Raw genomic sequence first — 55,862 nt, 5'->3', positions numbered from 1 at the left:
GTATGGCAGCTTCCATGCGCTGGACGACATCACGCTCGATGTCGCGAAGAAGGAACGCATCGTCATCTGCGGGCCCTCGGGCTCCGGAAAATCGACGCTGATCCGCTGCATCAACCGGCTCGAAGCCCATGAAGAGGGCCGCATCGTCGTTGGCGGCGTCGAGCTGGACGGCAACGAGAAGAACATCGACGAGGTCCGGCGGGACGTCGGCATGGTGTTTCAGCACTTCAATCTCTTTCCGCACCTGACGATCCTTGAAAACTGTACCCTTGCCCCGATCTGGGTGCGCAGGACGGCCAAGCCCGAGGCCATTGCGGCGGCCATGCATTATCTCGAACGCGTCCGGATTGCCGATCAGGCGCACAAATATCCCGGCCAGCTTTCCGGCGGCCAGCAGCAGCGCGTCGCCATCGCCCGGGCGCTCTGCATGAACCCGAACGTCATGCTGTTCGACGAACCGACCTCGGCGCTCGATCCGGAAATGGTCAAGGAGGTGCTGGACGCCATGGTGTCGCTGGCCGAGGACGGCATGACGATGATCTGCGTCACGCACGAGATGGGCTTTGCCCGCCAGGTCGCCGACCGGGTGATCTTCATGGACCGCGGCCGGGTGATCGAAGAAGCGGCCCCGGCCGCCTTCTTCGACAATCCACAAAGCGAGCGCAGCCGGGCCTTTCTCAGCCAGATCCTGCACTGACGCCCGCTGAGCGCCGGAAACGAGACGCCTTCGTCTCACCCAGGTGTATCAGGGCCGGAGCTGTTGCCCCGGCACCCGGCCACGGGTGCAATGCGCCTTACGGGTGGGGGGGACGATCTCATGCATGTCGCCGACACGTGTGCAGCGGTTTCGGGAAACGACATACATCAAGACAAGGACTCAAAGCGTGATGCGTGGATCCTTTTTCACGCAACGCACTTCAGAGGGGCTGGATGTCCTGCGGGAAGCCGCCGACATGCGTGCAGGTCACTGCGGCGCGGCTGCGGCCGGCGACGAGGCAGTCCTGGAGATCGCGGCCGTCCATCATGGCGTGCAGGAATCCCGCGATGAAACTGTCGCCCGCGCCTGTCGTATCGACCACGTCAACCGGCGCGATGCCGGTTTCGACCCGGGTGGCGCCATCCGTGGCGCAGGAGCCCCGCGCACCGCGGGTCACGACCGCAAGCCGCGCCCCATCGGCCAGGAACTGCGCCATCATCGCGTCGGCAGCGTCTCCGTCCTCGCCCGCCGAGCCGAAGGCAACACTGAGGCCGGCAACGCCGAGATGCACGGGATCATTGTTGACGGAGACATCCTGCGAGAGGCTGCAGCCGCCGGCCGCCAGACGGCGCCGTACCAGGCCGTCGTCGGCGATCCAGCCGAGATGCACGTGATCCATCGCGAGAAGCGCCTGAAGATCCTCCGCGTCGGGGATGTAGTCCTTGCAGACGCCGAAATCTTCATGGGCAAAGATACGCTCGCCCGTCTCCGTGATGTCGATGTTCGTGAAGGCCGTGTTGCCTGCGACCTCGCGGAGATGATCGGTGCGCACGCCGTTGGCGCGCAACAGATCGCGCGTTCGCGCACCATCCTTGTCGATGCCGACCGCCCCGAAATAGGAAACGTCATGGCCGAGCAAGGCCAGCTGCACGGCAACATTGATCGCGTTGCCGCCGATCAGCGACTGGGCGACGGGCGGCTGGAAACGATCGACGCAATTGTCGCCGACAATGCCAAAACGGGCGGGAAACATCAGGCACCTTGCTCCAGTCTTGTAGAGTGCGCCGGGGCGATTGCCTCGGCACCGGGACATTGCAGACAAAACGGGTCAGCGCGTTCCGATCACCCTGCCCTCTCGAAACGGCATGGCAAGGGAAACCTTGCCATGCAACAGGCAACGCGATGCGCTGCCTCGGGTTCGCCGACGAGATCAGTACGCCACTTTTTTGTAGTAGCGGCGTGTCGTCAGCGGGTGGTCGCGCATCACTTCGAGATGGGCGCTGATCCGCTCGAGGACGGCCGCGAGAAGCACGGGGGACAGAAGGGCGCGAAGCTCGCTCGACATGCCCGGCAGGTCGAAGGCGGCGGTGTCGAGCACGGTGAGCTTGTCCGTGTAGGACGGCGCGAAGCTCTCGATCCGGTCGGCCAACGGGCGGCAGGCGTCCTCCCCCTTGAACAGGATGACGCTGACGCCTTTTTCGACCAGTTCCAGCGTGCCGTGAAAGAAGTCCGACGCGTGGACCGGCCGCGTGCGGATCCACTGCATCTCTTCCAGGATGCACATGCCGTAATAGAAGGCCTCCGGCCAGACATTTCCGGCACCCGTGACGATGTGGTAATCCGAGCCCGCGAGCACCCGTGCAAAGGCTTCGGCCTGTCCCTCATAGGCGCGCTTGACCGCCAGAAGGCCGGCGGGAAGCGCCTGGATTTCCCCGATCAGCTGATCGTAGTTCGCAATCTCGCCGCGGTGCTTCATGATCGACAGCGCGACGAAGAGGGACTGGAGATAGAAGGACTCGCAGGATGTGTCGTCTTCGGCGAAGTTGACGAAGACATGGTCCCCACCCTGCCCGAGCGGCGTTTCCGCATGGCCGACCAGCGTCAGGACCGTGGCGCCGATCTCCTTGATCTTCGCCAGAAGCGCCACGCTCTCCTTGGTCGTGCCGGACAGCGACGGCATCACCACGATCGAGTTGCGGGTCAGATTGGCCGAGCCGGTGATGACCAGTTCGGCCGTCAGGTCGATAAAGGCGGGGAAGCGCGACCGCCGCTGCAGCAGCTGGTAGGCCGGCTGCATCAGGATCGCCGCCCCGCCCGTGCCGAGGAAGAACACGCTGTCGGCGCCCGCTTCCAGGCAGCGGCCGATGACCTCATCGAACCGGCCGGCAAGCGCGACCGCTCCCGACTGGATACGAAGATAGCGCTGTTCGTCGAAATTCAGCATGACGTTCCTCCCGTTCGGCGGACATGGCTCCGGCCTTGCCGCTCCTTCAATGTTGTAAGACAACTGACATCCGGCATCTTTTCTGTCAAGATGGTCCGGGATAGAATGGTGCGGCGAGAGCAAGCCAAATCCCGTTTCCCCTCGAAGACTTCCCTCTTGCAAGAGCTCTTGTTGAGGAGGTGCGTAACGCCGGAAAGATTGGGACAACATCGTTCCAAGAGGCTCTGCTAATGCTTGACGCTTGACCAAAAGGCCGTTGTCGGACATGAAAGAATTTCACGGGAAGGGCACGAGGGTTGCTTTGGACGAGTCGCTTCGTGATGCCCGAACTCTTGTCATCCAGCTGCGCGACCGGATCTCGGATCTGATTCGCCAGGAGGGCCTGAAGCCCGGCGACAAGATGCCGACGGAAGCCCAGCTGACCGGGCGTTTCAAGATTTCCCGCGCGGCGGTGCGTGAGGCACTCAAACTCCTCGAGCAGGACGATCTGATCTACGTCGAGCATGGGCGTGGCCGGTTCGTGTCGGCCATCGCCGCCGTTCAGGTCGATCGTCCCATCACGGCCTTCGAAAGCGTCACGGAGATGACGCGCCACTACGGCTACAAGCCGGTGAACCGTGTCCTGTCGATTTCGGAAGAGGAACCCGATGCGGGTTTGCAGGCGCGCCTGCGGCTGGAAGCGACCGATCGCGTCATCCGCATCGAGCGGCTGCGGTTCGAAGAGGCGGTGCCGATCCTCTACTGCATCGATTACGTGCCGCGCGCCCTGATCCCCGGCGCGCTGGACGAGACCGACTGGAGCGGCTCGCTCCTCTCGCTGCTCGATCACCACAAGAAACGGCCGCGCATGTCATCCGCCCAGGTCACCGCCGTCATGCTGCCGGACGAGGTCATCGACCGCCATGATCTTGCAAGCTTCGGCCCTGCCCTGCTCATCACCGAAACCTGCTACACGGTCACGGGCATCCCCGTCATCTACGCGATCGACTATCATCGCGGCAGCCATTTCTCCTTCAGTCTCGTCCGGAAGTGACAGAGCGGACGACGCGTCCGGTCCGAGATCGGCGCTGACCCGAGACGCCGTAGGGCGCGAAGCCATCCCGAATTACACATCCGGCTAATGATCGTCCGGCAGAGTGGCAAACAGGGTCGCCACGGCAGAGCCCAGGGTTTCCGTAGGGTTCGCGGCGCAGAAGGTTCGCACGTGGCGAAGGATCGAGGCTTCCGAGACGGTCGCGATATCGCGGGGTCGCGCGCGCTCGCCGGAGATGCCGGCGTTGGATCCGCTGATGAAGCCCGAGCTCCACGCCGTGACAATGCGATCGAAATGCATGTCTCCGAGCATCTCGACCGTGGCGGCGCAGGAACTGGCGCCGATTCCGACATCCCTCGGCGCGTGCGCGGCATAGCTGCCGATCGCGTAGCTCATACCGATCGCCGCCGTCACGCACCCGGCCATCGCCTTGAGCGGCAGGCTGCGTCTCGCCGGCAGTTTCTGATCATGGAACGTTTCGGTCATAGCGTGTCTCCAGGACCCGATATGACCCTCCGGAGATGAACCGGGACTGAATCCCGGCAGCGTTGGAGGCAAGCGTCTCGACAAGGCTCCGGCCGGAGGCAGGGGCCGTGTCCGCATTTCGACCCGCAGCGAAACCCATCTGCAGCCGTATGCGTCTCTTGTCGAAGGGCCTGTTTTCCATCGCTTGGGGATGTGCTGCGCAAAGGTTCCCATGTCGGGACTTCAGTCGGGGCCGGCATCAGACCTTTTTCGGTGCGGTTGCGCCTTTGGTGGGAGGCCGCCCGAAAAATGGAACTTTGGTCATGACAAAGGGCTTCAACGGTGATCCCGATCGTCGGGCAATGCAGAGAGATGGCGTCACCGCGATAGTCCAACGACGTCGCGGGAACGTAGACTGGCAACGATCATGACGCGCCGGGGTCCGGAGAGATGATGAACCGAAAGCTGTATCTCGCAAGCCTGATGGGCTGTCTCCTCGCCATAGCCCCCGTCCGCCCTGCGCTGGACAGGACGATCCCCTTTGACGGCGTTTCCGCCTTTGCCAAAGGCGGAAACAATGGCGGCGGCAACGGCGGGGGGAACAGCAGCGGCGGGAACAACGGAGGGGGGAACAACGGTGGAGGGAACAATGGCGGGGGAAATTCGGGGGGCAGCGGGGGAGGCAATGGCAATGGCAATGGCAATGGCAATAGCAATGGCAGCAACGGCGGGCGCGGCAAGAGCGGTTCCGCGGGCAGCAACAATGGGGACACGGGCGCGTCCGCACCGGCTTCGAGCCTTCCGGCCTTCTCGAGGCCGGATGCCGACGGGGCGGACGGTCAGGCCCTGAGCATACGGCATCGCAACGGTTTTCGGGAACAGTTGACCGGCGACCGCTACGTCATGCGGGATGCCCAGGGGCGTATCGTTGTCGATCGCCGCGCGACGCGGGCGGATCGCGAGAGGCTCCGGCGGCTGGCGATCCGCTGACGGCCAGGGCTCGAGCGCCTTGCCCTCAAGCCCGCGACGCCGGTGACTAGAGCGGTGAGCGAGACCCCGTCAGCGGGGCTGGTTGGCGTCCCGCATGGCCAAGGCCGCCTCGGTGCGGTTCTTCACGTTCAGTTTCACGAAGATCCGCGTCATGTGATGCTTGATCGTCTTTTCATGCAGGTTCAGGTCGCGGGCGACCATCTTGTTGCTCAGGCCGGATGCAACGAGCTTCAGCACGTCCTGCTCCCGGGCGGTCAGGCCGGCGAGCACGTCCTGATCGGCCGGCTTGGCATGGGCCTCGGTCATGTCGGCCACCAGCTTGAAGGACAGCGCCGGCGCGATGTAGCTTTCGCCGGAATGAACGGTCCGGATGATATCCGCGAGCGTGCGCGAGCCGACGCCCTTCAGCACATAGCCCTTGGCACCGCGCTGGATGGCTGTCTTGAGATCGTCGGCGCTTTCCGACACCGTCAGCATGATCAGAATGCGCGTCGGGCAATCCTCGAGGATGGGTTCGATCGCCTCCAGCCCGCCGCCTGGCAGCGAAATGTCAAGGAGCATGACGTCAGGCGCGCATTCGCGCGACAGCCGGACGGCGTCGGCACTGCTGCTGCCCTCGCCCACGATCCGGAAACCGCCGATTTCATTGAGGCTGCGACTTACGCCTTCGCGAAACAGGGGATGGTCGTCCACCACGGCGATGGTGATCGCCTGTCCTGTATGCGCCGGACCTGCCGAAGTCATACCCGCCTGTTTCATGCCGACCTGTTTCATGCCCGCCTCTCTCATGCCTGCCTCTTTCATGTCTGTTCCCCCTCCTCCAGGCCGAGGCGCATCGTGACCACGGTGCCTTGCGGCGTTGCCTGTATATTGAATTGCCCGCCGAGGCTTTCAATCCGCTCGCGCAGGCCGGCAAGGCCGAGACTTTTCGGCTGCACCGCGGAGACGTCGAAGCCGGCTCCCTCGTCGGCCGTCTTTACGGTCACCGTCCGATCCGTCACGTTCAGCGTGACGCTCTGACCCTTGGCATGCGCGTGTCGATAGCCGTTGTTGAGCGTTTCCTGGACGAAACGATAGACGCAGATGCGCATGGCGGTGGACAAAGCCGGAAGCTCGACTGGCGTTTCGTCGACCAGCGCCACCCGCGCTCCGGTGCGCTGGCGGTAGGCGCGCACGGCGCGTTCGACGATGTCCCGGACGCCGAGCGCCTCGATATCGGGAAGGACGAGACCCGTGCAGATGCTGCGGATCTCGCGCATGGCCTCGTCGAGACTGTCCTTGATCGCGGTGATCTCCTGCTCCCGTCTTGCGCGCGAAACCGAAGGATCAAGCAAGACCTCGCTGTCGATCCGCAGGCCGGCAAACGCCACCAGTTGCGCCGGCCCGTCGTGCAGGTCCGCCCCGACGCGGCGCAGGAAGTTCTCGTTGAGCGCGGCAGTGCGCTGCGAGGCACGTTGCACGCGCGCGCTGAGCGCCTTGTTTTCGGAGAGAAGCGAGGAGAGCTCCGCAATGCGGCCGGCAAGCGCCACACGCTGCCGCTCGATCGTCCGGTTGCCGCGAAACACGATCAGCGAAAGCACGCTGAAGAACAGCAGGGTCACCAGGATGACCGCCGCCCAGGTGGAGAGGCGAGCCGTGCGAAGATCGTTCTCGAACTCGTTCGACACCTCGTAGAACTCGAGAACGGCAACGATTTCGCCCGACCAGGGCTGAAGAACGGGATTGTAGATCTCCAGGAGCCGCTTCCCCGTCGCCCTCTCCGTCGTGCTTTCCGGGTCGTCGGCATGATCGAAACGCGCGACGATCCCACCCGAAAAGGCGCGCTGCAGATCGGCGTTCGGCTCGAACCGGCGGCCCATCAGCGCCTTGTCATTGGCATAAAGGACGGTGCCGTCCTTCCGCCAGAGCCGGAAGGAGATCAGCCGCTGGCCGAGTGCGCCCTGGCTCAGGGTCTCGTCGAGCGCCCGCTCCACGGTCTCGTCAAGAGCCGCGGCCGTTTTCAGATCGGGAAGGATCGGCGCAATGATGCTGTCGACATACAGCGCGGTTGCCGCTGCCGAATTGCGCGTCACCGTCGCCTCGATCAGATTGGTGACGAAGGCGCCCACGAGCACGATCGCAACGAGCGCGACCGCCCCCCCGGCGATGAAGAATTGATGCGCAAGGGACAGCGCATTCCAGCGGCCGGTCATGGCGCGCATTCGGCTCTGGATGTGCCCTTCAATGGGTCGGCGCATGGATCCTCGACGTCGGCTGCCAGCCGCCAATATGTCAGTGTGCGATTACATGGAAGGCGCCTAACGCAAGGCAAGAGCGCCATCGCCAGAGACCTTTGCCAGAGATTCCCGTTCTCCCTGCTCACCGTGCGACCAAAGTCGGAGGTCGCATGGCAAAAGTCTGAGCTGCGGAACGGGCCGGCGCGAACCGGGTTGAGGGGCATCGCAACGATCCGAAAGGTGGAACCCATGAAACATCTTCTCATTGCAACAACCGCACTCATCGCCCTTGCCGGCACGGCCGTGGCCCAGGAGGGAACCGTCACCGGCGCTGCCGGCGGCGCGGTTACGGGGGCTGTCGTCGGTGGTCCTGTCGGTGCCGTCGTGGGCGGGGCCGTCGGCGCCATCGCCGGTACGGCCATCGATCCGCCGCCGGCGCGCGTCGTGCAGTATGTCGAAAGCCAGCCTCTGCCCGAAAAGCGCATCAGCATCGAGCAGGATGTGGCCGTCGGCAAGCCGCTTCCCCGCGAGGTGGTGCTGACCCCGGTCGCCGAAGACCCGACCTATGCCTATGCCGTCGTCAACGAGCGCCGGGTCATCGTCGATCCGAACACCTACACCGTGGTTCAGGTCGTCGAATAACGGCACCTGACCGTCTCGCCGGCCGCCGCCCTTGAACCCCTTGCGGGCGGCGCGTTGGCGAGCGGCGTGTCTGCGGCAGGTCGCCCCGCGTGGCGGCCTGCCGCAGACATGTTCTTCAAACACGGAGCACCCTCCGAGAAAGTGGACCTGTCATGGCCAAGGACGAGAAAAAAGACCCGTTTCAGGAAATCGAGAAGCTGCATCTCCTGCACGAGGCCCAGCTTCTGGCGCTGGTCGCCACCTTCGAGCAGACAGGCACGTTGAAGGGCGATCATTACAAGGCCAATGTGCTGGCCCTCTCCGAGACCATGAAGCGCACGCCGAACTATGGCGTCGCCGACGCATTGGTCGCGTTTTCGGGCCAGCTCGGCACCGACAAGAGCGGCGTTCAGAAGTAGCCGCGGCTGTTTCCCTGCTCGCCGGAGCGGACTGCACGGCCGGGTCCGTTGGCATTCCCTCAAGCGGCATTCTGGCGGCCGGGACGTGCGCGGCTCAGGATCTTCTCCAGCTCGCTTCGCGAGCACGGCCTGTGAAACAGGAACCCCTGAAGCTGGTCGCAGCCGGCCGCCTTCAGGATGTCGTGCTGGATCACGTCCTCCACGCCCTCCGCCGTAATCGTCAGTCCCATGGCCAGGCCCAGGCTGACGATTGATCGGATCATCTTGTCGGCATCCGGCTTCGTGGTCAGGGCACTGACGAAGGAGCGGTCGATCTTGAGCTTGTGGAAATTGAGCCGCGAGAGATAGCCGATACTGGCATAGCCGCTGCCGAAATCGTCGAGTGCAAACCGGAATCCGGCCAGCCGCAGGATCTCGACCTGCGCGAGAAACAGGGCCGTGTCGTTGGTCATCGCCGTTTCCGTGATCTCGAACTCGATCTTGTCCGGCGAGACACCCATTTCCCGCGTGAGCGTCAGCACGGTCTCGGCGAAATCCGGTTTCGCAAACTGCAGGACGGAGAGATTGATCGAGGTGGTCACGTCGGGCCAGGCCCGCGCGTCCGTCAGGGCGTTTCTCAAAACCCAGTCGCCAAGCTCTCCCATGAGGCCGTTCTTTTCCGCCATCGGCACGAAGACCTCGGGCGAAACAAGGCCATGGTCGCCATGCTCCCAGCGCAGGAGCGCCTCGACGCCGGTGACCGTCTTGCCGTCGATGCACATCAAGGGCTGGTAGTTAAGCGAAAGGCCGTTCGTCTCGATCGCGACTTTCAGGTCGCGTGCCATCGCCTGGTCGTGCAGGAACATCTGGTCGAGATAGGGGTCGAACGAGCGCGCGATCCCGCGCCCGGCATCCTTGGCGACATACAGCGCGACATCAGCCTGGCGCATAAGCTCCGGCAGATCGGTCTCCGCCTCGTCGCTGTCGCGGGAATAGCCGATGGAGAAATGAACCGGCAGATGATGCGCACCCGTGACGAACGGCGCCTGCGCCGCCGCAAGGACGCGGTCCAGCACCGGTTCGAGGCGTATCGTCTCGCAGACGACGGCAAATTCATCCCCGCCGAGGCGCGCAACGAAGCCGTCGTCGAGAACCGCAGCCGACAGGCGCCGCGCGACCTCGCAGATCAGCAGGTCGCCGATACCATGACCATGGGTGTCATTGACCCACTTGAAACGGTCGAGATCCAGATACAGCAGCGCGATCCTTGCGCCGGTCGCCGTTGCACGGATGCGGGCACTGTCGAATTGCTCCTGAAGGCCGGTGCGGTTCAGAAGGTTCGTCAGCGGGTCGCGGCGGGCGGCCTGATGGGCGGATGCTTCGCTGGCCCGCAACGCCTTGTTGAGTTCCTCCAGCGCCTCGACCTGAGCCGCGAGTTCCGTCGCGATCCGGCTGTCGCTGGTCCAGCGGTTGACGAGCGTCGTCGCCATCTGCCGCACCTCGTCCGCATCGAAGGGTTTGACGAGATAGAACAGCCGGTCGAGCGTTCCCACCATGCCGGCAATTTCGGCCGGGCGGTGGTCGGAATAGCCGGTGACGATCACGATGTTGATCACGGGCTCAATCGCGCGGATCTGCCGCGCCGCCTCGACGCCGTCGATCCCGGGCGGCATGCGCACATCGAGAAACACCACGCCGAAAGGCTGGCCGGCGGCCTTTGCCGCGCGCACGGCCTCGACCGCTTCCTCGCCCTGACGGCAGGTAACGATCTCGTCGATCACGCCGACCGCGGCCGCAGGCGCGTCGCCGAAGAGATCGGCGGCCAGGGCATCGTAGTCGCTGGCGGTCGCCTCTGCTGCGGGCGCGAGCAGGTCGGAAAAGATCCGGCGGTAGGCGTCGAGAATACCCGCTTCGTCGTCGCAGATCAGGATCCGGCGTTTTTCCTGGGTCGGTATCGTCATGCTGCGTCTCGTCTTGAAAGTGCCGCAGGAAGGACGATCCGGAACGTGGCCCCCTGTTGCGGCCCGTTGCTTTCGACCGACAGGCGGCCGCCCATGGCATTGACGGCGTTGGCGCACCAGTGAAGGCCGACGCCGCGCTTGCCGCCCGTCTTCGTCGAGAATCCCTTCTCGAACAGCCGATCCCGGTTTTCCCCGTCGATGCCGACGCCGTCATCGGTGACGGTCAGCTCGACGGTTTCCGTGCCCGCGGCGTCGCTGACCGGCCGCACGCCAATGCGCACCGTGCCCGTGCCCCTGTCCGACGCCTCGATCGCCTCGGCCGCATTGACGATCAGGTTTCCGAAGACCTGTTCGAGCGGAACGCGATGACCGAGGACCGCGAGGGACTGCAGGTCACTAAGATCCACCGAGATGCCGCTGCGCCGTTCGATCAGCGGCATGGCGTTGCGCAGCGAGGCGGCGACGTCCACCGCGTCGAGAACGCGCTCCCGCTGGGCCGCGCGGTCCTGATCCTTGAGAATGTCGTCGACATGGCGGAGCATAGCGACCAGCGAGCCGACTTCCTCCTGCCGTGCCCGGTCCTCGTCCATCAGTCGCGCCGACGACAAGGCGACGAACTGCTGCAGCTTGGCGGCGCGGTCGGGTGCGAGCCCCTGCTCGCCAAGCTGGTCGAGCGCCTTGCTCAGGTTCTGCTTCCAGGGTGCGGCGTTCGCCTTCGCCAGCCCCCAGGCGACGACCGAGATCGGGCTGAGCGCATTGCGCACGTTGTGCAGAAGGCCGGCGGCCTCGTCGGCGGCGCCGTGGTCATAGTCCTGCCGCCGCAGCTTGGCCCTGAGGTCGTCGAGCTGGCGCGTCATGGCATTGAAGGTGATAACGGTTTCGCTCAACTCGTCGCCCTTGCCGTCCTCCCGCATCGGATCGAGATGTCCGGTTGCGGCGACCGACAGGAGGTGCGCGCGCAGCGTCTCGATACGACGGATGACGATGGTCCGCAGGATCACGCCGAGCACGATCAAGAGGACCGTGGCGCCGGCGAGCAGGAGCAGCAGCGTCGTGAGGATCGTCTTCTCGCCGACGGCCGTGATGTCGCGCGGCGTATGCGAGCGGATCATCGCCAGCGCCCGGCCGTCCGGACCGAGCAGGGGATCGATCTTGTCGACCGTCCCGTCGCTTTCGGCCATCGGCCGCGTCGGGAAGGCTGACGTTGCCACGAGATCGAAGTCGACGCGGGTCGCCGCGCGGATCGCGTCCACATCGAGAAGCCGGCCAAGGATGAGCGTTCCGGCACGAGCGCCTGTCCTGTCGGAGCGCAGGATCGGCGAATAGCCGATGACGGCGAGACCTTCCGCCGTCTGCATCAGGGACGAGCGGATGGCCACGCCTTCGGGCTCGGACAGGAGCGGGCTGCCCTGCGGCACGCGGTCGGCCGACAGGAGCTTCACCGGTCGCGGCTCCTCCGCGTCGTCGGCATAGCCGCTGTCGAGGACCACGCGTCCCTCGGTGTCGATCGCAACGAAGAAGGTGACGCCCAGCGTCTTCAGCGACTCCGCCGTGACGTTCTTTCCCTGATAGTCGGGCCCCTCGCCCTGCATGAAGGCATAGGTGTCGTCCCAGATGGCATAGTCGCCGGCACTGTTGGCGACCTGATCCTTCTGCAGCTGGATGGCTTCCAGCACGCGGGTCTGGTTTCGCTCGGCCGACTGTTCCTCGAGGGCAGCGAAGCTCGGCAGCACCGCAAGCCGCAAGGTCGCGAAGTTGAGAACCGCGGAAACGGCGACGACGCCGAGCAGCGCAACGTTCAATTTGGTGACAAGACGCATGAAAGATCCCTTTGGGGCATCCTTACATCGTCTTCGTAAAGCCGCGGTTGCAGATGGTGGTTAACATCCGTCTTCGTTTCGACCACGCCTTCCGGCGTCGTCAGAATGTCCACACTCGCTTACGGACGAACCGCAACCAGGCGCCGTTCCCGCCTTTCCCTTTTCCCTTTCGCGCCTCACGTCAGACTTAAGTCCGATGCGCTGGCGCATGGCTTGGACTGAAGTCCCGAGCCGGAACCAAGAGGTCATGCAAAGCCTTTCCGTCTCGAACCACACGACAAGACGCTTCGAAACACCACAAGGACCAGAACCATGAAAACCGCTCTTCTTATTCCTTTCGCCGTGATGTCGCTGGGCTTCGGCACGGCCGCCTATGCCGATGGTAACGGCACCGTGACCGGCCTTGCCGGCGGTGCGGCAACGGGTGCCGTCGTCGGCGGCCCGGTCGGTGCCGTCGTGGGTGGCGCCGTCGGCGCGATTGCCGGCACGGCGATCGATCCGCCGCCGGCACGCGTCGTCACCTATGTCCGCGAGCAGCCCATGCCGACGCAGCGCGTTGTCGTCGATGAGCCGATCGTCGTGGGCAAGCGCGTGCCGCAGACGGTCGTTCTGACCCCCATTCCGGAAGATCCGTCCTATTCCTACGCCATCGTCGACCAGCAGCGCCTGATCGTCGATCCGCAGACCGGACAGGTCGTCCAGATCGTTCAGTAAGTCTGTAACGACCAATTCAGAAGGGGCCTCTCGCAACAGAGGTCCCTTTTTTCGTTTTTCGCCTGGAGCATCTGAATATGTGCGTCTTGACGATCACTTGGCGATGCCGATCACGTGGTGTTGCTGGTCACTTGGCGGTGCTGGTCAGGCCTTCAGGGCATCGACCACGATGCGGAAGGCCGGCGAGTTCTGTCGGCGGCTCGGATAGTAGAGATAGTAGCCGGGGAACAGAGGGCACCAGTCGTCGAGGAGCTGGATAAGGCGACCGGCGGCGATATCCGCGGTGACGAGACTTTCCGGAACATAGGCGATGCCGTAGCCCGCAACCGCCGCATCGATCATGGCGTAGGAGGTGCTGAACGTCAGCTGTCCGTCGACACGCACCCGAACCTCCCGCCCATCCTTCTCGAATTCCCACGCATAGAGACCGCCGGCTCGCGCCTGACGATGGTTGATGCAGATGTGGCCGACCAGCTCTTGCGGCGTTCGCGGCGTCTCTCGCGTCGCCAGATAGTCCGGGGATGCGACGGCCACCAGCCGCCAATCCGGGCCGATGCGAACCGCGATCATGTCCTTGTCGACGCTTTCGCCCAGCCGGACACCGGCATCGAACTTCTCCTCGACGATGTTGCGAAAGCCGTTGTCGCTGTTCAGCTCGACCTTGATGTCGGGGTAGCGGTGCAGGAGGGGGCGAAGCTTGGGCCAGACGATGCTTTCCTGGGCATAATCCGACAGCGTGATCCGCACTGAGCCCACCGGCTTGTCGCGGATCTCCATCAGCTGGTCGATCTCGGTCTCGAGCTCCTCGATGCGCGGCGCCAGCGAACGGATCAGGCGCTCGCCCGCCTCGGTCGGAACGACGCTGCGCGTCGTCCGCGTCAGAAGGCGCAGGCCCATCCGCGCTTCCAGCTTCTTGATCGTATGGCTGATGGTCGATTGCGACGTGCCGAGCTTCGCCGCCGCCTTGGTAAAGCTGCGCTCCTCCGCGACGGCGAGAAACCAGAGCATGTCGTTCAGATCTTCGCGCTTCATGGTTGCCCGTATCCGTTTCGCCGGTCCGCTCGCCGGATTGATGTCCATCATCGATAAGTCCATGCGAATTGCAACGGCTAATTCCCGGACTGCATTCGCCTTACCTTCGCCTCATGACACAGCAAGCCCGCACAGACGCACGCGCATCGCACGACCCCGGCCTTCCCGACGCCACGCCGGGGAAACGCTCGCAAGCCGCCACGGCTGCCGGCACGACCGTGTCCACACCGGCCTGGAGTGCCGTGATTTCCATGGCCCTCTGCGTGGCCGTGCTCATCGCATCCGAATTCCTGCCGGTCAGCCTTCTCTCTCCCATCGCGACCGCGCTGGGCGTGACGGAAGGGCGGGCAGGTCAGGCGATCTCCATCTCCGGGCTGTTCGCGGTGCTGACGAGCCTGTTCGTGGCCGGCCTCACCCGCAGGCTGGACCGGCGGCTGATGCTCGCCGCCTTCTCGCTGATGCTGGTGATCTCCGGTATGATCGTGACGTTTTCACCCAACTATCTCGTCCTCATGATCGGGCGTGCGCTTCTCGGCATCGCGATCGGCGGCTTCTGGTCGATGTCGACGGCGATCGTCATGCGCCTCGTGCCCGAGGACGGCCTGCCGCGGGGGCTGGCCATCCTGAACGCCGGGAACGCCATTGCCGCGACGGTGTCGGCGCCTCTCGGCAGCCTGCTCGAAAGCTATGTCGGCTGGCGCGGCGCCTTCTTCGCGGTGGTGCCGCTGGCGATCGTGGCGCTGGTCTGGCAGTGGCTGAAAATGCCGTCGCTGCCACCTCGGGGCAGCGAGACGACGTCGGGTCCCGCCGCGTCCGCCGAAGGAACATTCATCAGCCCCAAGACGTCGTCCAACGTGTTCCGGCTGCTTCTTCGGAAGCCGGTCGCGCTCGGCATGGCGTCGATCCTGTTCCTGTTCATGGGCCAGTTCGCGCTCTTTACCTATCTCCGCCCCTTCCTGGAGACGGTGACTGCGGTATCGATCCCCATTCTCTCGCTGCTGCTCCTCGGGATGGGCCTTGCCGGCGTCGCAGGCACCTACCTCGTCAGCACCCTCCTGCACACACGCCTGTTTTCCGTCCTGATCGCGATCCCGCTGGTCATGGCCGTCCTTGCCGTGGCGCTCGTCGCGTTCGGATCCTCCGTTGCCGCGACAGCGACCCTCCTTGTCGGCTGGGGCCTGTTCGGCACCGCCGCACCGGTCGGCTGGGGCACCTGGCTGAGCCGCACCATGCCCGAGGACGCCGAAGCCGGCGGCGGATTGCAGGTGGCGACGATCCAGCTTGCCATCACGCTCGGTGCGTCCGCCGGCGGCCTGCTGTTCGATGCCCTGGGCTGGTGGGCGACCTTCCTGTTTGCCGCCGCCCTTCTGGCTGCGTCCTCCCTTCTCGCCGCAGCGGCCGGACGTTGCCAAAACGGCTGATTTCTTTCCTCTCGTCTCAAGGACCCCAGACATGACGAACGACATCCCCTTCAATGACGCCCAGGCTGAGGCCCAGGCCCCGGCTCAGGCATCCGGCATCGACCGCCGCAACCTCCTCAAGATCACGGGTGCCGGCATCGCCGCCCTCGGTACGGTCTCCCTCTTCGACCCCATGACCGCAAAGGCTCAGGACATGTCCAACGGTGCTTCCAACTTCTACAGCAGCGATCGGGTGACCCTTCAGAAGGTGACGTTCAAGACCCAGTACCAGACGATGGTCGCCGGCAACCTGTTCGTGCCCAACGACATGGACAGGGGCGTCAAGCACCCGGCGATCGTCGTCGGCCACCCCATGGGTGCGGTCAAGGAACAGAGCGCCAATCTCTATGCCACCAAGATGGCCGAGCAGGGCTTCGTCGCCCTGTCGCTCGACCTGCCCTTCTGGGGCGAGAGCGAGGGGCAGCCCCGCAACCTCGTGTCGCCGGAAGCCTATGCGGAAGCCTTCAGCGCCGGGGTCGATTTTCTCGGCACGCACGCCTTCGTCGATCGCGGCAATATCGGCGCGATCGGGGTCTGCGGCAGCGGCAGCTTCGTCATCAGCGCCGCCAAGATCGATCCGCGCATCAAGGCGGTCGCAACCGTCAGCATGTACGACATGGGAGCCGCCTTCCGGGATGCCCTGAACAGGTCTCAGACGGTCGAACAGCGCAAGGCCTTCATCGCCACGGCGGCCGAACAACGCTGGGCAGAGGCGGACGGAGCCGATCCCCAGTATATCGGCGGCACGACGCTGGAACTGACGGCCGAGACCGATCCGATCCAGCGGGAGTTCTACGATTTCTACCGCACCCCCCGCGGCGAAGTCACGCCGGTCGGCGTCGACAGGGCCAGCACGACGAAGCCGAGCCTCAGCAGCAGCGTCAAGTTCATGAATTTCTACCCGTTCAACGACATAGAGACGATCTCGCCGCGGCCGATGCTGTTCATCTCGGGCGACAAGGCGCATTCGAAGGAGTTCAGCCAGAACGCCTACAACAGGGCGTCGGAGCCGAAGGAACTCGTCTGGGTCAAGGGGGCCGGCCATGTCGATCTCTACGACCGCGTGGATCTCATCCCGTTTGACAAGCTGAAGGGCTTCTTCGACCAGCATCTGGCCTGATCGGACAGCCCAAGAGCCAGGCGGCGGTCCGGCGCCGCCGGGCCCTGCCCGCTTCCCGGACTGGCCGACAACCAATGGGAAGACGAAACATGGCACGGATTGCCGGATCGACATCTGCCGCACTTCTTCTGACGCTTTTCATGGGAGGGTCCGCCATGGCGCGAGATCAGATCCGCCTGTCGTCCGACTGGGGCGACGTGACCGCCGAGCTTGCCGACAATGCCGCCGCCCGCGCGCTCGTCGCGATGTTGCCGGTGACGATCGAGATGGACGATCATCTGCGCCAGGAAAAGACGGGCGATCTACCGACCGCCTTGCCCGAGGCTCCGCGCCAGCGCGCCTTTACCGTCGGCATGCTCGGCCTGTGGAGCACAAGTGATTTTGTCATCTACTATCGCAACGGCAAGGTTCCGCCCCCGGGCATCGTCGTTCTGGGGCAGGTCACCGGCGACGTCTCGATCTTCGACCGCCCGGGCAAGGTCCGGGTGACGGTGGACGCGGCGCGATAGGCCGGGGCCATGACGCAGACGAGGGCGGCTTCTGGCCGCCCTCTCTCGCTGTCGTCCGATCTGCCGAAGGGCCGGGTCTAGAAGTCTTCCCAGGTTTCGGCTGCAGCGCCGCCGCCAAGGCCCACGGCACCGGCAACCTTCGCCATCATCCGGCGTGCGGGCGAGGCGATCGGCCTGTGCTCGGCCTTTGCCAGCTGCGGCTTGTGCGCGGGCGCCGCTGCCGCCGGGCCGGAACCCGCGCTTCCCAGGCGGAAGTCGGCAATGATCTCGCGCAGGCGGTTGACCTCGCCGGCGAGCGTCGCGCTTGCCGCCGTGGACTCTTCCACCATCGCCGCATTCTGCTGGGTGACCTGATCCATCTGGTTGACCGCCGTATTGACTTCGGCAAGACCCACGGACTGTTCCCGCGCCGAGGTGGCGATGGCGTCGAGCTGGGTGTTGATCGTCACCACCTGGGCCTCGATGACCTTCAGGGCCTCGCCCGTTTCCTGCACCAGCTTGACGCCCGTGCTGACTTCGGCCGATGAGTTGCGGATCAGGTCCTTGATTTCCTTGGCAGCCTGGGCGGAGCGCTGGGCAAGCTCGCGGACCTCCTGGGCGACCACGGCAAACCCCTTGCCGGCTTCCCCTGCGCGGGCGGCTTCCACGCCGGCGTTCAGTGCCAGGAGGTTGGTCTGGAAGGCGATCTCGTCGATCACGCCGATGATGGACGAGATCTGGCTCGACGATTCCTCGATGCGCTGCATCGCCGTTACCGCGCTGGCGACGACCTCGCCGGAATGGCGCGCCGAGCGGTTGGCCTCGATGGCGACGTTGCGGGCCTCTTCGGTACGCTTGGAGGAATGCGAGACGTTGACCGTGATCTGGTCGAGGGCGGCTGCCGTCTCCTCCAGAGAGGCGGCCTGCTGCTCCGTGCGCTTGGAAAGATCGTCGGCGCTCTGGCTGATCTCGCGGGCGCCGCTGTCGATCGAGCCGGTCGCATCGGCAACCGAACGCAGGCTGTCCGAGAGTTGCGAGACTGCCGCGTTGAAGTCGGAGCGCAAGGCTTCGAAATCGGCTGCGAAGGGCTGGGTCAGGCGGAAGGTCAGGTCACCGCCCGACAGGCTCTTGAGGCCTTCGGCAAGGCCTGATGTGGCCTGCGCCATCGCCTGGGCGCGCTGGCGGTCGCTTTCGGCGACGCGGGCGGCTTCCGCCTCACTTGCGGTGCGGGATGCAACGGCTTCCTGCTCCAGCTGGCGGGCCCGCAGACCATTGTCCTTGAACACCTGAACCGCCTTGGCCATGCCGCCGATCTCGTCGCGGCGATCGGTGCCGCTGACCTCCGTGTTCAGATCGCCATTGGCGAGAACATCCATCGTCTGCGAGAGATCCCTGATCGGACGGACGAGCCATGCTCGGATTGCCAGAAAGCCGGCCAGCAGGACGAGCACAAGACCGCCGAGAACGAGGCCGATCGTCGTCAGCATGGTCGTCTTGGCCTGCGCCGAGAGACTGTCGCTGACAGCGTCGGCGCTGTCCACGAACGCGCTCGTGAGAGCCGTGAAGCGCGGGGAGATCGCGACGAAGGCCGGCTGGCATTCGGCCAGGTATTGTGCCTGCGACGCGCTGATGGCGGCCTCGGTCGTTGAAAGGCGGGCGGCGTCGATCGATGCAGCGCATGTCTTGTCAATGATCGTAAGGCCGTCGACCTTCAAGGTCGCGATCTCTGGACGCTCCGGAAAGGCGGCGGCAGCCTTGTCGATGAACTTGACGAAGCTTGCCTTGTTGGCGTCCATTTCCTTCGATGCGGCGTCGTTGCTCTCCGGCGTGCGTGCCATCTGCAGGTCGCCGATCGAAGAGCGCATCGCCTGCAGACTGCGGTTGGCGCGTGCGAGATAGAGAGAGGCTGTCGCCTCCTTCTGCAAAAGCGCCGAATAGCCGCGGTCCATGGCCGATGTCTGCCAGCCCGAGTAAAGCGTGGTTCCGAGCGTGAACAGACCGAACCCGGTCATGATCATCAGAAACTTGCCGATAATAGAGATGTGTTTCACGTCTGTGTCCCCCAGAAGCCGGATATCCGATCGAGGCTGACCACAAGCAAATCATTTACCGAGGCGACCCCTGTCGCGCTATTCGGTTGTCATCCACCGAACTGCTCATCGCGACACACGCAAAAGGCGGATCATTTCGCCATTGCTCGTGTTTTAACGTTAAAAGTGATGTCTTAACGATGTCATAAATGGCTTACCATACATCCGGAGCGTTCATCGCGAGTTCTGTCGTCGCGCTGATAACGGATAATTAACGATCTTTTGCTCAGCCCTTGCACGACCCCCGGTTGGGATGCCGGATCTTCGCAACGGCCTCTATGCCCGCACAAACCGCAGGAAATTGACCAGTTCCACCTGGCGGCGAGAGGCCAGGGTAACCTCCTCGTCCACGCCGATCTGCCACGCAAGGTCGTGTCGGCCCGGGTCCGCATTAAGCGTCTCCAGTGTCTCGGCATAGGCCTCGACGGCCGCCACGCTGTTGGCAAGCCCCTGTTCGCGCACATCCTCGGACTGGCGGCGGATGGATTGGGCGATCTCGGAAAGGTCGAGCTCCGGATGGTACTGGACGCCCCAGAAGACGCCGTTGCCGAAGCGGATCTCGGCGGCTTCCGTCGGTGTCGCCTTGGATTGCGCGAGGCGGATCGCACCCGGCGGAAGGCGATCGACCACGCTCGAATGCATGGCCGGGGCCGTCCAGACCTGCGGCCGGTCCTGGAGAAGAGGATGGCGTCTGCCGTCCTCCGTCGGAACGATATCGCGGGCAAAGCCGACCTGCATGCCCGCATCGCGCGGCTTGCAAACCCCGCCCGCGGCGACGGCGGCAATCTGAAGCCCGGCGCAGGAACCGAAGGCAGGAACGCCAGCGGAAAACACCCGCGTCATGAAATCGGCGGCCGCGCGCGTCTCGTCCGTCTGCTTGTGCATCTGGATGGGAGACCCGGCAAAGAGAACGCCCTGGAAACGGGTGAGTGCGCCCGAGATATCGGCGCCCTCGATGCAGCAGACCGTTTCGATCACGGCGTCCGGATCGATGGTTCGAAGCGTCTCGGCATAGGTTTCATAGGAGGCGGCGCCACTGGCATTGCGGCGCTCGTTTTTCTGGTCGGCGGTTTCGCTGTCGACCACAAGAAGACGAAGAGGCAAGGAATTTCCGATCCGGTGAAGAAGATGCACCCGGTAACGCAGTGCGGCCTTCATGGTTCGCCCCGATCGGCAGGGACCCTCCATCCGTCGGTCACGTTTGCGTCAGGCGCCCGGGCTGACCGGGACGGATTCGCCAAGGTTTGGGGCGGCATCGCGGAAGGGGCCGTGACGCGCGCGTCGCGGGCCTGTGCGTCTGCAGAAACGTGTGGGGAATTTCTGCGCCAAACGGCGGCTGTTTGCGGTAATGTTCTTGCGCGAAAGCCCGGAAATTCTTAGAAATCTGTCGCTTACGATGCGAGCCAAACATGGCCGCGTCCCGGGCGAAGGGCTGTGCCCCTCGTTCCCGCATGTCGAACGCACCCGTTCGATGGGAAAGCCCGAGAGATCATCACGCGCGGACCGGGAGGCCGCGTTCCAAGGAGACGGATATGACATTGAAGACAATCACCGCGGCGCTGGCCGCCACGCTGGCCTTTTCGCCGCCTGCTGCAACCGCCGCTTTTGCCGATATCACCGTCGGCCTCGTCGCCCCCCTCACCGGTCCGGTCGCCGCGATCGGCGCCCAGATCAAGAACGGCGCGGAGACCGCCGTCGAGGAAATCAACAAGAAGGGCGGCGTCAACGGGGAGAAGATCGTCCTCAAGATCGCCGATGACGCCGGCGAGCCGAAACAGGGCGTCTCCGCCGCCAACCAGCTGATCGCCGACAACATCCGCTTCGTCGTCGGCCCGGTCACCTCCGGCGTATCGATCCCCGCATCCGTGGCATTCGCGGAAAATGGCACGCTGATGGTCACGCCGACGGCAACGTCGCCGGAGCTGACCGCGCGCGGCCTGACGACCGTCTTCCGCACCTGCGGCCGGGACGACCAGCAGGCCGACGTGGCGGCCAGATACGTCGTCGCAAACTTCAAGGACAAGAAGATCGCGATCCTCAACGACAAGGGCCAGTACGGAAAGGGTCTCGCCGACGCCTTCAAAACCTCGTTGAACGCCGCCGGCGTCACCGAAATCTTCAACGACGCGCTGACCGCCGGCGACAAGGATTTCAGCGCCCTCGTCACCCGCATGAAATCCGAAGGCGTCGAGGTCCTGTATTTCGGCGGCTATCACCCGGAGGCCGGGCTTCTGGTGCGCCAGATGAAGGATGCCGGCCTGTCCGTGCAGCTGATTGCCGGCGACGGCCTGTCGAACAGCGAGTTCATCGCCACCGGCGGCGACGATGCGAACGGCACGATCTACACCAATGCCGCCGACGCCCTGAAGAGTGCCGACAGCAAGGCTGCTGCCGACGCCCTGACGGCCAAGAAGATCCCGGTCGAAGCCTTTACCCTGAACGCCTATGCCGCGGTCGAAGTCATCGCCGCCGGCATCGCCAAGGCCGGCAGCACGGATGATGCCGAAGCCGTGGCGCAAGCGCTGAAGGATGGCACCCCCATCAAGACCGCGATCGGCGCGCTGACCTATGGCGAGACCGGCGACCTGACGTCGCAGAGCTTCTCGGTCTACAAGTGGGAAGCCGGAAAGACCGTCGCGGTCGAGTAAACATCGGCCTCTCAGAGCCGGATAGGAAGGATACGGGCGCCTGCAGGCGCCCGTTTTGCGTTGGTGCACATGGTCCGTGAAGCGGCCGGAGGAGAGGACCGGCGCGCGAGAGGGCGCGCGCGAGAGGACGCGCGAGAGAACGGGGAAGCAGGACAGGCGCGATGATTAAACCCGCGATTCGGTTCACTTCTTTCCGCGCCGTTCATTCTTTCTTTCCGATTTTTCTAATACACAGGTCGGGTACGGTCGGTCTGCTCGTTCCTCCCGTCCGACGTCCGATCGCACATCTGAAGCTGCCCATCCGACAACGCCCATTGCCTGCCCATCCCCCCACGGCAGGCCAAATATCGAGAGCCGTGATGTCTTCCTTCAACAATCTGCGTATTCTCACCAAGATCGCCGCGACCCTCTTCATGCTGATCCTGATTGCCATGGGCGTCAGCTATTCCAGCTACGGATCCCTCTCCAAGCTCGAGCAGACGGCCGCGATGACGGACCACACCTACAAGGTCATCAACGCCCTCAACGGTATCGCCGCCAGCATGGTCGATCAGGAGACCGGCATTCGCGGCTACCTCGTTTCCACGAACGACGCCTTTCTGGCGCCCCAGAAGGCCGGTCTGGAGGCCTATGCGTCCCATCTGAAGAACGTTCGTACGCTGACCTCGGACAATCCGGCGCAGCAGAACCGCCTCGATACGCTCGAGCGCTTCGTCGCGGAGTGGCACGCAAAGGTGGCCACGCCCGAGATCGCCCTGATGGCGAACGCGGCAACCCGGGATCAGGCGCGGGCGATCGAAACCAGCGGTGCCGGAAAGGCGTCCATGGACGGCATCCGCGCGACCATCGCGGAGATGATCGGCGTCGAGGCCGGGCTGCTCGGCACGCGCGCCGAGGCTGCCGCTGCTGCCGCAGCGTCCGGCCGCTTCAACAACATCGCGGGCGGCATCGGCATGTTCGCCGTCTCCCTGCTCGCGCTGATCGTCCTCAATCTCGGTCTCGTCCGCCCCGTGCGGGGCATCAACGATGCCATGCGCGACCTGGCCGCAGGGCGCATCGATCTCACGATTCCCGGCTCCGGCCGTGCGGATGAAGTCGGCGAGATGGCCGGCGCCGTCGAGGTCTTCCGTCAGGCCGCCGTCGTCAACAGGCAGCTGGAGAACGAGGCGGAAGCCGCTCGCCAGCAGGCCGAAGCCGACCGGATCCGTCTGACGGCGGAAGCGGAGGCCGCGGCCCAGCAGCGGCTGAACGAAGCGACGTCGGGCCTTGCGAGCGGCCTGAAGCGCCTGGCCGCCGGCGATCTCACCTTCCAGCTGGACGAACCCTTTTCGCCGGACTTCGAGGCCCTGCGCCACGATCTGAACAATGCCGTCCGCCAGCTCGGCGAGACCCTCCGCTCCGTGGCGCAGGCGGCCGGCTCCATCGACGGCGGATCGCAGGAGATCAGCCGGGGCGCCGACGATCTGTCCAAGCGGACCGAACAGCAGGCGGCGTCCCTCGAGGAAACAGCTGCAGCGCTCGACCAGATCACGGCCAATGTCTCGAACTCCTCCAAGCGCGCCGATGAAGCCCGCGCGGTCGCCGTACAGGCCAATGCCAGCGCCAGCCACTCCGGCCAGGTGGTCGCCCAGGCCGTCGAGGCGATGGGCAAGATCGAGGCCTCCTCGAACGAGGTGTCCAACATCATCGGCGTGATCGACGAGATTGCGTTCCAGACCAACCTGCTGGCGCTGAACGCCGGCGTCGAGGCGGCGCGCGCCGGGGATGCCGGCAAGGGCTTTGCCGTCGTCGCGCAGGAAGTCCGCGAGCTTGCTCAACGCTCGGCAAAGGCTGCCAAGGAGATCAAGGAGCTCATCCGGAACTCCTCCGTCGAGGTTCAGAACGGCGTGCAGCTCGTCAGCGAGACCGGCAAGGCCCTGCAGACGATCGAGGGCTACATCGTCACCATCAACGCCCACATGGACTCGATCGCCACCTCCGCGCGCGAGCAGTCGATCGGCCTCAGCGAGGTCAACATCGCCGTCAACCAGATGGACCAGGTGACCCAGCAGAACGCCGCCATGGTGGAGGAAACGAGCGCGGCCGGCATGACGCTCGCCAGCGAGAGCAGCACGCTCCGCCACCTCATCGGCCAGTTCGCCCTCGGCGCCGCCGGATCGCCGGCCCAGGCCCTGCGCCAGACGGCCGCCAGCATGAGAGCCGCAAGCGCGCCGCAGCGCGCGCCTGCGCCAACGCAGTCCCGCCCGCGGAGAGCCGCAGGGGCATCGGCCGGCAAGGCCGCCACAAACGATGGATGGAAGGAATTCTGATGCGTGACACGACAACCAACGGCATGCTCGAAATCATTGCGTTCCGGCTCCACGAGCAGGAATTCTGCGTCCGCACGGTGACCATCCGCGAAATCCGCGGCTGGGCACCGGCAACGCCTATTCCCCAGGCGCCACCGGAGGTTCTCGGTGTCATGAACCTGCGCGGCACGGTCATCCCGGTCATCAACCTCGCCCTCAAGCTGGGCATGCGGGGTGCCGAGCCCACCGAGCGCAGCGCCATCGTCGTCACCGAGGTGCACGGCATGGCCATGGGGCTGCTCGTCGACCGGGTCTCCGATATCCTCATGGTCCCGGCCGATCTTCTCCAGCCGGTTCCCGACGTCACCACCTCGGCAGCGACGGCCTATTCCGACGGCATCATCGTGCAGCCCACGGGCATGATCTGCTTCCTGAACCTCGAGCGCATGTTCAACAGAAGCGAGACCGAGATGATGGCGGCAGCCTAGAGCCGGCCGTCTGCGTCGAAGCGATCTTTGCATCCGGAGGCCGCCGCTGTAGAAGACGGCATCATCGGCATGGAGACATTCGCTTGAGCAATGACTGGAACAAGGCTGTGTCGCTCGCGCTGGAAGGACCCGGCGCGTTCACCACCATCCGCAACAACCAGGAAGCGTCCTGGGCCCTGATCGAAGACTGGCCGTTGGAAGACGGCCCGGCACTCGACGCCGCGCTCCTGACGCTCGAAGCGGCCATGAAGGGCAAGACGTCGGTGGAAGCCGCCCGGCTGTCCTTCATCGCGGCGGCACACGAGGCGGGGCTCGAGATCAGGGACTAGTCGCGGACAGGGGCTCGCATCCGGCGCACAAAATCGGCGACGCCCGCCGCGAGAGAAGCCCGCGGCGGACGGTTCGCCGTCTTACATCGGCGGCTGGACGCCGTTGGTGCCGACGACGACGCGGCTGCTGGAGATGGTGCCGTCGGCCGCCTTTTCGGACGGCACGAACACGGTTGCGCCGGCCTTCAGGTCCGCCTTCACGGCCGGCGCGAAGGTCACGACCGGCGTGCCTGCGGGAATGGCGATCTTCTTTTCCTTACCCTTGTAGGTCACCGTCACCGTCTGGCCGTCGACCGATTTCACGGCATTGGCGACGGTGGCATTGGTCATGGAGCTGTTGGGCTTCAGATCCCAGGCATAGCTGCCCTCGCCGGTGCCCTTCATCGCCGCCGGGAAGATCAGCACCTCGAGCGCGCCGTCGCCGCCCTCGGCCGTCGGCAACGATGCGATACCGACAAAATCGCCGGTCTTGATGTCGTCGATCGAAGCCTTGGCGACGCTTGAAACCGCCCAGCCGTCCTTCAGCAGGATCTTCGCATCGGCGCCTTCCCGCGTCTTCACGGACAACGTGTTGCCCTCAAGGCTTTCCACGGTGCCGCGCACACGCATGGCATCGGCCGCCTGGACCGCCGTGCCGATCATGGCCGACATGAGGGCGCCGGTCAGGGCCGCGACGCCGGTTTTCGAGAGATAGAACATGTGTCATTCCTTGTTCATCCCCTGTCGTCATGTCCGGCGGATGCGGGGTGGTATCCGCCGGTTTCGCAAGGTCGGTCTTCAACGCTCAAAGGCCCGAAGACCGCCTGCAAATCGTCAGATCCCGGCGTACCACTCGTAGCCGCGATCCTCCCAGAAGCCGCCATTCCCGCCATAGAACGTGGCGAGGTCGGCGACAGCCTCGATCCGCATGAGATATTTCGCCTGCTTGTAGCCGAGCTGCCGCTCGACCCTGAGCCGCAGCGGCGCGCCGTGCGGCACTTCGAGGTCGCGGCCGTTCATGGCGTAGGCGAGGATGGTCTGTGGGTGGAAGGCGTCGATGAGGTCGATGCTCTCATAGTACCAGCCACTGCCGTCGAGCGTCTTTTCGTACTCGTCGGCGCAGTGAAAGACGATGTAGCGCGCCTCCTTCTTCAAGCCAGCCGTCGTCAGCAGGCTGCCGAGCGGCACCCCGGTCCACTGGCCGATGGCGCTCCAGCCTTCCACGCAATCGTGACGCGTGATCTGCGTGCGCGACGGCATCGCCTTCAGGGCGGCCAGCGACAGGCTGGTCGGGCGCTCGACCAGGCCGCCGATCTGCAGCTGCCACCGGGCGAAGCGGCCGGCAAGCAGGTCCTGGTACTCGGCCCCGTCCGGCATGGTGGTGCCATTGGCCCGGAAGGTCGGCGAGAGATCGCCGGCGCCGAACTCCCGGGCAAGCGCGGTGTCGCCGATCAGGAAACGCTGCGTTCCCATGGTCAGGCGCTCGGCCATCCGGATGACGGACTGGACATTGCCGTTTTCTGCAAGCGCGTCGCAGCCGGTGAGGCCGAGTGCCGACGCGGTCAGCGTCGAGCCGATGAGAAAGCGGCGGCGGGTGAGAAGCTTGGTCATGGCGCGATCTCCGATGGGCTGGCAAGCGGTGCTTCCGTGCGGATCGCGTAGCGGCCCGTGATCATGGAGCGCATGTTGTTGAAGAGGCCGGAGGCAAGCACCATCGCCACGTGCACCACGACGAAGGCGACGAGCGACGTGGCGAAGACGAAGTGCAGCGTACGGGCGGACTGCCGGCCGCCGAAGAGATCGAGGAGCCAGGGGGCGACCGCATTGAAGCCGGGCGACATGGTCAGCCCCGTCAGGATCATGCCCGGCAGCATGAGAAAGATGACCAAGAGATAGGTGATCTTCTGCAGGGCGTTGTAATGCCGTGCCTTTTCGCCTTTGGGAAACCGCAGCCGCGCATGATCGGCAATCTCGTGGCCGAGATGGGCTGGCGTCAGCTCGGATCTGGTCGGCACAAGGTCGCGCCGGAAATGCCGCGACAGGATGCCATAGGCGAGATAGACGAGGCCGTTGAGCACGAAGGCCCAGGCAAAGAAGAAATGCCAGCGACGGCCGGTGGCGAGATCCTGATAGCTGGGCAGCGTGATCCAGGCGGGGAAGCCGCGCACGGTGGGTTCGCCGTCCACGCTGGACACGCCGAGCACGCCGGTGGTGTCGAGCGCAAGACCGCCGATGCGCGTGACGCCCTTGAGAACGCCATCGCTGTCGACGGCGTCGAGCGACAGCACCGACGGGTCGTTATCGGCACCGTACTGCCCCCAATAGAGATGGGGATGCGCGTTGAAGATCTGCAATCCGCTGAAGAGAAGCACTGTCATCGCCAGCACGTTCAGCCAGTGCGACAACCGCACGGTCAGGCTGTGACGGCGGATCAGCGTCTGCTGGCCGGATGTCGTGGAAGATGAGCCGAACATGACGTTCCCTCCGAGGTCGGCAATGTCTGTGAGACTGTCCGGTCCGCCCCGCATGCCGGAAGGCGGACGCGTCGTTCCCCGGCTCTTGTGCGTATACGCGCCGGGGAACGACCAAGATCACCGCGACGGCAAAGCCTACATCGCGTCGCAGCCCTTCATCATGTCGGCCTTCTTCATGCTGTCCTTTTCCATGCCGGCCTTGTGCGTGCAGTCGGCCTTGGTGCCCTTCATTGCATCGTGCTGCATGGCGTCGTGCTTCATGGCATCGGGCTTCATCGGGTCGGCCTTCATCGTGTCCGTCTGCATGGCATCCGGCTTCTTCATGGCATCCGTGCTGGTCTGGGCCTGCGCTGCGCCGATCGAAAGGGCGAGACCGAGGATGGTGGCGGCGATGATGCGATGGGTCATGATGGTTCTCCTGGCTGGTGTGCCGGACGCGGGCTGCGTCGATGGTCACGGAAAGCTCATTCGGACCGCCCCTGCATCCGGTTACATCCATCACGCCGATGTGATCGCACGGGAAATTTGCTCGCTTTTTTCGAAACACGCTGTAACCGTTTCGACGCGTTCCCGTATGAGCTTCCCAGAGACATGACCGTTGTGACCGAGTCCGAGTTGAAGGTGCTGATGCTCTTGTCGCTCGACGGCGACGAGGCGGCCTATCGCTGCCTGCTCGACGTGCTCCGGCATCTTCTGGTGCGCTACTATAAACGGCGGCTTGGACGGTCCGACACGAGCGATGTGGACGACCTGGTGCAGGACACGCTGCTTGCGCTGCATCAGCGCCGGATTACCTATGACCGCGAAAGGCCCTTTACGGCCTGGTTCTTCACCATTGCCCGCCACAAGCTGGTGGATCACCACCGCAGGACGGGCAGCCGGGGCCATGTCGGGCTGGAAGCGGCGGGAGAGATGCCGGACGGCTATCGCGAGGATGCGGTGTCGGCGCAGATGGATATCCAGCGGCTGCTCGCCGGACTTCCCGCGTGGCAGGCCGAGGCGATCCGTCAGGTCCGGCTTGACGGCAGCTCGATCACGGAGGCCGCGTTGCATGCCGGGCGTTCGGAAAGCATGGTCAAGGTGGGCATTCACAGAGGTATCAAGGCGCTGGCGGCAAGATTGAGAGGCGATCATGGCAGGGACGGATGAATTGATCGACGATCTCGTGCGGGATCTCCGGCCTGTGCACAGGCACGCGCTGGCGTGGCTGCTCGGGCGCGCTCTGCTGCCGGGGCTGGCGCTCTCCACCGCTTTCATCCTGTTCGTGCACGGGCTGCGCCCGGATCTCGGCGCAGCCCTCTTCCTGCCTGCCTTCTGGGTCAAGTCCGCCTATCCGCTGCTGCTCGGCCTCATCGGTGTCGGGGCGCTCCTCGTCGTCGCACGGCCCGGCGGGCGTCCGGTCGGCAGCGCCGTGCAGGTCGCGATCGTCTACGCGCTGCTGGTCGGCCTAGCCGTCCTGCAGTTGCGCCAGGCCACCACGCCGGATGAAAGCCATCGGCTGATCATGGGCATCTCCGCCCTCTACTGCCCGCTGATCATCCTTGCGACCGGTGCAGCGCCCATGGCAGCGACCTTCTGGTTTCTGCGCAGGAGCGCGCCCACCGCGCCGGGGCTTGCCGGAGCGATAGCCGGCCTTAGCGGGGGAGCGCTTGGCGCCTGGATCTACAGCTGGGGCTGCATCGAGAACGGCCTCCCCTTCGTCGCGCTCTGGTACACGCTCGGCATCGTGCTGTGCACGACGCTCGGCAGCATCATGGGTCGCCTGTGGCTGAAATGGTGAGCCCGGCATCCCGAACGCTGGCGAGACGGCCTTTCAGGCGCGGCACGGCGAAGTCCGCGAACGCCCGCATCTTCAGCGGCATGATCGCCTGCCCCGTATGCACGAGATGAACCGGCAGCGGCTTCGGCTGGGCATCGTTCAGCACCGCGACCAGCCGCCCGTCGGCAAGGGCTGACGCTGCCTGATAGGACAGGATGCGGACGATGCCGGCGCCCGCCAGCGCCGCATCGATGGCCCCGTCGGCGGTGTTGACCGCAAAGCGCGGCCGGATGGGCACGGCGATCGTCTCTGCCCGCTCCGCCGTTCCGGCGGTCTTGCCGCCGCCAAACAGCCAGACGGCGCCGGCAGAAAGCCGCTCGAAGGCGATACAGTCATGCTCCGCCAAGGCGTCGAGGCTTTCCGGTTTTCCGCGCCCCGCGAGATAGGCAGGACTGGCACAGGTGACCCAGCGAACATCGCCAAGACGCGTTGCCTTGAGGCTGCTGTCGGGCAGCGGGCCGATCCGCACCGCGAGATCGACATGGTTCTCGACGAGATCGAGGACATGATCCGACAGAGCGAGGCGGATGTTGATCTGCGGATAGGCCTGCAGAAACGCGAGAACGACCGGTTCGACATGCATCCGCCCGAACATGATCGGCGCCGTGATCAGCATGTCGCCGCGCGGGGTGCGATATTCTCCGGTCGCGACACGCTCCGCCTGGTCGAGCTCGTCCAGAACGCGGCGGCAGGCGGCGACAAAGGCGTGCCCCGCTTCCGTCAGCAGGAGTTTGCGGCTCGTGCGCACGACCATTTGCGCGCCGAGATGCGCTTCGAGATCGGAAACGCGGCGACTGACCGTCGGCAGCGGTACGCCCAGGTTACGCGACGCGGCCGACAGGCTGCCTCCGTCGACCGCGGCCAGCAAGGTGCGCATGGCTTCGAAACGATCCATCGCGAGGGTTCCACAAAACAGAAGGAAGGCTTGTGATTTTCGCAGATACCGCATGTTTCTGCAACAAGCTAGGAAGCTGCGGTAACAGGCGGCATCGATCTCCGGATGTCGCGATGCAGAAGGATGAAACCGATGCCGGCTTCGAGCGATATTGCCTTCACACCCACGGTCAAGGCGCTTCAAGCCGAGCGGGGATCGCGCATCGCCTATGCGCGGATGGAGCAGGACGGCGGCTTCCGTACGGAGATCAGTGACGATCTTGTCGCCTTCCTCGCACATGTCGATACGGCCTATCTCGCAACCGCCAATGCCGCCGGCCAGCCCTATGCCCAGCACCGGGGCGGTCCGAAGGGGTTCATCCGGGTGGTCGACGACACCACGCTCGGGTTCGCCGACTATGCCGGAAACCGGCAGTATGTTTCGATCGGAAACCTCGAAGAGAACGACAAGGCGTTTCTGTTCCTGATGGATTACGCCCATCGTCGCCGGATCAAGCTCTGGGGCCGCGCACGCGTCGTGACCGACGATCCGGGTCTCCTCGAGCGCCTGATGCCCGAGAACTATCGCGCCCGGCCGGAACAGGCGATCCTGTTCAAGGTCGAGGCGTGGGATGTGAACTGCCCGCAGCATATTCCCCAGAAACTCGATGCGGCCGACGTGGCCGCGGCGATGGAGCGGCTCGGGGAGCGTATTTCCGCGCTCCAGACCGAGAATGAAAGCCTGAAGCGCGCCCTCGATCGATCCCTCGGGCGCGCTCAGGATCGGGACCCGGCGGCATCATGACGGGAGCTCGGGCGGCCTGACGGCGTTTTCGCCGCGCAGCGTCACTGTTCGACGCCTGCCTGCCGGAGGGGATTGCCCAATCCGGCAGGGAGGTGACGCGCGGGGTCAACCGGCTTTTGCGCCGCGCGTCTTTGCCAGGCTCCATACGACGCCGCTTGCGATGATGGCGAAGGTGATGCCGAGAGAAAGGGCGGCAGGGAACTTCTCAAGACCGAGGAGGTCGGCAAGGAAGACCTTGGAACCGATGAAGATCAGCACCACCGCCAGCGCGGGCTTGAGATACTTGAAGCGGTGGATCATCGCCGCGAGGGCGAAGTAGAGCGCGCGAAGGCCGAGGATCGCGAAGATGTTCGAGGTGTAGACGATGAACGGGTCGGTGGTGATGGCAAAGATCGCCGGGACCGAGTCGACGGCGAAAATGACGTCGGCAACCTCGATCAGCACCAGCGACATGAAAAGCGGCGTCACGAAGAGGGCCATCTTGCCCGTGACCGGATTCGGCTGGCGCACGAAGAAGTGCTCGCCATGGTGCGTCTCGGTCACGTTGAAGCGGCGGCGCATCCAGAGGACGAGCGGGTTCTTGGCAATGTCGGGCTCCGCATCCTTCATCACAAGCATCTTCACGCCGGTAAAGACCAGGAAGGCGGCAAAGACGTAGAGGAGCCAGGAGAACTCGGCCACGAGCGTGGCCCCGACGCCGATCATGATGGCGCGCAGCACGATGACGCCGAGGATGCCCCAGAACAGCACGCGATGCTGATAGAGACGGGGCACGGCGAAGAAGGAGAAGATCAGGGCGATGACGAAGACATTGTCGAGTGCCAGCGTTTTCTCGACCACGAAGCCGGTCATGTAGGCCAGACCGGACTCCGCACCGAGATACCACCAGACCCAGCCGCCGAAGGCGAGGCCGAGCGAGATGTAGAGCGCGGACAGCTTGATGCTCTCCCCGACCTCGATCTCCTTGTTCTCCTTGTGCAGGACGCCGAGGTCGAAGGTGAGGAGGGCGATGACGATGCCGATAAAACCGGCCCACATCCAGACAGGCTTGCCCAGCCAGTCGATAAAGAGAAATGCGAAGTCCATGGATCAACCTCTGCCGGCGCGGTGTCGGGGATAGGGTCCGACATCGCAAGAGCGCCGGAGCTCTCGCCAGAGGGGCCCGGACCAGCGGGTTGGAAGCGAGATGGGAACGGCCCCAAAACGAATCAAGAGGCCTCCCAATAAAAAACCGGCGGATCTCAAGAAACCGGATTTCCGATGGCAAGACCCATCGTCTTCACGGTGCTGACCATAGGCTCGCAGGCACTATAGGCTCAAACCGGCCATAGACTGGGAGAGGCCATGGAGCCCCATGGAACGGTTGGGTGCCTCATCCGTTGTCTTTCAAAGAACGTCATCATGTTCCCAGGAGGATGCCATGGACAGCGACGAGAAGAACCTGCCGGCCGCGATGGACACCATCATCGAGACCTATTCCGTCAGCCCGGACGAAGCTGAGCGCATCGTCCAGCAGTTCGGGGACGACGAGCAGGAACTCGCCCTGCTTCTCGGCCATGAGGGTGCAACGAAAGTCCCCTCGCCCAACACGGCGAATGTCGAGGAAAGCTACGTCCTCTTCGATATCTGAGCCGCACGCAGGCCTTCAACAGGTGCGCGCCGGGCAGGCCCTCTGCCCATGCCGAAAAGATACAGCTTGTCGCTGCAGACGCGAATTCCTATAAAACCGCCCAAGATGTACGTTCCGGACCTGTCGTCCGGCACGCTGGAGGGATGGAATTTTGCCGGAATTTGAACAGACACTCGGCGCTGGCGCGCTGATCTCGATCGCCGTCGGCGCCGTCCTTCTCCTGCTGCTGCTGATCATTCAGTTTCGCGTGCACGCCTTCGTCGCCCTCATCCTCGTCAGTCTCCTCACGGCCGTGGCCGCCGGCATTCCTGCCGGCAGCATTCTCACGACGATGACGAGCGGCTTCGGCTCCACCTTGGGCGGTGTCGCGCTTCTGGTTGGTCTTGGTGCCATGCTCGGGCGCATGCTCGAAATCTCCGGCGGCGCGCAGGCGCTTGCGGACGATCTCGTGGCCCGCTTCGGCGAAAAGCGGGCGCCGATGGCGCTCGGCATCACATCGCTCATCTTCGGCTTTCCGATCTTCTTCGATGCCGGTCTCGTGGTCATGCTGCCGGTGGTCTTCACCATCGCACGCCGGCTGGGCGGAAGCCTGCTGCTCTACGGCATTCCCGTCGCCACGGCCTTCTCCGTCATGCATGTCTTTGTACCGCCGCATCCCGGACCCGTTGCGGCCGCCGAGCTCCTGGGCGCCGATGCCGGCCTCCTCATTCTCGCCGGCCTGGCGGTCGCCATCCCCACCTGGATCATCGCCGGCCAGTTGTTCGGCACCTGGATCGGCAAGCGCATCATGCTGCCCGTTCCCGAGAGCTTTTCGGCACCCGTACCCAAGGACGACGGCGCGCATCCGCCGAGCCCAGGTCTTGTCGTTGCCCTTCTCCTTCTGCCGCTTCTGCTGATCTTCATGAACACCGGGCTCGATTTCGCCAGAGCGCAGGGATGGGTGGACAAGAATGCGGCCTGGTTCCAGCTCGCGCGGACACTCGGCGCGACGCCGGTCGCCCTTCTCATCTCCGTTCTCGTCGCCAGCTACGTGTTGGGCCCGATGCGCGGCCGGACCGCGATCGAGGTCGAACGCATCCTGGATTCCGCGCTGGGTCCCGTCTGCTCCATCATCCTGATCACGGGCGCCGGCGGCATGTTCGGGGGCGTGCTGCGTGCGTCCGGCATCGGTGCCGCCCTGTCGGACGCCTTGTCGGATATCGGCTTGCCGGTGCTGGTCGCGGGCTTCCTCGTGGCCACGGCCCTGCGGGTGGCGCAGGGCTCGGCCACGGTTGCGCTCATCACGGCGGCGGGCCTCATCCAGCCGGCCGTGCAGGCCGCGGGCTATCAGGGCCTCCAGCTTTCGGCCATCGTCATCGCCCTCGCATCCGGCTCCGTCATGCTGTCGCATGTCAACGATAGCGGCTTCTGGCTCGTCGGGCGTTTCTTCGGCATGGATGTCAAGACGACCTTCAAGACCTGGACCGTCATGCAGACGCTCGTCGGCCTCATCGGCTTCGCCTTGGCCAGCCTCATGTTCTCGCTCGCCTAGACGCGGCAAGAGGCTGCGGACACGCCGGCAGCGCCAGACCGCCTGCCTGCGTTTGAGCGCTCCGGGATCTGCCTGTCAGCGACCCCTTCGAAGCCACGAGAACAGGCGCGGCTTTGCCAATGGCTTGCCCTGTTCCCTGCCCGATCTCCGGTCTTCGCGCATGGCGGCGAGCAGGGCCAAGGCGCCCTCGAAATCAAGTTCCGTCCGGAGCGCCGGATCGAAGTAGCGGGGATAAAGGATGTAGGCCGCAGCAAAGATCTCGGTCGTGCTGCGCCTCGCCGTCCGGCGCGGACAAAGCTGGCGGTCGTCTGTCGCTCCCCAGCCGGCATAGAAAGGCATTCCGAGACAGGTCACGGGGATGCCGCGGATCAAGGCCTCGAAGCCCGAAAGCGAGGTGATCGTATAGACGCGATCCACGGTTTCGAAGGCGTCGGCCAGCGTGATGTCCTCCTCGAGGATCATGGCGAGATGGCGTACGTCCCGCGGATCGGACTGGTAGGGACGGGTGCCGTGCAGCAGTTCCGGATGCGGCTTGTAGATGATCTGGGCGTCCGGATTCTCCTGCGCGGCGACACGAACGAGGTCGTTGTTGTCGATCTCGCGGTCGCAGCCTTTCAGGATCGACGCATCGCCCTCGACCTGCCCCACCACGAGGATGCGCGTGCGCGTCTTCGGGCCGTAGAGGGACGCAATATCGATATCTCTCGATGTGTTGTACTTCGAGAGCCGCGACGCCACGAGGCTCTCGATGCCGCGGCGGGCCCGTTCCAGAAGCGGCGCATCGGCGGCGAAGTCGTAGGTCTGAAGGATCTGCTCGAGATCCGACGGCGTCGTGGCGTCGAAATACATGCCGCCCCGATCGAAGCAGAGAGAGATCGGAGGCGCTTTCGTTGCGCCGAGAGCGAGCGATCGGAGAAAGCCGTCCTCCACGCGAATGAGCGTAATCCCGTGCCGGTCACAGAACGCTTCGACAAAGGCCGGTATCTTGTATCCCCAGACATAGACCTTGGAGCCTTTGCGCCGGCGCAAGGCGGGCGCCACGAACGTGTAGAATTTCGGCCGGAGGAGCGTCCTGTTCCATTGCACGACCGTCTCGCCCGCAAGCCAGATCCGGAGAAATCCTTTCCAGGGGCTCAGGCCGAGAACATAGGAGCGCGGTTCGCGCGACGCGCTCTGCCGCTGCCGGTACGCACGTATTGGGTTCCAGGTATTCTCGGCAGCGTGGTCATGGGGCATGGCGTGGATCCGCGCGATTCGCATCACTGTTGGCGCTACGCAAGGCAGCGCGCACCGACATACCGCTGACCGGCTGAAAAACCAATCATGTTCCAGCCGATGGCGGTCGAACGTCGCTCACGCTTCGTCCATCCCGCAACGCTGACGCGCCCAAGATGACGGCAGTGCGGAGCGGACGACGGCGCTAGCGTCTTGACCTCCGCTTCTCGGGATGCGGCTGCGCCAGCTGCACCTGATCACGTCCCAGCGCCTTGGCGCTGTAAAGGCCGCTATCGGCTTCCTTCAGCAGGTCGTCCTTTCGGTGCGCGCCGCGCAGGCTCGACTGGGCGACGCCGATGCTGACCGTGACGATGCCCTTCTCGCTGCCGGCATGGGGTATGCCGCGGGCGCGCACGGCCGCGCAGAGCGCCTCCGCGATCTCCAGCGCCGCCCCGGCCCGGACATCGGGCAGGATGACGGCGATCTCTTCGCCGCCATAACGAGCGACGACGGCGCCGGGGTGGATGGACGACGCCTGCAGAAGCGACGTCGCGATCGCCTTCAGACACGCATCGCCCTCGGGATGCCCGTAGGTGTCGTTGAAGGCCTTGAAGCGATCGACATCGATCAGGAGAAGGCCGAGACCCTGGCCGGCCTCGACGGCCTTTCGTGTCATGTCGTCCAGCGCCACGTCGAAGGCGCGGCGATTGAAGAGGCCGGTGAGCGCGTCGGTCGTGGCAAGCCCGGCCAGGTGATTGTTGAGGACCTTCAGGTCGACCTCGGCCTTTTTCGCGGCCGTGACGTCGGTGAAAACGATCATCGCGCCGCCATCGGTCGCATGCCGCGTGCGCGCCTCGATCCAGCGGCCGTCGGCAAGGCGGAACTGGCGGGTTCCCGCCGTCATGAAGGCTGCAAATGTGCGCTCCACCGTGTCCTCCGGACAGCTGGGCACGGCCTGGTCCTCACCCCGCGCGATGGCCATCCGCAGAACGTCCTTCAGCGACGTTCCGACATCGCGGATATCGGCCGTCAGCGGGAACAGCTCGAGGTATTGTTCGTTGCGGAAGAGAAGCTTGCCGCTCGCGTCGAACATGGCGAGCCCGTCGGCCATGCTTGATACCGCATCGGCCAGACGCGTCTGGGCGGTGGCGAGCGCCAGCTCCGTCTGCTTCTGTTCGGTGATTTCGCGGTTGTGCGTCACGAGGCCGGTGATCGCGCCTCGCTCGTCCAAGATGGGCGCTTTCAGCGTTGCCAACCAGACATCCCGTCCGTCGAGGCTCGTGAACCGCTGTTCCACCATCAGCGGCTTTCCCTGCGCGATGAGGCTTTGTTCGATGGTGCGAAATTCCGCGGCAATGTCAGCGGGATAAAAGTCCATGTCGCTTTTCCCGAGAAGAGCCGGCACGGTTGGCGCATTCATCAGGGTGGCGGTCGCGGGGTTTGCGGCGATGAAGCGGCCGCTCAGGTCCTTGGCGTTCAGGCAATCGGGGAGCGCCTCGATGATCGCTCTGTATATCCGGTTTTCGTTGGTGATATCGACGCGCCGCCGCTCCTGGAGAATGGCAAGGCCCGAAAAAATCGTGGAGACGAACAGGACCGATGCGAACGGCGCGACAACGGAGGGGAACACGACGCTCCAGCGATCGATCGCAACGGTGAAGACGAATCCGACGGTCCCGCTCGCCGCAACCGCACCGGCGAGGGCCGCCAGCCGTCCGGGCGTGACCGGCTGGCTTCTCGTGATGCGCCACAGGACGAGCCCGGAGGCGGCGGTCAGCACGATATGGGTGATGCCGGTGACGACGCCGGTGCCCCCGAGCGAGATCCGCAACGCCAGCGCCGAAACCAGCGGCAGAACAAGGGCGAGCGGCCCGCCGAAGAAAGCGCTGATCCCGATGAAGGTGTAGCGCAGGTCCAGATAGATGCCCGTCAGGAACTGGAACGGGAGCATCATGACGCAGACCGTCCCGCACGCCATGATGACGCCGAGCGCGATCGGCGAGACGCGCGGGTGCAGGCGCGAGAACCACGGGTTCCCGAAGGTCAGCAAGCACGTTGCGATCGCGACGACGGCGAGGTTTCCAAGAAGATTGTTCCAGAGGGTCATCGTTTCCATCCGCATGCAGTCCGACATCCTAGCGGAAGAACGTCAACGAAAACCTGACAAGATCGACGTTCGGAAAGATCGCTTTCGACGGCCGCACAAAACACCAGCCGGAAGACCGGAGCCCGCCCGTCGACGATCACCCGGGCAGATGCAACATCGTCAAGGCGTTTTCGATCGCGGCCCCGGATGCCGTGTTGTCGAAGACGCACCAGCTGTCGGCCGACAGGGCTGTCCGGAACCTTTGAATCTCCGCATCGTCATAGGCGGAATAATAGATCGTCGGCGCGCCGTGCAGCCGCACGTATACGGGCGGCGTGTCGAAGGTCTCCAAGGGCCAGACGGGCGCAGGATCTGCAAGAACGCGGTCGATATGGTGGTGGTCGAGCAGGGTGCGTGCCTCGCCGGACGCCCAGCTCCGGTGACGCGCCTCCAGGACGATCTGTCCGCCGAACCCGTTTCGAAACACCGTCATCGCCGGTTCGATAACGGCCGGATCGAAGGGCAGGCTCGGCGGAAGCTGACAAAGGAGCGGGCCGATCTTCTCATCGAGCGGCGCGATCTCCTGGAGGAACGCGTCGAACAGCGCCCCGATCTCCGAGAGGCGATGCTCGTGCGTCATCGCTTTGGGCAGCTTGAGCGCGAAACGGAACGCGTCGGGAACGCTGGCGGCCCAGCGGGCATAGGTGAATTCTCTGTGATGTCTGTAGAAGGTCGAATTGACCTCTACGCCCGGGAACACGGCGGCATAGCGCGCCAGTCCCGAGCCTTCGGCTGGAAAATGTTCGGCAACCGTGCCCGGAACCGACCAGGCTGCTGTCGCAATCACCGGCATGCCTTGCGTCCTTCCTGACCCCACATCATCGATGGGCCGGGACGCTTTTGCCGCCTTGATGGTCGGCTGCGCATCCCGTCACGGACAGAAGAACAGGGCGCAGCGTGAGAGGTTCCAGACGGCGATGCGGTTCAAACGGCTGTCACGAAACGCTCGAGCTTGCCGAGGGTCTGCTGGCCGAGCGCCTCGGCACCGAAGCCTTTGGCGTCCTGAAATTCCGCCTCCGTGCTGAGGACCATGCCGAGGGTAACCGTTGTCGCCCCATCCTTCTCCTCGAACGCGGCCCAGGCATCCGCATGTTTCGGCCCGTTCTCGCCCCAAAGAAGCGTGTAGCCGAACCGTTCCTCGGGAACGACGTCGCCGTAGAGGTGATGGTTGGGATAGATCGTTCCGTCCGGGCCGATCATGTCGAAGACCCATTCGCCACCTTGGCGCAGATCGATCCTGCGGGTGCGACAGGAGAACCCGTCCGGTCCCCACCAGAGCGGCAGCGTCTCGGCGTTCATCCAGGCTTTCCAGACCGCCGCCCGGGGCGCCTTGATGACCCGGCGCAGGAGCAGGGTCCGTTGCGCTGCACCGGAAAGATTGTCGAGGCCGGCGGCGAAACCCTGCCGGTAGCCATCCTCCATCTCGCCGTCGCGCGCGGACAGTTGCACCGTCACCACCAGCCTGCTTTTTTCGTCCGGCCCGCCCTGCTCGGCAAAGTCGGCGGTGACCAGAGCGCAGGATTGCGGCCCGCCCTCGCAGGACACCACTTCGGCATTCACGCAGCGTGCTCCGGGCTGCATCTCCAGCCAGCGGCACTCGCAGCGGCGATCCGGCTCGCCGTCCACCTTGCAGAGCGACACCTCGCATCCGCCGACACCCGTTTCAGCTTGAAGAAACGTTACCTCGACGGCCGGGGACGGCGCTGCCCAAACGGCCCGCATGGCAGGCGCGGTCCAAGCCTCCCAGAGCGTGGCAAGCGGTGCGCCGATCGTCCGTTCGAAGGTCAAGGTGGAAAAATGGCTGCCGCCCTCGCCGCTCGCAGGCATTGCCTTTCGGCTGTCCGTCGTGGTCGTCGTCATGGTTCACGTTCCTCCATCCCGCGCATCACAAGCGCCTCGAGCCGATCCAGTCTGGCCTCCCACGTCGCGCGCTGGTCCTCGATCCAACGCCGGCCCGGGTCGAGCGCGCCCGGCCGAAGCGCGCAGGTGCGCACCCGCCCGTCCTTCGACGACGCGATCAGGCCGGCTTCTTCCAAAACCGAAAGATGCCGCATGACGGTCGGCAGACGCAGGCCCGTGGGACCTGCAAGCTCCGTCACCCGTGCCGGCCCTTCGGCCAGTCGCGTCAGGATCGACCGTCGCGTCGGGTCCGCCAGAGCCTGAAACAGAAGCGAGAGATCGACGTCATGCTTAGCCATGCGACTAACCAATACGAAATTCCTCCGCCGCGCAAGAGAAACCTAGCCGTTTGGCTAAGTTTCTTGCGCGTCGCGACAGAGCGTGGGACTCGACAGGGCGGGTGAGAGGAGCGATGGAACGCTCGGACATCGCTGGCCGGCGGCCAGGCGATCTCAGGACATGATCAGGCCGCCATCGACGTTGATCGTCTGTCCGGTGATATAGGCGGCGTCGTCGCTGGCGAGGAAGGTCACGAGGCCTGCGACGTCTTCGCCCGATCCTGCGCGTTTCATCGGAATGCCCTCGACCCATTCCTTCATCAGCTCGCCCGGCGCGTAGGTGCCGAGCAGCTTGCCCCAGGCCTCGTCGTTGTAGGCCCACATATCGGTTTCGATGATGCCGGGGCAGAAGGCGTTGACCGTGATGCCGTCGGTCGCGACCTCTTTTGCCAAGCTCTGGGTGATGCCGACGACGCCCATCTTGGAGGCTGCGTAATGCGGCGTGTAGATGAAACCGTCGCGGGCCTGACCGGAGGCGGTGTTGATGATACGGCCGCCGCGGCCGTGCTTGCGGATGCGGGCGATCGCTTCCTGGGCGCAGAGGAAGACGCCCTTGGTATTGACGGCCATGACCTTGTCCCAGTCGCCTTCCGATAGATCCTCGACCCGGGCGATCGTGATCACGCCGGCGTTCTGGATGGACACATCGACCGATCCGAAAGCGGCCTCTACCGCGTCGTAAAGGGCGACGACGCTCGCCTTGCTGGTGACGTCGCCGACAAAGGCGATAGCCTTGCCGCCGGCCGCGGCGATGGCCTCGGCAACCTCGTGCACGCGGTCTTCATTGGCCGATACGACGAGATTGGCGCCCTCGCGGGCAAAGCGGGCGGCAATTGCCGCACCGATCCCGCGGCTTGCGCCGGTGATTACGACCGTCTTGTTATCGAAACGTTTCATGGGATGTGTCCTCCAAGGCTGGCGCGTCATGTTTTCCGGTGCGCGCGCGTCTCCCCTCCGTCGGACGAAGCCCGGCATGAAGAAGCGGATCGCACGGCAACGTCGCTTGACGCACGATCCGCCCGCGGTTTCGTCAGGGAGGTGCCGAAACCGCTATGGGTGTCGTTCGGTCCCGGGGCGCGATGTCGTTGCGCACCGGAACGGCGAAGGAGGGTCGACTACCAGCAGCAGAAGCCGCCATCGACCAGCAGGTCGACGCCCGTGACGAAGCTTGCGGCTTCCGACAGGAGGAAGACGGCCGGGCCGACCATCTCGTCGACCTTGGCCATGCGCTGCATCGGCGTCTGCTCTTCGAAGAGCTTCGTCTGGTGCACCATTTCCGGCCGGGTGTTCATCGGCGTCGCGGTGTAGCCGGGCGAGATCGTGTTGACGCGAATGCCGCGATCGACCCATTCCATCGCCATCGATTTCGACATGTGGATCACGCCGGCCTTGGAGGCGTTGTAATGCGCCTGGCTCAGCCCGCGATTGACGATCACGCCGGACATGGAGGCGATGTTGACGATCGCGCCGCGGCCGTGCTTCAGCATTGCGCGTGCCTCGGCCTGGGAGGAGAGGAAGACGCCCTTGAGGTTGATGTCCATGAGGGTCTGGTACTGGTCCTCGTCCATCTCCTCGGCCGGATTGGCATTGGCGATGCCGGCGGCGTTCACGGCGAGCGACAGGTTGCCGAGATCTGCTTCCGTCCGCGCAACGGCGTCGGCGAGCGAAGCCTTGCTGGTGACGTCGGCTGCGATCTCGATCGCGCGACGGCCGGCGGCCTTGATGTGATGCGCCGTCATTGCCAGACCGTCGTCGGTGCGCCGGTCGAGCAGCGCGACATCGGCGCCGCACTGGGCAAGGCCGATGGCGATGCGCTGGCCGATGCCGCTGCCCGCACCGGTGACGAGGGCCACATGGCCCGTGAGGTCGAACAGCTTGGGGGCGTTCAGAGCGATGTCGGACACGGCTCTTCCTTTCCTTGGTTCTTCAGATCGTTGCGAGTTCCATGACGGACACGTCATTGGCCTGTTCGCGGTTGAGGATGCCGGCCTGGTTGCCCTGGGCGAGCACGAGAATGCGGTTGGAGACGCCCAGCACCTCCTCGAGGTCGGAGCTGACCACGATGACCGCGACGCCCTGCCGGGCGAGGTTGACGATGATATCGTAGATGCCGGCGCGCGCGCCGACGTCAATGCCGCGGGTCGGTTCGTCGAGAACGACGACCTTCGGATCCCGCATCAGCCACTTGGCGATGACGATCTTCTGCTGGTTGCCGCCCGACAGGTCGGAGGCATGCTGCTCGGCCTGTCCCTTGACGTTGAATTTCGCGATCGCGGTCTCGGCGAAAGCCTTCTTGAGGCCGGCGGTGATCCAGCGGGAGCCGAGCTTGTCGAGATTGGCGTAGATCAGGTTTTCGCTGATCTTGTGGGCGACGACGAGGCCCTGGTCCTTGCGGTCTTCGGGCACGAGCACGATGCCCTTGGCGATCGCATCGGCGGGATCGCGGAGCTTGAGAACATCGCCGTTGAGCCGGATCGTGCCCGCCTTCACCGGATCCGCCCCGGCGATCGCCCGCACGAGCTCGGTCCGGCCGGCGCCCACGAGGCCCGCAATGCCCAGGATCTCGCCGGCCCGCACCTCGAAGCTGACGTCGCGGAAGGCATTCCGGGTGGAAGTGAGGTTCGACACCTGCAGGACCGCGCGCTCGGTCGGCACCGGCACCGGCGGAAACAGTCGGTCGAGCGACCTGCCGACCATGCTTTCGACGACGGTGCGCACGGGTGTCGCGCTGTCGGCGAATTCCTGCACGCGCTCGCCGTCGCGCAGCACGACGATGCGGTCGGTGATCTTCTTGATCTCTTCCATGCGGTGGGAAATGTAGATGATGCCGACGCCTTCGGCCCGCAGCTTGCGCACCTGTTCGAACAGCGCTTCGGTCTCCGCGCCGCCGAGCGCGGCCGTCGGTTCGTCGAGGATCAGGAGTTTCGCGTCGAGCGCCAGAGCCTTGGCGATCTCGATCAGCTGCTGGTTGGCGGTGGACAGCCCCGCCACCTTGCGGGACGCCGGGATATGCAGGTTGAGGCGCGAGAGCTGTTCCTGGGCCCGACGCTCCATCTGCGCGCGGTCGACCACGCCGTTGCGGGTCGGCCAGCGTCCGATGAAGACGTTTTCGGCGATGGACAGCTGCGGCAGCAGTTTCAGTTCCTGGTGGATGAGGACGACGCCCTTGTCGATCGCCTCGCGTGGCGTGGCCGGGGCATAAGGCTGCCCCAGCCACGTCATCGTTCCCTCGGACGGCGCCCGCGATCCGGCAATGATGCCGGACAGCGTCGACTTTCCGGCTCCGTTCTCGCCGAGAAGCGCCACGACTTCACCCGCATGCACGTCCAGGTCCACGGATTTGAGAACCTGGAGCGGTCCGTAGTGTTTCGAGATGCCTCGGAGGGACAGAACCGGCTGGGTCATGGCAAACGTCCTTTCGGTCACGACGTCATCAGGGATGGTTGGCGATGAACTCGGCAACATTGTCCTTGGTGGTCAGTGTCGCGTCGAGCAGCTGCACCGGCGGCACCTTTTCGCCGGCCACGATCTTCACCGCGTTCTCGACGGCTTCGCGGCCCATCTTCTGCGTCTGCTGCGTTGCCGTGACGTTGAACACGCCCTTGCTCAGCGCTTCCAGAGCCGCCGTATCGCCGTCGAAGCCGCCGACAACGATCTTCTGCGAGGGATTGGCGACCTTGATCGCCTGTGCCGCGCCGAGCGCGAGGCCATCAGCCTGGGCGAAGACGATCGAGATGTTCGGGTTGGCCTGCAGCATGTTCTGCATGATCTGGAAGCCCTCGTCCTGGGCCCACATGTTGGAATACTGCTCGGCGACGACCTTCACGTCCGGATAGGCCTTCAGCGCTTCGGCGCAGCCCTTCGAGCGATCGACTTCCGGCGTGGTGCCCTTCTGGCCATGGATGATGACCATGTCACCCTTGCCGCCGGCTTCCTTGAGGATGTGGTCGCAGACCGCCTTGGCCGAGGAGACGGAGTCCGTTGCCAGGAACGTGTCGCCCGGTGCGCCTTCGGCATTGCGGTCGACGTTGACGACCGGCACGCCGGCAGCCTTTGCCAGCTTCACCGGAACGGTCGCGGCTGCTGCGCCGGCGGGGATGTAGATGAGTGCGTCGATGTTCTGCGTCAAAAGGTCCTGGATCTGGTTGATCTGGGTCGGTCCATCGCCCTTGGCGTCCACGGTGACGACCTCGATGCCGCGCTTCTTGGCTTCGGCTTCGACGGACTGCTTGATCTGGTTGAAGAAGTTCGCCTGCAGGTTGGCGACGGCAAGGCCGATCTTCTTGACCTCGGCCGCATGGGCGGAGCCGAGCGTGAGGCCGAGAATGGCTGCCGATGTCAGAAGAGTACGTGCAAATGTCATGGTCGTTCCTCCGTTGTGATTGAACCCGGGGATAATCCTCCACCCCTGGGGCATAAGCTCCGCTCCAAACCTTTCGGAGGGGAATTGCGTGTCCCGAAGCACCGCCGGATCGGCCGAACGTCAGCCGGACAAGAGACCTTCAGCCGGACAAGAGACTAGGCGCGGCGGCGGCGCATGGTTTCGGCACCCACCGCAAGCACGATGACGACGCCGATGATGACCTGCTGCAGGAAGGGCGAGACGTTGAGCAGGTTGAGGCCGTTGCGCAGGACGCCGATGATGAGGACGCCGATCAGCGTGCCGCCGATACCCCCGGCCCCGCCCGAAAGGGACGTGCCGCCGATGACGACCGCGGCGATCGTGTCGAGCTCATAGCCGAAGCCGCTCGACGGCTGGACCGAGTCGAGGCGTGCGGCGAGCACGATGCCGGCAAGGCCCGCCAGGATGGCGCTGATCACGTAGACCGCGATGGTGACGAACGGGACATTGATGCCGGCAAGGCGCGCAACCTCGGGATTTCCCCCGACCGCATAGAGCATGCGGCCTTCGGCGCGGTAGTGCAGAAACAGCCAGGCGACGAGCACCACGAAGAGCATCAGGAACACGGTGGCCGTGAGAATGCCGAAATGGCGGTCGATCGCGAGCATCATGAACCAGTCGGGGAAGCCGACGATCTGCTGGCCGTCGGTGATCATGTTGGCGACGCCGCGGGCAGCCGACATCATCGCCAGCGTGGCGATGAAAGCGGGAACCCGGAAGACGGTCACCAGAAGTCCGACGATGAGCCCGCTGACGGCGGACGCGAGGAGAGCGACCACGATGGCAAGACCCAGGGGAAGGCCGGCGATGTTGGCGGTCCAGCCCATCACCATCATGGAGAGTGCGAGGACCGAGCCCACCGAGAGATCGATGCCGCCGATGAGGATGACGAAGGTCATGCCGACGGCCATGATGCCGATCACGGTGATCTGGTCGAGAATGTTGAGGCCGTTGCGCAGCGAGAAGAAGGCATCCGTGCTGACGCCGAGGAAGATGCAGAGCGCGAGCAATCCGACGAGAGGTCCCGTCGCGCCACTGAGTTTCTTCCGCCACGTGCCGGACGGCCGGGCCTGTCCGTTGATGTCGAGCGCCACCATTCGTCCTCCTCGCAAGCAGCGAGACCGTTGGCCATCAACTGCTAGAATAAATATTCACTCCTGCCGGAAAATTCACTACCAAGCCCTGCTGACTGTGTCAACCGGAATTGTCCGGATGCGTATATCGAATTCGCGTCGAATTCTCGTTGCAGTGCACCATATCGCGCAGAGGCAAGCGGGCGACAGGGGGTTGACTATTGGGGTAACTGTGCAAGAATATCACTATATGCATATTTATTCACGCGAGGGACTGATGGAGATTGATGATCTTAAGCGCATGGCGCGCCAAATCCGGCTGCGGGATCTGCAGGCCGTGTTCGAAGCCGGCGCGGGCCATATCGGCGGCGAGATGTCGGTCATCGACGTGCTCACCGCCCTGTATTTCCGCGTCCTGAAGATCTGGCCCGACCAGCCGAAGCATCCGGAACGCGACCGGTTCGTGCTGTCCAAGGGGCATACGGCCTGTGCGCTGTATGTGACGCTTGCCAAGCGCGGCTTCATTCCCGAGGACGAGATCTCGACCTTCCTCAAGCCTTATTCGCGCCTGAACGGCCATCCCAACTGCAACAAGGTGCCCGGCGTCGAGACCAATACCGGGCCGCTCGGCCACGGCTTGCCGGTCGCCGTCGGCATGGCGAAGGCCGCCAAGCTTTCGGGCGCGGCCTACCATACCTATGTCGTGACCGGCGACGGCGAGATGCAGGAAGGCTCGAACTGGGAGGCCATCATGGCCGGCGCCCATTTCGGCCTCGACAATCTGACGCTGCTGATCGACCACAACCGCTTTCAGCAGGGTGCGTCCATTGCCGACACCAACGGTCTCGCGCCGCTCCGCCCGAAGGTCGAGGCCTTTGGCTGGGAGGTCACCGAGATCAACGGCAATGCGATGGGCGAGGTCGTTGCAGCGCTCGAGCATCGCGGTTCGCGACCGCACTGCATCGTCGCCCACACCAACAAGGGCCACGGCATCTCGTTCATGCAGGACACCGTCGACTGGCACCACAAGGTTCCGAACAAGGAACAGTACGACATCGCCGTCCAAGAACTGTCGGAGGCCCTCTAATGAACGCGCACGTCCCATCCCAGAAGCTCCACGACTGCCGCGACGCCTTTGCGGCCACGCTGGAGCGCCTCGCGGCGGAAGACGAGACGATCGTGGTCGTCTGCAACGATTCCGTCGGCTCGTCGAAGCTCGGCGGCTTCAAGGCGAAATTTCCCGAACGGCTGATCAATGTCGGCATCGCCGAGCAGAACATGATCGGCGTGGCGGCCGGCCTCGCCAATGGCGGGCGCATCCCCTATGTCTGCGCCGCCGCACCGTTCCTGACGGGTCGCGCCCTCGAGCAGATCAAGGCCGACATTGCCTACTCCAACGCCAATGTGAAGCTCGTCGGCATCTCCTCCGGGATGGCCTATGGCGATCTCGGGCCGACCCATCACTCGATCGAGGATTTTGCCTGGACACGCGTCCTGCCCAACCTCCCCGTCATTGCGCCGTGCGACCATATCGAGACGGCGGCAGCCGTCGAATGGGCTGCGCACACCGCCGGTCCGTGCTTCCTGCGCCTGTCGCGCGTCGGCGTCCCCGATCTCCTTCCCGAGGGCCACGTCTTCACGGTCGGCAAGGCCAATCTCCTACGCGAAGGCTCCGACGTGACGCTGATCGCCAACGGCACGCTGACGCACCGCATGGTCAAGGCGGCCGAGATCCTGGCCTCTCGCGGCGTCAGCGCCCGCGTCCTCAATCTCGCGACGGTGCGTCCGATCGACGAGGACGCCATCGTCGCCGCTGCTCGCGAAACCGGGGCGATCGTCACGGCCGAGGAGCACTCCACCTTCGGCGGCCTCGGATCGGCCGTGGCCGAAGTGGTGGTCGATCTCGCACCCGTGCCGATGAAGCGGCTCGGCGTTCCCGGCATCTTTGCGCCGACCGGCTCGGCCGAGTTCCTGCTGAACGAGTTCGGCATGGCGCCGGAGGCGATCGCCGACGCTGCAGAAGCCGTCATCCGGCGCAAGTAGTCGGCAGACCCTTCAGCCGGGCGGGCGATTTCATCGCCGGCCCGGCTTTCATAGGGGTGCCCGGGTTTCTGAAGGTGTCCGGGCTTCCCCGGGGTGAGGAGAAAGACATGCAGGCGATACTGGCGATCGACCAGGGCACCACCAACTCGAAGGCCGTGCTCGTATCCCTGGCAGGCGAGGTCCTGGCCCGGGGATCCTCGCCCGTCGGCATCAGCTACCCAAAACCCGGCTGGGTCGAGCAGGATCCGTCCCGCCTCTGGGCCTCCGTCTGCGAGGCGATCGCCGCCTGCCTCGACGCCGCGCCCGATACGACCGTCGAAGCCGTTGCGATTTCCAACCAGCGCGAATCCGTCACCGTCTGGGACGGGGCAACCGGCGAGCCGCTCGGCCCGGTTCTCAGCTGGCAGTGCCGGCGCACGGCGCCCGATTGCGAGCGGCTGACCCGTGACGGCCATCTCGACCGCGTCCAGCAGATCACCGGCCTGCCGCTCGACCCGATGTTTCCCGGGGCGAAATTCCGCTGGCTCCTTGAGCGCGTGCCGCAGGGCCGCCCTGTGCGGGCCGGCACAATCGACAGCTGGCTCATCCACTGCCTCACCGGGGGACGGGTTCATGCCTGCGATGCGTCGAACGCGGCCCGCAGCCAGCTCTTCGATCTGAACGCACAGGCGTGGAGCCACGAGCTCTGCGGCATCTTCGGCGTCGATCCGGCCGTCCTGCCGGAGGTCCGTGACAGTGCCGCCGATTTCGGCACGACGTCAGGCGTGCCCGGCATCCCCGACGGCACGCCGATTCGCGCGGCGATCGGCGACAGCCACGCGGCCCTTTTCGGCCATGGCGCCTTCCGGCCGGGCGATGGAAAAGTGACCTTCGGCACGGGATCGTCGATCATGACGACGCTTTCGGCCTATATCGCGCCGCGCAACGGCATCACCACGACGGTCGCCTGGCGGATTGCGGGCCGGCCGACCTTCGCTTTCGAAGGCAACATTCTCGTCTCCGCCGCGAGCCTGCCCTGGATGACCGGCATTCTCGGCCTGCCGGACGTCGCGGCCCTCGTCGATCTCGCCGCGACGGCGGAGCCGGGCGGTCCGGGCTTCGTGCCGGCCTTTGTCGGTCTCGGCGCACCCTACTGGGATTCAACGGCACGCGCGTTGTTCTCCCAGATCAACTTCAACACCAGCCGGGCGCAGATGGCCCGCGCGGTCACCGATTCGCTCGCCTTCCAGGTGCATGACGTCGTGTCCGCCATGAAGACGCAGAGCGGCGGCGCGATCGGCGCGCTCTATGTCGATGGCGGCCCCAGCCAGAACCGGTTCCTGATGCAATGCGTTGCCGACATGCTGCGCCATACGGTGATCCAGTGCGAGGCCCCGGAAGCCTCGGCGCTCGGTGCGGCCTATCTCGCAGGCCTGTCGCTCGGCATCTTCCCGGACCTTGCAGCGATTTCCGCCCTCCCCCGGCAGACCACGCCGATCCCGCCGGCAGCCGACGATGCGGCAGAGCGGCTCAAAACGTGGAATGACGCACTCGCCCGCTCGACGCTTGACCCGGCAGCCGCTAAGAGTGAATAAAAATTCACAACGGGAACGCCCATGGGACGCCTCAACGAACTCCGCCTGATCTCGCGGGTCGCTCAGATGTATCACATCGAGCGGCGCCGGCAGGCGGAGATCGCGGATCATCTGAGGCTGTCGCAGGCGACCGTGTCGCGCATGCTGAAGCGGGCGGAAACGGAAGGGATCGTGCGCACCAGCGTCATCCCCCCGGTCGGCACCTATGGCGATCTGGAAGCGGCGCTGCGCGAGCGCTATCGCCTGCCGGAAGCGGTCGTCGTCGAATGCACGGAGGATCGCGACGGCGCGATCATGGCGCGGATCGGCGAAGCCGCCGCCCATCTTCTTGAAATTACGCTGGCACCGGGCGAGACCATCGGCGTGTCCAGCTGGAGCCAGACCATCTTCAAGATGGTGGAGAACATCCATCCCCAGAAGAGCGCGCGCGCCAAGTTCGTCGTGCAGACGCTCGGCGGCATGGGCGATCCCTCGGTCCAGACGCATGCGACGCAGCTGACGACGCGGCTGGCGGGCCTGACGGGTGCCGAGCCCAAGCTCCTGCCCGTCCAGGGCGTGACCTCGTCCCGCGAGGCCAAGCTCCTGATGATGGCGGATCCCTTCGTGCGCGAGACGGTGGATCTGTTCGGCAGCATCACGCTCGCCATCGTCGGCATCGGGGCCGTGGAGCCGTCCGAACTTCTCGCCCGCTCCGGCAACATCTTCTCCGCGCGCGAACTGGCCGATCTTGCCGATGCCGGCGCGGTCGGCGACATCTCGCTGCGGTTCTTCGACATCGACGGCAAGGCGGTCAAGACGCCGCTCGACGACCGGGTCATCGGCCTGCCGCTCGAGGATCTGGCCAATGTCGACCGGGTCATCGCGCTCGCCGGCGGCGCCAAGAAGGCCGTTGCCATCGCCGGTGCCCTCAAGGTCGGCATCATCGACATTCTCGTGACCGATAAGTTCACGGCGCAGCGCCTGCTGGCCCTGTAGATCCGCATCCGCAGCGGGTCGGACACAAGGCCCCGAGGCGGGCCACCAGGCAGGCCACGAGGCGGGTTCCGCGCCCGGCCTCTCCTCTCACGACGCCATCATGACCCCGGCATTGCCAGCGACGCCCATGTCGTCCGCGCCCATGTCGTCCACACCCATGTCGTCTGTGACGAGGGCGCGCGCCTCGTCGGGCGGCAGGGGCTTCGAGAGGAAAAATCCCTGCGCCGCCGGACCGCCGAGCGCCTTGATGGTCTCGTATTCTTCGGGCGTCTCGATGCCTTCGACCACGCACCCGATGTCGAGATCCGCGCACATCCGCAGCATCGACGTCACGATCTTCTTGCCCGTCGAGTTGTCGTTGATGCCGTTGACGAAGCTGCGATCGATCTTCAGCTTGTCGAGGGGCATTTCGTGAAGATGGGTCAGGCTGGAATAGCCGGTGCCGAAATCGTCCAGCGAAATGCCGACGCCGGCGGCCTTGAACATCAGGGCCACGGTCCGCGCCTGGCTCATATCGGCCAGGATGGCCGTCTCGGTAATCTCGAAATCGACACGCTTCGGCGCGACGCCGCTTGAAAGAACGATGTCGAGCAGCGCGAGGGACTGCTCGCCGGACGACACGTCGCGTGCGGAAAGATTGAATGACAGGCCGATCTCGCTCGGCCAGGACCGGGCGTCCTCGAGCGCCTTGCGCAGCAGCAGCCGGGTCAGGGAATTGATCACGCCGGACCGTTCCGCGGCGGGAATGAATTCGGCGGGGGAAACATGACCGAGGGTCGGGCTGTACCAGCGGGCCAAGGCCTCGAACGCCACGACCCGGCCTGACGCCATGTCCACGATCGGCTGGTAGACGAGCGAGACCTCCTCCTCGTAGACATGCTTGCCGAAGATCCGCTCGATGGTCAGGAGACGCGCAAAGGCTTCGCCATGCTCCTTGGAGAACACCACGACCCCGCCACGCCCCTGGCGCTTGCTTTTGTACAAGGCATGATCCGCACGCTCGTAGACGGTCGCAACCGTCGTATCGGTCGGCGACAGCGCCGCAATGCCGATCGAGGCCGACAGCTCGATCCGGGCATCGGCAATGTGAAAGGGCTCCGAGAGCGCCGCACAGACCGCATGGCCGATGTCAACCGCCGTGGCCAGCCCGCCGCCTCGCGTGATATAGCCGAATTCGTCGCCGCCCAGCCGTGCAAAGAAGGTCTGCGGACCGGCAGGCTTCGCACCCGCAGGCCCTTCCCCGTCTGACGCCTCGGCGCCCGGTCCCGCCAGTGTCAACAGGCGCTGCGCGACCTGGATGAGAAGATCGTCGCCGGTTCCATGTCCGAAGATGTCGTTGACCGGCTTGAACCCGTCGAGATCGATGAGACCAACGCAGATGGCCTCCCGGCCGGCGCTGTCGGCCTGGTGGTCGGTCTCGAGCTCGGCAAAGAAGCGGCGCCGATTGGGCATCGATGTCAGACTGTCCTGATTTGCCAGCAGCAGGTTTTCGTCGTTGAGGGCCAGCAGTGTCCGCTTGGAGGAGATCAGCGCCATGAAGTCGCGATACTGGACCGAGAGAACGGCGATCATCGCGGCGGAAACGAGGATGAGGTCGACCGCCATGGCGATGAACACCATGTTGCCGGTCATGCCGAAATAGCCGGCGAAGGCGAGACCGACGATCACGGTGACGGCCAGGGCCGCCGAGAGAAGATGCGAGAGGCAGAAGATGCAGCCGATCACCGTGATGCCCATGTAGAAGGCGACATGGCTCTGCTGATAGGTGTCGCCATAGGGCGCGAGCGAGAGACCCCAGCTGGCAAAGCCTGCGGCCAGCAGCCAGGCCAGCACGTTGGCCTTGCGCAGCGCCCGCAGCGCATTCATGCCCTTTGTCGGCCGGCGTCCTTCGATCCACCAGTAGACGAGGCGGCAGGCGCAGACCAGGGTGAGAAGCGACGGGATCCAGATCGTCAGAAAGACCGGCGCCGTATTGATGTGGGTGGCGGCCAGGCCCCAGCTGTTGACCAGCAGAATGAAGTACATCAGCGGGACCTGTTTGGAGAAGGCCGCATATTGCGCCCTGACCAGGTCGGCATCGTCGCCGGTGACCCGAAACAGTGAAAAGAGCTTACCTACCGCCATTAAACGTCCAGATGCCAGTGGGGCCGTCATGTCCCCGCGGCGAAGACATCCATCGCTCCGCGACCCCATTGTGTGCGTTTCGACTTAACAAGCCGCAATCGAGCGCGATTAACACGCGGTAAAAACGTCCTGCGGCCGACAATACACAGCGGAAAACCAGCGCGTTCGGCCCCCCGAACGGAAGCAAACATCATATTCACACTTTCTAAATCAGACATCGAGCATACTCTGGAGAAGATCCGGTTGCCGATATGACGACGGAGCTGGGACGTCGCCGATCGCGTGCTCTTGCTGTCTCCTTGTCCCCTTCCCTGTCCCTTTCCGTCCTTCAGAGGTTGTCATGACGAACCCCGCGTCCGCCCCTGCCCGCCACACGGCGTCTCCCCCGGCATCCCCGGGTCCCGCGCCCGCGGGTCATGCATCCGCCGCCCCGTTCAGCGAGGAGAGCATTGCGCGCCGTCTCGACTTCATGCAGTTGGACGAGGCGGGCAAGACCGGCATCCGGTCGCTGAAAAGCCTGATCGAACGCGAGCTGCCGAAGGGCCTCGACCGGTTCTACGCGCAATTGCGCAAGACCCCGGACGTCAAGCGCTTCTTTTCCTCCGATGACCATATCGTCCGGGCGAAGGGCGCCCAGGCCGGACACTGGGTCAATATCTCCAACGGCGATTTCAGCGAAGATTATGGCCGCAGGGTCCGCACGATCGGAGCGGTGCATGCGCGGATCGGGCTCGAGCCGCAATGGTATATCGGCGGCTATGCGATCATTCTCGATCACCTGATCACCACGGCGGTTGCCGAAGCTTTCCCCAAAAGCGTGTTTTCGCGGAAGACGACGACGGCCGCGGCTTTCGGCACGGCGCTGTCGAGCCTGGTCAAAGCGGCGCTGCTCGATATGGATCTGGCCATCTCGGTCTATATCGACGAGGCCGAGATCGCCAAGCAGCAGGCGCAGGCGGCGGCCATCGCAGCCGAGCGCGCGCTCGTGAGCAGCTGCTTCGGCAAGGCCATGGCGGCGATCGTCGCCAAGGACGTGAGCTATCGCATCCGTGACGACCTGCCCGAGGCCTATTGGCAATTGCGCGACGACTTCAACGTCGCCCTCGACGCGCTGTCGACCACCATTCACCGGATCGACGCCGGTGCCTCCCAGATCAAGGCGGGCGCAGACGAGATGCGCGCCGCGGCCGACGATCTCGCCAAGCGGACCGAGCGGCAGGCGGCCACCGTCGAGGAGACCGCGGCGGCGCTGGACGAGATCACCGCGACCGTCAAGGACTCCGCCCGGCGGGCCGAGGAAGCCGGCATGCTCGTCGCCCGCACCAAGGCCGGCGCCGAGCAGTCCGGCCGCGTCGTGGAAAAGGCGGTCGCCGCCATGGGTGCGATCGACGCCTCGTCCCGGGAGATTTCGTCCATCATCGGCGTCATCGACGAGATCGCGTTCCAGACCAACCTTCTGGCGTTGAATGCCGGTGTGGAAGCCGCGCGCGCCGGAGAAGCCGGCAAGGGCTTTGCCGTGGTTGCCCAGGAGGTGCGGGAGCTCGCGCAACGCTCCGCCAAGGCGGCAAAGGAGATCAAGGCGCTGATCAACACGTCCGGCGAGCAGGTCAGGAGCGGCGTCTCGCTCGTCGGCGAGACCGGCGCGGCGCTGGTCGTCATCGTCGGGGAGGTCAACGAGATCAACCACCATATCGCCGCCATCGTTGACGGCGCCCGCGAACAGGCCACCGCCCTGCAGGACATCAATGCGAGCGTCAACCTGATGGACCAGGGGACCCAGCAGAACGCCGCCATGGTCGAGCAATCCACCGCCTCCAGCCATGCGCTCGTCCAGGAGGTGACCCGAATCGCGCAGATGCTGGGCGAGTTCCGAACCGGGGCGACGTCGCAGACAGGGTCTGGCGGACGGCCCTCGCCTGTTCCCGCACGCAACGCCGCCTGACGCGCAACGGCGGTACGGCGCTGCCGCCGCCACAGTCTCACGGGCGGCATGCCGGCGACGAGAGCCGTCCATGGCGCGCGCCGGCGTTCCGCGCGGTCACGAGCCGACGCGTGTCACGCGACAGGCAGCAACCCTGAGCGGTCCAGGACCTTGACCGACTGCCGCTCGATCAGCTCGCATTCGATTTTGACCTGAAAGTTGCGGGACGTCTTGCGGGGAGAGGCGAGCAGATCGGCCAGATGCTCGGCCGCATATCTCCCCATTTCGCTGTGCGGGAGTTCCATGGTGGTGAGAGGCGGCACCATGTCGGCGGTGTAGGTCTCGTTGTCGAAACCGACGACGGAGATGTCCTCGGGAATTTTCAGGCCGAGCTCCGCCGCAGCCGCGTACACGCCCATCGCGGTGCGATCGGAAAAGCAGCAAATGGCCGTCGGCGGATCCGGCACCATCATGATGCTCTTGAACGCGTCGTATCCGCCGCGGATCGTCCAGCCTCCCTTGAAGACGATCGCCGGGTCGAGCGCGATGTCATGCATCATCAAGGCGCGCCGGTAGCCCTTGATGCGCTCCCGCGCCGCCTCGATGGTGTCTTCCCCGCCGATATAGCCGACGCGCCGATGCCCCGCTTTGATCAGGAGCAGGGCAGACGTCTGTCCCGCCACCAGGTCTCCCGGCACGACGCTGGGGATGCTTCGGTCGCCGGTATAGCAGTTGAGAAGGACGGTCGGCACATTCAGGAGACCCGGAGGAATATTGATCTGCTGGGTGATGAGGCGCGCGTAGATGACCCCGGCGATCGGCATGGCCGCGAGGTGATCGAGCACGGCCTGTTCCGCGTCGCTGTCGCCCCCGGTCGGCATGACGGACACGAGCAGTCCCCGTTCGTTGGCAGACTCCGTGACGCCGTCGATCAGGCCGGCGACGTGGGGCGAACTCGTGACGTCGTTGATGATCATGGCGATCACCGGCCGCCTGTCCGGTCGCCGGTGGACCGTCGTGTAGCCGATCTCCGCTGCCTTGGTCATGACGGCATCACGGGTCGCGGACGAGATCCGGGTGCCCGGCGCATTGTTGAGAACAAGAGAAACCGTCGCCTGGGAAACGCCGCACGCGACGGCGATGTCCGACATTGTAGGCTTCTTCGTCACGATGGCGTCCTTGTTGCGTCCCTGCGCTTATCACAAGGATGCGCTCATCAACAAGTTCACCACTTGATAACTCGGCCACTTTGGTTATAAACATGAAAATATAACTAAACATTCTGGGAGGAGTGGATGGCGGAGGTAGCCCTGGAGAAGGTGTCGAAGAGTTTCGGCGCCGTCCAAGTGATCCATGACGTGTCCCTGAACATCGCCGATGGCGAGTTTGTCGTGTTTGTCGGCCCCTCGGGCTGCGGAAAATCCACCCTTCTGCGCATCATCGCCGGCTTTGAGGATGCAACGGACGGCGATGTCCGCATCGGCGGACGGTCCGTCAATCGGGAGGCGGCCCGCGATCGCGGCGTCGCCATGGTCTTCCAGAACTACGCGCTCTATCCCCACATGACGGCGCGACAGAACATGGCCTTCGGGCTGAAGAACATCGGCACCCCGAAGGCGGAGATCGAGGCGCGCATTGCCCGGGCCGCCGACATCCTCCAGCTCGAGCCCTATCTCGAACGTCGGCCCAATGCCATGTCGGGCGGCCAGCGCCAGCGCGTGGCGATCGGCCGGGCCATCATGCGGGAGCCGGACGTCTTCCTGTTCGACGAGCCGCTTTCCAATCTCGACGCGGCGCTTCGCGTGTCGATGCGCACCGAGATCGCCCGGCTGCACCATCGGCTCGGCGCGACGATGATCTATGTCACCCATGACCAGACGGAAGCCATGACCATGGCAGACCGGATCGTCGTGTTGCGGGCCGGACGCATCGAGCAGGTCGGCACGCCGATCGAGCTCT

Annotated in this window: 52 protein-coding genes (2 of these 52 running past the window's edge); 24 read left to right on the top strand and 28 right to left on the bottom strand. The window is 64.8% G+C overall.

Features of this window, described 5'->3' with window-relative positions; translation table 11 throughout:
* Positions 1–697, top strand: partial view of an amino acid ABC transporter ATP-binding protein gene (locus ASG03_RS14915; RefSeq protein WP_062479250.1) — the 3' portion only. Its footprint begins 56 nt before the window's first position; 697 of the gene's 753 nt are visible here — the last part of the coding sequence; the start codon falls outside the window, past its left edge; it ends in the stop codon at positions 695–697.
* A gap of 220 nt (positions 698–917) precedes the next feature.
* Here the strand turns inward: ASG03_RS14915 and ASG03_RS14910 are convergent, their stop codons facing one another.
* Together ASG03_RS14910 and ASG03_RS14905 are read right to left on the bottom strand one after the other, a co-directional pair.
* Positions 918–1,730, bottom strand: a complete 813-nt coding sequence (locus tag ASG03_RS14910) for a PfkB family carbohydrate kinase (RefSeq protein ID WP_062694215.1) — start codon at positions 1,728–1,730, stop codon at positions 918–920.
* A gap of 177 nt (positions 1,731–1,907) precedes the next feature.
* Positions 1,908–2,921, bottom strand: a complete 1,014-nt coding sequence (locus tag ASG03_RS14905; protein WP_062694212.1) for an SIS domain-containing protein — start codon at positions 2,919–2,921, stop codon at positions 1,908–1,910.
* Between the two features lie 301 nt (positions 2,922–3,222).
* Here ASG03_RS14905 and ASG03_RS14900 point away from each other — a divergent pair, with 301 nt between their 5' ends.
* Positions 3,223–3,954 carry a GntR family transcriptional regulator gene (locus ASG03_RS14900; RefSeq protein WP_062694210.1) on the top strand — a complete coding sequence of 244 codons (732 nt, stop codon included), beginning with the start codon at positions 3,223–3,225 and terminating at the stop codon, positions 3,952–3,954.
* A gap of 84 nt (positions 3,955–4,038) precedes the next feature.
* Here the strand turns inward: ASG03_RS14900 and ASG03_RS14895 are convergent, their stop codons facing one another.
* Positions 4,039–4,440, bottom strand: coding sequence for a hypothetical protein (locus ASG03_RS14895; RefSeq protein ID WP_062694207.1), 402 nt, complete (start codon positions 4,438–4,440; stop codon positions 4,039–4,041).
* Between the two features lie 432 nt (positions 4,441–4,872).
* Between ASG03_RS14895 and ASG03_RS14890 the strand changes: the two genes are divergently transcribed.
* Complete coding sequence (locus tag ASG03_RS14890; RefSeq protein ID WP_244475275.1) at positions 4,873–5,409, top strand: hypothetical protein; 537 nt, start codon at positions 4,873–4,875, stop codon at positions 5,407–5,409.
* A 69-nt stretch (positions 5,410–5,478) separates the two neighbouring features.
* Here the strand turns inward: ASG03_RS14890 and ASG03_RS14885 are convergent, their stop codons facing one another.
* Positions 5,479–6,153: a LuxR C-terminal-related transcriptional regulator gene (locus ASG03_RS14885; protein ID WP_062694254.1), complete on the bottom strand. Its 675-nt coding sequence runs from the start codon at positions 6,151–6,153 to the stop codon at positions 5,479–5,481.
* Between the two features lie 56 nt (positions 6,154–6,209).
* Positions 6,210–7,646 carry a sensor histidine kinase gene (locus ASG03_RS14880; protein ID WP_244475274.1) on the bottom strand — a complete coding sequence of 479 codons (1,437 nt, stop codon included), beginning with the start codon at positions 7,644–7,646 and terminating at the stop codon, positions 6,210–6,212.
* A 228-nt stretch (positions 7,647–7,874) separates the two neighbouring features.
* On the opposite strand from ASG03_RS14880, the gene ASG03_RS14875 reads away from it, so the two are divergent.
* Together ASG03_RS14875 and ASG03_RS14870 are read left to right on the top strand one after the other, a co-directional pair.
* A complete protein-coding gene (locus tag ASG03_RS14875; RefSeq protein ID WP_062479231.1) occupies positions 7,875–8,267 on the top strand; it encodes a DUF1236 domain-containing protein in 393 nt (130 codons plus the stop codon).
* Between the two features lie 152 nt (positions 8,268–8,419).
* Positions 8,420–8,665, top strand: a complete 246-nt coding sequence (locus tag ASG03_RS14870; protein WP_062479228.1) for a hypothetical protein — start codon at positions 8,420–8,422, stop codon at positions 8,663–8,665.
* 59 nt (positions 8,666–8,724) lie between these two features.
* Here ASG03_RS14870 and ASG03_RS14865 read toward each other — a convergent pair whose 3' ends face one another.
* Positions 8,725–10,605 (bottom strand): putative bifunctional diguanylate cyclase/phosphodiesterase, encoded by a 1,881-nt coding sequence (locus ASG03_RS14865; protein ID WP_062694204.1) that lies wholly within the window; start codon positions 10,603–10,605, stop codon positions 8,725–8,727.
* Entirely contained in the window at positions 10,602–12,425 is a 1,824-nt protein-coding gene (locus tag ASG03_RS14860; protein WP_062694202.1) for a CHASE4 domain-containing protein, read from the bottom strand. The genes ASG03_RS14865 and ASG03_RS14860 overlap by 4 nt, the downstream gene beginning before the upstream one ends.
* 312 nt (positions 12,426–12,737) lie before the next feature.
* Here ASG03_RS14860 and ASG03_RS14855 point away from each other — a divergent pair, with 312 nt between their 5' ends.
* The gene (locus ASG03_RS14855) at positions 12,738–13,139 is read left to right on the top strand and encodes a DUF1236 domain-containing protein (protein WP_062479220.1); all 402 of its coding nucleotides are present in this window, start codon (positions 12,738–12,740) and stop codon (positions 13,137–13,139) included.
* Positions 13,140–13,283: 144 nt separating this feature from the next.
* Here ASG03_RS14855 and ASG03_RS14850 read toward each other — a convergent pair whose 3' ends face one another.
* A complete protein-coding gene (locus ASG03_RS14850) occupies positions 13,284–14,171 on the bottom strand; it encodes a LysR family transcriptional regulator (RefSeq protein WP_062479217.1) in 888 nt (295 codons plus the stop codon).
* 251 nt (positions 14,172–14,422) lie between these two features.
* On the opposite strand from ASG03_RS14850, the gene ASG03_RS14845 reads away from it, so the two are divergent.
* The 3 genes from ASG03_RS14845 to ASG03_RS14835 all read left to right on the top strand — a co-directional run bounded on the left by ASG03_RS14845 (position 14,423) and on the right by ASG03_RS14835 (position 17,260).
* Positions 14,423–15,592 (top strand): MFS transporter, encoded by a 1,170-nt coding sequence (locus ASG03_RS14845; protein ID WP_082475793.1) that lies wholly within the window; start codon positions 14,423–14,425, stop codon positions 15,590–15,592.
* A 31-nt stretch (positions 15,593–15,623) separates the two neighbouring features.
* Positions 15,624–16,751: an alpha/beta hydrolase gene (locus tag ASG03_RS14840; protein ID WP_062694199.1), complete on the top strand. Its 1,128-nt coding sequence runs from the start codon at positions 15,624–15,626 to the stop codon at positions 16,749–16,751.
* Positions 16,752–16,840: 89 nt separating this feature from the next.
* On the top strand, positions 16,841–17,260 hold the full coding sequence (locus ASG03_RS14835; RefSeq protein WP_062694197.1) for a cyclophilin-like fold protein: 420 nt from the start codon (positions 16,841–16,843) through the stop codon (positions 17,258–17,260).
* A 77-nt stretch (positions 17,261–17,337) separates the two neighbouring features.
* Here ASG03_RS14835 and ASG03_RS14830 read toward each other — a convergent pair whose 3' ends face one another.
* Together ASG03_RS14830 and ASG03_RS14825 are read right to left on the bottom strand one after the other, a co-directional pair.
* Positions 17,338–19,290: a methyl-accepting chemotaxis protein gene (locus ASG03_RS14830; RefSeq protein ID WP_062694195.1), complete on the bottom strand. Its 1,953-nt coding sequence runs from the start codon at positions 19,288–19,290 to the stop codon at positions 17,338–17,340.
* A gap of 315 nt (positions 19,291–19,605) precedes the next feature.
* The gene (locus tag ASG03_RS14825; protein ID WP_162241397.1) at positions 19,606–20,433 is read right to left on the bottom strand and encodes a glutamine amidotransferase-related protein; all 828 of its coding nucleotides are present in this window, start codon (positions 20,431–20,433) and stop codon (positions 19,606–19,608) included.
* A gap of 428 nt (positions 20,434–20,861) precedes the next feature.
* Between ASG03_RS14825 and ASG03_RS14820 the strand changes: the two genes are divergently transcribed.
* The 4 genes from ASG03_RS14820 (at position 20,862) to ASG03_RS14805 (ending at position 25,082) form a co-directional block, all read left to right on the top strand.
* On the top strand, positions 20,862–21,977 hold the full coding sequence (locus tag ASG03_RS14820) for a branched-chain amino acid ABC transporter substrate-binding protein (protein ID WP_062694193.1): 1,116 nt from the start codon (positions 20,862–20,864) through the stop codon (positions 21,975–21,977).
* 359 nt (positions 21,978–22,336) lie between these two features.
* Entirely contained in the window at positions 22,337–24,286 is a 1,950-nt protein-coding gene (locus ASG03_RS14815) for a methyl-accepting chemotaxis protein (protein ID WP_062694191.1), read from the top strand.
* The gene (locus ASG03_RS14810) at positions 24,286–24,753 is read left to right on the top strand and encodes a chemotaxis protein CheW (RefSeq protein ID WP_162241396.1); all 468 of its coding nucleotides are present in this window, start codon (positions 24,286–24,288) and stop codon (positions 24,751–24,753) included. The genes ASG03_RS14815 and ASG03_RS14810 overlap by 1 nt, the downstream gene beginning before the upstream one ends.
* 83 nt (positions 24,754–24,836) lie before the next feature.
* Positions 24,837–25,082: a DUF982 domain-containing protein gene (locus ASG03_RS14805; RefSeq protein WP_062694188.1), complete on the top strand. Its 246-nt coding sequence runs from the start codon at positions 24,837–24,839 to the stop codon at positions 25,080–25,082.
* A gap of 81 nt (positions 25,083–25,163) precedes the next feature.
* Here the strand turns inward: ASG03_RS14805 and ASG03_RS14800 are convergent, their stop codons facing one another.
* The 4 genes from ASG03_RS14800 to ASG03_RS14785 form a co-directional block, all read right to left on the bottom strand.
* Positions 25,164–25,781: a hypothetical protein gene (locus ASG03_RS14800; protein WP_062694186.1), complete on the bottom strand. Its 618-nt coding sequence runs from the start codon at positions 25,779–25,781 to the stop codon at positions 25,164–25,166.
* A gap of 114 nt (positions 25,782–25,895) precedes the next feature.
* Positions 25,896–26,672: a molybdopterin-binding protein gene (locus ASG03_RS14795; protein WP_062694183.1), complete on the bottom strand. Its 777-nt coding sequence runs from the start codon at positions 26,670–26,672 to the stop codon at positions 25,896–25,898.
* Positions 26,669–27,535, bottom strand: coding sequence for a cytochrome b/b6 domain-containing protein (locus ASG03_RS14790; protein ID WP_062694246.1), 867 nt, complete (start codon positions 27,533–27,535; stop codon positions 26,669–26,671). Before ASG03_RS14790 ends, ASG03_RS14795 begins: the two co-directional genes overlap by 4 nt.
* A 135-nt stretch (positions 27,536–27,670) precedes the next feature.
* Entirely contained in the window at positions 27,671–27,943 is a 273-nt protein-coding gene (locus ASG03_RS14785) for a pentapeptide MXKDX repeat protein (protein ID WP_062479190.1), read from the bottom strand.
* A gap of 183 nt (positions 27,944–28,126) precedes the next feature.
* Here ASG03_RS14785 and ASG03_RS14780 point away from each other — a divergent pair, with 183 nt between their 5' ends.
* Both ASG03_RS14780 and ASG03_RS14775 read left to right on the top strand, forming a co-directional pair.
* A complete protein-coding gene (locus tag ASG03_RS14780) occupies positions 28,127–28,684 on the top strand; it encodes a sigma-70 family RNA polymerase sigma factor (protein WP_062694181.1) in 558 nt (185 codons plus the stop codon).
* Entirely contained in the window at positions 28,668–29,315 is a 648-nt protein-coding gene (locus tag ASG03_RS14775; RefSeq protein WP_062694178.1) for an NrsF family protein, read from the top strand. The genes ASG03_RS14780 and ASG03_RS14775 overlap by 17 nt, the downstream gene beginning before the upstream one ends.
* Here ASG03_RS14775 and ASG03_RS14770 read toward each other — a convergent pair.
* Positions 29,287–30,249: a LysR family transcriptional regulator gene (locus tag ASG03_RS14770; RefSeq protein WP_062694176.1), complete on the bottom strand. Its 963-nt coding sequence runs from the start codon at positions 30,247–30,249 to the stop codon at positions 29,287–29,289. The genes ASG03_RS14775 and ASG03_RS14770 overlap by 29 nt on opposite strands.
* A 132-nt stretch (positions 30,250–30,381) precedes the next feature.
* Here ASG03_RS14770 and ASG03_RS14765 point away from each other — a divergent pair, with 132 nt between their 5' ends.
* Positions 30,382–31,032 (top strand): pyridoxamine 5'-phosphate oxidase family protein, encoded by a 651-nt coding sequence (locus tag ASG03_RS14765; protein WP_062694174.1) that lies wholly within the window; start codon positions 30,382–30,384, stop codon positions 31,030–31,032.
* 105 nt (positions 31,033–31,137) lie between these two features.
* Here the strand turns inward: ASG03_RS14765 and ASG03_RS14760 are convergent, their stop codons facing one another.
* Positions 31,138–32,118, bottom strand: a complete 981-nt coding sequence (locus tag ASG03_RS14760) for a TerC family protein (RefSeq protein ID WP_062694172.1) — start codon at positions 32,116–32,118, stop codon at positions 31,138–31,140.
* Between the two features lie 334 nt (positions 32,119–32,452).
* Here ASG03_RS14760 and ASG03_RS14755 point away from each other — a divergent pair, with 334 nt between their 5' ends.
* Together ASG03_RS14755 and ASG03_RS14750 are read left to right on the top strand one after the other, a co-directional pair.
* Positions 32,453–32,662 (top strand): hypothetical protein, encoded by a 210-nt coding sequence (locus ASG03_RS14755; RefSeq protein WP_062479173.1) that lies wholly within the window; start codon positions 32,453–32,455, stop codon positions 32,660–32,662.
* A gap of 151 nt (positions 32,663–32,813) precedes the next feature.
* Positions 32,814–34,193 (top strand): GntP family permease, encoded by a 1,380-nt coding sequence (locus ASG03_RS14750; protein ID WP_062694170.1) that lies wholly within the window; start codon positions 32,814–32,816, stop codon positions 34,191–34,193.
* 75 nt (positions 34,194–34,268) lie between these two features.
* Here the strand turns inward: ASG03_RS14750 and ASG03_RS14745 are convergent, their stop codons facing one another.
* The 10 genes from ASG03_RS14745 to ASG03_RS14700 form a co-directional block, all read right to left on the bottom strand.
* A complete protein-coding gene (locus ASG03_RS14745) occupies positions 34,269–35,429 on the bottom strand; it encodes a capsular polysaccharide export protein, LipB/KpsS family (RefSeq protein ID WP_062694169.1) in 1,161 nt (386 codons plus the stop codon).
* Between the two features lie 184 nt (positions 35,430–35,613).
* Complete coding sequence (locus tag ASG03_RS14740) at positions 35,614–37,524, bottom strand: diguanylate cyclase (RefSeq protein ID WP_162241395.1); 1,911 nt, start codon at positions 37,522–37,524, stop codon at positions 35,614–35,616.
* A 127-nt stretch (positions 37,525–37,651) separates the two neighbouring features.
* Complete coding sequence (locus ASG03_RS14735) at positions 37,652–38,347, bottom strand: DUF72 domain-containing protein (protein ID WP_062694167.1); 696 nt, start codon at positions 38,345–38,347, stop codon at positions 37,652–37,654.
* Between the two features lie 131 nt (positions 38,348–38,478).
* Positions 38,479–39,381 carry an SRPBCC domain-containing protein gene (locus ASG03_RS14730; protein WP_062694241.1) on the bottom strand — a complete coding sequence of 301 codons (903 nt, stop codon included), beginning with the start codon at positions 39,379–39,381 and terminating at the stop codon, positions 38,479–38,481.
* A 29-nt stretch (positions 39,382–39,410) separates the two neighbouring features.
* A complete protein-coding gene (locus ASG03_RS14725; protein ID WP_062479160.1) occupies positions 39,411–39,752 on the bottom strand; it encodes an ArsR/SmtB family transcription factor in 342 nt (113 codons plus the stop codon).
* A gap of 153 nt (positions 39,753–39,905) precedes the next feature.
* On the bottom strand, positions 39,906–40,688 hold the full coding sequence (locus ASG03_RS14720) for an SDR family oxidoreductase (RefSeq protein WP_062694165.1): 783 nt from the start codon (positions 40,686–40,688) through the stop codon (positions 39,906–39,908).
* Positions 40,689–40,906: 218 nt separating this feature from the next.
* Positions 40,907–41,695 (bottom strand): SDR family oxidoreductase, encoded by a 789-nt coding sequence (locus ASG03_RS14715; protein ID WP_062694163.1) that lies wholly within the window; start codon positions 41,693–41,695, stop codon positions 40,907–40,909.
* 22 nt (positions 41,696–41,717) lie between these two features.
* Complete coding sequence (locus ASG03_RS14710; RefSeq protein ID WP_062479151.1) at positions 41,718–43,196, bottom strand: sugar ABC transporter ATP-binding protein; 1,479 nt, start codon at positions 43,194–43,196, stop codon at positions 41,718–41,720.
* A 28-nt stretch (positions 43,197–43,224) separates the two neighbouring features.
* The gene (locus tag ASG03_RS14705; protein WP_062479148.1) at positions 43,225–44,154 is read right to left on the bottom strand and encodes a sugar ABC transporter substrate-binding protein; all 930 of its coding nucleotides are present in this window, start codon (positions 44,152–44,154) and stop codon (positions 43,225–43,227) included.
* Between the two features lie 155 nt (positions 44,155–44,309).
* Positions 44,310–45,290, bottom strand: coding sequence for an ABC transporter permease (locus ASG03_RS14700; RefSeq protein ID WP_062479139.1), 981 nt, complete (start codon positions 45,288–45,290; stop codon positions 44,310–44,312).
* A 253-nt stretch (positions 45,291–45,543) separates the two neighbouring features.
* Between ASG03_RS14700 and ASG03_RS14695 the strand changes: the two genes are divergently transcribed.
* The 4 genes from ASG03_RS14695 (at position 45,544) to ASG03_RS14680 (ending at position 49,858) form a co-directional block, all read left to right on the top strand.
* On the top strand, positions 45,544–46,353 hold the full coding sequence (locus ASG03_RS14695; RefSeq protein WP_062694161.1) for a transketolase: 810 nt from the start codon (positions 45,544–45,546) through the stop codon (positions 46,351–46,353).
* On the top strand, positions 46,353–47,309 hold the full coding sequence (locus tag ASG03_RS14690; protein WP_062479134.1) for a transketolase family protein: 957 nt from the start codon (positions 46,353–46,355) through the stop codon (positions 47,307–47,309). The genes ASG03_RS14695 and ASG03_RS14690 overlap by 1 nt, the downstream gene beginning before the upstream one ends.
* Before the next feature lie 107 nt (positions 47,310–47,416).
* Positions 47,417–48,883, top strand: a complete 1,467-nt coding sequence (locus tag ASG03_RS14685; RefSeq protein WP_062694159.1) for an FGGY family carbohydrate kinase — start codon at positions 47,417–47,419, stop codon at positions 48,881–48,883.
* Positions 48,884–48,904: 21 nt separating this feature from the next.
* Positions 48,905–49,858: a sugar-binding transcriptional regulator gene (locus tag ASG03_RS14680; protein ID WP_062479128.1), complete on the top strand. Its 954-nt coding sequence runs from the start codon at positions 48,905–48,907 to the stop codon at positions 49,856–49,858.
* A gap of 87 nt (positions 49,859–49,945) precedes the next feature.
* Here ASG03_RS14680 and ASG03_RS14675 read toward each other — a convergent pair whose 3' ends face one another.
* Positions 49,946–51,982, bottom strand: a complete 2,037-nt coding sequence (locus ASG03_RS14675; protein WP_062694157.1) for a putative bifunctional diguanylate cyclase/phosphodiesterase — start codon at positions 51,980–51,982, stop codon at positions 49,946–49,948.
* A 340-nt stretch (positions 51,983–52,322) separates the two neighbouring features.
* Here ASG03_RS14675 and ASG03_RS14670 point away from each other — a divergent pair, with 340 nt between their 5' ends.
* Positions 52,323–53,924, top strand: coding sequence for a globin-coupled sensor protein (locus ASG03_RS14670; protein ID WP_062694155.1), 1,602 nt, complete (start codon positions 52,323–52,325; stop codon positions 53,922–53,924).
* Between the two features lie 113 nt (positions 53,925–54,037).
* Here ASG03_RS14670 and ASG03_RS14665 read toward each other — a convergent pair whose 3' ends face one another.
* Positions 54,038–55,072: a LacI family DNA-binding transcriptional regulator gene (locus ASG03_RS14665; protein ID WP_062694153.1), complete on the bottom strand. Its 1,035-nt coding sequence runs from the start codon at positions 55,070–55,072 to the stop codon at positions 54,038–54,040.
* A gap of 126 nt (positions 55,073–55,198) precedes the next feature.
* Here ASG03_RS14665 and ASG03_RS14660 point away from each other — a divergent pair, with 126 nt between their 5' ends.
* Positions 55,199–55,862, top strand: the 5' portion of a protein-coding gene (locus ASG03_RS14660; RefSeq protein ID WP_062694151.1) for an ABC transporter ATP-binding protein. Its footprint extends 455 nt past the window's final position; the window shows 664 of its 1,119 coding nt (coding positions 1–664); it begins with the start codon at positions 55,199–55,201; the stop codon falls past the right edge of the window.

Origin of the sequence: Rhizobium sp. Leaf341, assembly GCF_001424325.1 — a bacterium.
In the GTDB taxonomy this organism is placed as follows: domain Bacteria; phylum Pseudomonadota; class Alphaproteobacteria; order Rhizobiales; family Rhizobiaceae; genus Ferranicluibacter.
This window is presented reverse-complemented; position numbering and strand designations above follow the sequence as displayed.

What these genes read in the sequence shown, in the direction of transcription:
- ASG03_RS14910 (WP_062694215.1), bottom strand. Translation starts at nt 1,730, where the DNA reads ATGTTTCCCGCCCGTTTTGGCATTGTCGGCGACAATTGCGTCGATCGT.
- ASG03_RS14905 (WP_062694212.1), bottom strand. Translation starts at nt 2,921, where the DNA reads ATGCTGAATTTCGACGAACAGCGCTATCTTCGTATCCAGTCGGGAGCG.
- ASG03_RS14895 (WP_062694207.1), bottom strand. Translation starts at nt 4,440, where the DNA reads ATGACCGAAACGTTCCATGATCAGAAACTGCCGGCGAGACGCAGCCTG.
- ASG03_RS14890 (WP_244475275.1), top strand. Translation starts at nt 4,873, where the DNA reads ATGAACCGAAAGCTGTATCTCGCAAGCCTGATGGGCTGTCTCCTCGCC.
- ASG03_RS14885 (WP_062694254.1), bottom strand. Translation starts at nt 6,153, where the DNA reads ATGACTTCGGCAGGTCCGGCGCATACAGGACAGGCGATCACCATCGCC.
- ASG03_RS14880 (WP_244475274.1), bottom strand. Translation starts at nt 7,646, where the DNA reads ATGCGCCGACCCATTGAAGGGCACATCCAGAGCCGAATGCGCGCCATG.
- ASG03_RS14875 (WP_062479231.1), top strand. Translation starts at nt 7,875, where the DNA reads ATGAAACATCTTCTCATTGCAACAACCGCACTCATCGCCCTTGCCGGC.
- ASG03_RS14870 (WP_062479228.1), top strand. Translation starts at nt 8,420, where the DNA reads ATGGCCAAGGACGAGAAAAAAGACCCGTTTCAGGAAATCGAGAAGCTG.
- ASG03_RS14865 (WP_062694204.1), bottom strand. Translation starts at nt 10,605, where the DNA reads ATGACGATACCGACCCAGGAAAAACGCCGGATCCTGATCTGCGACGAC.
- ASG03_RS14860 (WP_062694202.1), bottom strand. Translation starts at nt 12,425, where the DNA reads ATGCGTCTTGTCACCAAATTGAACGTTGCGCTGCTCGGCGTCGTCGCC.
- ASG03_RS14855 (WP_062479220.1), top strand. Translation starts at nt 12,738, where the DNA reads ATGAAAACCGCTCTTCTTATTCCTTTCGCCGTGATGTCGCTGGGCTTC.
- ASG03_RS14850 (WP_062479217.1), bottom strand. Translation starts at nt 14,171, where the DNA reads ATGAAGCGCGAAGATCTGAACGACATGCTCTGGTTTCTCGCCGTCGCG.
- ASG03_RS14845 (WP_082475793.1), top strand. Translation starts at nt 14,423, where the DNA reads ATGGCCCTCTGCGTGGCCGTGCTCATCGCATCCGAATTCCTGCCGGTC.
- ASG03_RS14840 (WP_062694199.1), top strand. Translation starts at nt 15,624, where the DNA reads ATGACGAACGACATCCCCTTCAATGACGCCCAGGCTGAGGCCCAGGCC.
- ASG03_RS14835 (WP_062694197.1), top strand. Translation starts at nt 16,841, where the DNA reads ATGGCACGGATTGCCGGATCGACATCTGCCGCACTTCTTCTGACGCTT.
- ASG03_RS14820 (WP_062694193.1), top strand. Translation starts at nt 20,862, where the DNA reads ATGACATTGAAGACAATCACCGCGGCGCTGGCCGCCACGCTGGCCTTT.
- ASG03_RS14815 (WP_062694191.1), top strand. Translation starts at nt 22,337, where the DNA reads ATGTCTTCCTTCAACAATCTGCGTATTCTCACCAAGATCGCCGCGACC.
- ASG03_RS14810 (WP_162241396.1), top strand. Translation starts at nt 24,286, where the DNA reads ATGCGTGACACGACAACCAACGGCATGCTCGAAATCATTGCGTTCCGG.
- ASG03_RS14800 (WP_062694186.1), bottom strand. Translation starts at nt 25,781, where the DNA reads ATGTTCTATCTCTCGAAAACCGGCGTCGCGGCCCTGACCGGCGCCCTC.
- ASG03_RS14795 (WP_062694183.1), bottom strand. Translation starts at nt 26,672, where the DNA reads ATGACCAAGCTTCTCACCCGCCGCCGCTTTCTCATCGGCTCGACGCTG.
- ASG03_RS14790 (WP_062694246.1), bottom strand. Translation starts at nt 27,535, where the DNA reads ATGTTCGGCTCATCTTCCACGACATCCGGCCAGCAGACGCTGATCCGC.
- ASG03_RS14785 (WP_062479190.1), bottom strand. Translation starts at nt 27,943, where the DNA reads ATGACCCATCGCATCATCGCCGCCACCATCCTCGGTCTCGCCCTTTCG.
- ASG03_RS14780 (WP_062694181.1), top strand. Translation starts at nt 28,127, where the DNA reads ATGACCGTTGTGACCGAGTCCGAGTTGAAGGTGCTGATGCTCTTGTCG.
- ASG03_RS14775 (WP_062694178.1), top strand. Translation starts at nt 28,668, where the DNA reads ATGGCAGGGACGGATGAATTGATCGACGATCTCGTGCGGGATCTCCGG.
- ASG03_RS14770 (WP_062694176.1), bottom strand. Translation starts at nt 30,249, where the DNA reads ATGGATCGTTTCGAAGCCATGCGCACCTTGCTGGCCGCGGTCGACGGA.
- ASG03_RS14765 (WP_062694174.1), top strand. Translation starts at nt 30,382, where the DNA reads ATGCCGGCTTCGAGCGATATTGCCTTCACACCCACGGTCAAGGCGCTT.
- ASG03_RS14760 (WP_062694172.1), bottom strand. Translation starts at nt 32,118, where the DNA reads ATGGACTTCGCATTTCTCTTTATCGACTGGCTGGGCAAGCCTGTCTGG.
- ASG03_RS14755 (WP_062479173.1), top strand. Translation starts at nt 32,453, where the DNA reads ATGGACAGCGACGAGAAGAACCTGCCGGCCGCGATGGACACCATCATC.
- ASG03_RS14745 (WP_062694169.1), bottom strand. Translation starts at nt 35,429, where the DNA reads ATGCCCCATGACCACGCTGCCGAGAATACCTGGAACCCAATACGTGCG.
- ASG03_RS14740 (WP_162241395.1), bottom strand. Translation starts at nt 37,524, where the DNA reads ATGGAAACGATGACCCTCTGGAACAATCTTCTTGGAAACCTCGCCGTC.
- ASG03_RS14735 (WP_062694167.1), bottom strand. Translation starts at nt 38,347, where the DNA reads ATGCCGGTGATTGCGACAGCAGCCTGGTCGGTTCCGGGCACGGTTGCC.
- ASG03_RS14730 (WP_062694241.1), bottom strand. Translation starts at nt 39,381, where the DNA reads ATGCCTGCGAGCGGCGAGGGCGGCAGCCATTTTTCCACCTTGACCTTC.
- ASG03_RS14725 (WP_062479160.1), bottom strand. Translation starts at nt 39,752, where the DNA reads ATGGCTAAGCATGACGTCGATCTCTCGCTTCTGTTTCAGGCTCTGGCG.
- ASG03_RS14720 (WP_062694165.1), bottom strand. Translation starts at nt 40,688, where the DNA reads ATGAAACGTTTCGATAACAAGACGGTCGTAATCACCGGCGCAAGCCGC.
- ASG03_RS14710 (WP_062479151.1), bottom strand. Translation starts at nt 43,196, where the DNA reads ATGACCCAGCCGGTTCTGTCCCTCCGAGGCATCTCGAAACACTACGGA.
- ASG03_RS14705 (WP_062479148.1), bottom strand. Translation starts at nt 44,154, where the DNA reads ATGACATTTGCACGTACTCTTCTGACATCGGCAGCCATTCTCGGCCTC.
- ASG03_RS14700 (WP_062479139.1), bottom strand. Translation starts at nt 45,290, where the DNA reads ATGGTGGCGCTCGACATCAACGGACAGGCCCGGCCGTCCGGCACGTGG.
- ASG03_RS14695 (WP_062694161.1), top strand. Translation starts at nt 45,544, where the DNA reads ATGGAGATTGATGATCTTAAGCGCATGGCGCGCCAAATCCGGCTGCGG.
- ASG03_RS14690 (WP_062479134.1), top strand. Translation starts at nt 46,353, where the DNA reads ATGAACGCGCACGTCCCATCCCAGAAGCTCCACGACTGCCGCGACGCC.
- ASG03_RS14685 (WP_062694159.1), top strand. Translation starts at nt 47,417, where the DNA reads ATGCAGGCGATACTGGCGATCGACCAGGGCACCACCAACTCGAAGGCC.
- ASG03_RS14680 (WP_062479128.1), top strand. Translation starts at nt 48,905, where the DNA reads ATGGGACGCCTCAACGAACTCCGCCTGATCTCGCGGGTCGCTCAGATG.
- ASG03_RS14675 (WP_062694157.1), bottom strand. Translation starts at nt 51,982, where the DNA reads ATGGCGGTAGGTAAGCTCTTTTCACTGTTTCGGGTCACCGGCGACGAT.
- ASG03_RS14670 (WP_062694155.1), top strand. Translation starts at nt 52,323, where the DNA reads ATGACGAACCCCGCGTCCGCCCCTGCCCGCCACACGGCGTCTCCCCCG.